The following is a 57671-nucleotide window of genomic DNA, read 5'->3' as shown; positions in this document are numbered from 1 at the left end:
ACATGGCCAACGCCGGCCCGCTCGACCCGCTGAGCCAGGGCGGCATCATCCACGCGGCGGTCGGCACGCTGGAGCAGATCGCCATCGCGCTTGTGCTCACCGTGCCCTTGGGACTGACGTGCGCGGTGTTCCTCAACGAGACCCGAGGCTTCTTCTCCCGCCTGGTGCGCACGATCGTCGACGCGATGACCGCGCTGCCGTCCATCGTGGCCGGTCTGTTCGTCTACGCCGCGCTGATCCTCTCGCTGGGGCTGGAGAAATCGGGCCTGGCCGCGGGTTGCGCGATCAGCGTGATGATGCTGCCGATCGTGATCCGAGCCTCCGACGTGGTGATCCGGCTCGTGCCCGGCTCGCTGCGAGAAGCGTCGCTCGCGCTGGGCGCCGGGCAGCTGCGCACGGTGTGGCACGTCGTGCTGCCGACCGCGCGCTCGGGGCTGACCACCGCGATCCTGCTCGGCACCGCGCGCGGCATCGGCGAAACGTCCCCGGTGCTGATCACCGCCGGGTTCACCGCCTACCTCAACGCCGACCCGTTCTCGGGACCGCAGATCTCCTTGCCGCTGGAGACTTTCTCGCTCGTCACTTCGCCGGAGGAAGCGATGAAGGCCCGCGGGTTCGGCGCCGCCGCCGTGCTGATGCTGCTGGTGCTCGTGCTGTTCGTGATCGCCCGGCTGGCGGGCGGCCGCCCGGCCGGAGAGCTGACCCGCGGCGGACGCCGGCGCCGGGAACGCGCCTCGGCCGCAGACCGGGAACGGTTCATTCAGAGGATGCAGGGGGAGCAACAGTGAGAAGCCGTATCTTCCGCTGGGTCGCGCTCGCGCTGGCGCTGGTGCTGCTCGGCCAGAGCACCGCGTTCGCGCAGGGCTACGTGCCCATCAGCGGCGCGGGGTCCACGTGGAGCTCGAACGCGCTCGATCAGTGGCGCAAGAACGTCGGCCAGTACGGCATGCGGATCAGCTACGCCGCCACCGGTTCGACCGACGGCCGCAACCAGTTCAAGGCGGGCCAGGTCGACTTCGGTGTCTCGGAGATCCCGTACGGTCTGACCGACGCCGGCGTCACCGACGTCGCGCCGACCAACCGCGGCTTCGCGTACATGCCGATCGTCGCCGGTGGTACCGCGTTCATGTACAACCTGCACATCGGCAACACCCGCGTGACGAACCTGCGGCTCTCGGGCAAGACCCTGACCGGGATCTTCACCGGCGCCATCACCAGCTGGGCCGATCCGCAGATCAAGACCGACAACCCGGGCCTGACGCTGCCGGCCCGCAAGATCATCCCCGTGGTGCGCTCGGACGGCTCGGGCACCAGCGCGCAGTTCACCACCTACATGGCCCGCCAGTACGGCTCACTGTGGGACGCCTTCTGCCGCAAGGCCGGGCGTGCCACGCCATGCGGGTTCACCTCGAACTACCCGCTCGTGCCGCCGATGATCGGGCAGTCGGGCTCGCTCGGCGTCACGAACTTCGTGCGGCAGGACCAGAGCGAGGGCGCGATCACCTACGTCGAGTACTCCTACGCGCGCAACGCCGGGTTCCCCATCGCCAAGGTGCTCAACCAGGCCGGGTACTACATCGAGCCGAAAGCGCCGAGCGTCGCGGTCGCGCTGCTCGCGGCCCAGATCAAACCGGACCTGACGCAGGAGCTCGGGGCCGTCTACACGAACCCCGACCCGCGCACGTATCCGCTGTCCAGCTACAGCTACATGATCCTGCCGACGACGCCGACGGCGCCGTTCACCGTCGAAAAAGGACGGACGCTGTCGGACTTCGCCTACTACTTCCTGTGCGAGGGCCAGCAACAGGCCGACCAGCTGGGTTACTCGCCGCTGCCGATCAACCTCGTGAAGGCCGGCCTGAACCAGGTGGCCCGGATCCCCGGCTCGACGAAGAAGCCCACTGACATCACGAAGTGCAACAACCCGACGTTCTCGCCGGACGGCACGAACCTGCTGGCCAAGAACGCCCCGCAACCCTCGCCGTGCGACAAGATCGGCGTGGTCCAGTGCACTACCGGCACCGGCGGCGCGAAGTCCTCGACTCCGAACAACGGCGGCCCGGGCGGCCGTTCGAACTCCACCGGAGGACCGGGTGGCACGGCGGGCAACACCGGCGGCACGGCCGGCACGCCGGGAAACACGAGCTCGAACCCGGGCGCGCCAGGCACGACCAACGGGCCCGGCGGCGGTGCGATCGACCCCGACACCGGCCTGCCCGTCGGCACGCAGAACCTCGCCGACGGCGGCTCTTCCGTGCCCGTGTCGCTCGCCCAGCGCGACGACGCCACGGCCGCGCTGCTCACGTCCGTGGCCGTCGCGCTGCTGCTCGGGCTCGTGATCGGTCCGCCGTTCCTCGCTCGGCGCCTCACGAAGGACAGGGACCGGTCGTGAAATACCTCAGACTCCTGCTCGCGGCCCTGCTCGCCCTGGCCGCGCTGCTCGTGGCCGCCCCCAGCCAGGCCGAGACCGGCTCCGAGGTCACCGTGCCGGGCACCGGCGCGTTCTCCGCGCTGAAGATCACGGTCAGCCAGACCACGGATCTCATCAACCAGACCGTGCGGGTGACCTGGACCGGCGGGCAGCCGACCGGCCCGTCGGGCAACTTCGCCACCAACTACCTGCAGATCATGCAGTGCTGGGGCGACCCGCCGACCGGCCCGACCCGCGAGCAGTGCCAGTACGGCGGCCTCGCCGCGCAGGGCTCACCGGTGGCGGGCGCGTGGACGCGGCTGCGCCAGGTCAGCTACGGCACGTTGGTCGACCAGCAGGAGACGCTCAAACCCGAGGCGGGCAAACAGGCCGTGGTGCCGTTCACGTCCGTCTCCGGGGTCACGACGACCTCGACCGGCGAGTTCTTCACCGCGGGAACCACCAACGAGGTCCCGCTCGCCAAGACCCGGCTCGACGGCGGCGGCGAGGTCGATTTCGAGGTGCAGACCGCGCTCGAGGCCGACGGCCTCGGCTGCGGCACCGTCGTGAACGGCGCGCCACGAGCGTGCTGGCTGGTGATCGTGCCGCGCGGCAACACCGAGGTCGACGGCACCCAGGTCGGCGTCGGGGACAACCGGCCGCAGCTGGACTCCTCGCCGTTGAGCGAGACCAACTGGGAGAACCACATCTCCGTGCCGCTGAAGTTCCAGCCGGTCGGCGACTCGTGCCCCCTCGGCTCGGCCGAGCGGCAGACCTCGGGCGACGAGTTCCTCTCCGAAGCCGTGCTGCGGTGGCAGCCGACGCTGTGCGCCGGCGGCGGCACCGTCTACGGCTTCACCCAGGTGCCCGACGGCGTCGCCCGCCAGACCGTGGTCTCGGACAACCCCGGGCTCGCGTTCATGACCGATCCCGTACCGCAGGGCCAAGTCACGAAACCTCTTGTCTACGCACCGATCGCCCTGTCGGGCCTCAGCATCGCGTTCATCACCGAACGCCAGTCGGCGGGTGAAGGCGTGGTGCCGCCCGAAGTGTGGCAACGCGACGGCGAGCAGATCACCGAGATGAACCTGAACCCGCGGCTCGTCGCGAAACTGCTCACGCAGTCCTACGTGCTGTCGCTGCCGGTGCGCCAGGACTACCTCAAGGGCAACCCGGACTCGCTCACACTCGATCCCGAGTTCCTCAAGCTCAACCCCGATTTCGAGGACTCGGGCCGGCTGATGTCCGCGGTGGACGCCCTGGTGCCCACAGTGGACATGGACGCCACCACCATGCTGTGGAACTGGATCAAGGCCGACAAGGACGCGTCGGACTTCGTCAACGGCGTGCCCGATCCCTACGGCATGAAGGTCAACCCGTCCTTCCGCGGCACGAACCTGCCGGTGTCGAACTTCCCGCGCTCTGACCTGACCTGCGCCGGCACGGGGAACCTCGCCAGCTGCGCACTCGACCTGCGTCCGCTCGCCAACGACATGCACGAGGCCGGCCGCGCCATCAGCCGCGGTGACACGCTGGGCAAGGCGCCCACCGGCTTCTCGACGCCGACCGGCGCACCCGAGCTCAAGGCCGTCGACCGCGAGCCGCAGGGCCAGCGCAGCCTGCTCGCGGTGGTCGACACGCCGACCGCCGAACGCTACGGCCTGCCCACGGCCAAGCTGCGCAACTCCTCCGGCGCGTTCGTCGCGCCGACCGACACGGCGATGCTCGCCGCCGTCGCGGCCGCGAAACCCGGTGCCACCAAGGACGTCCTGCACCTCGACCCGACGACCACCGCGGCCGACGCCTACCCGCTCACCAACCTCGCCTACGCCGCCACGGCACCGTCCGCTTTGGACAAACAGGCGGGCACCGACTACGCCGCGTTCCTCAAGTACGCGGTGGGCGACGGCCAGCGGCCGGGCGTCGAACCGGGCACCTTGCCCGCCGGGTACGTGCCGCTGCCCGATTCGCTGCGTTCGCAGACCGTGGCCGCCGCGGACATCATCGCGGCCGAGTCCGGCCAGACCTCGCCCCCGCCCGCCGACGACACGTCCGGCCAGGGCTCGGGCGGCGGGCTCGGCGGAGGTGTCCAGCCCCCGGCCTTCGCCGGGTCCGGTGGCACGGGCGACACGGGTGGCGCGCCCGGCACCGGCGCCGGACCTCCGCCGTCCGTTCCCGGCGGGGCGCCCCTGGCGGTCAAGGCACCGTCGACTTCCACGGCCAATCCGCAGAACGTGGCGCAGACGCGGCCGACCCCGGGCTCGCCCGTCGGCTTCGTGCGCTACCTGCTGGTGATCCTGCTCGCGGCGGGCGCGGTCGCCGTCGCCTCCGGGCCGGCGCTGACGCGCCTGAGCAAGCGGATGGGGAGGTGATGTCCGCGGCCCGCCGTGTCAGGAGCGGCAACTCCTGACCCGACGAGCCGGGTGCAACCGGCAAGACCGGCGTCACGCCTGCGAAAAGCACTGACGCCGGCGAGCTCGGACGAAGAGTCCGGGCATACCTGCTGAGCAAAGGATACCTGAAGTGAGCAAGAGAAGAACCCTGGTCACGGTCGCCGCGGCGGCCTTGGTCCTCGGCCTGAGCGGGGTGGCCCAGGCCGACCCGAGCGGCGCTCCCACCTTCCGCCAGCTCGCGGGTGTCGGTTCCGACACCACGCAGGGCGTGATGAACGGCCTCTCCGACACGATCACCGTCGGCGGCACCAAGATCATCGCCTCCTACGACGCGGTGGGCTCGGCCAGCATCACCACGAAGGACGCGGCGACCACGCCGGGCTGCACCATGACCCGTCCGGCCAACTCGGGTGAGGGCGTCAACGCCCTCGTCGCCTCGCTCGACGCCGGCGACAACTGCGTGCAGTTCGCGCGGTCCTCGAGCAACAACTCCGCGAGCTACGCGGGCAAGAACCTCACCTACGTGCCGTTCGCCGTCGACGCGGTGACCTACGCGGTGCGCTCGGACAGCTCGATCTCGAAGAAGCTGACCACAGCGCAGCTCAAGAGCGTCTACAACTGCACCGCTCCGGGTGTGGGCACCACGTACAAGCCGCTGCTGCCGAAGTTCGGTTCGGGCACGCGCGCGTTCTTCCTGTCCTCGCTGGGCCTGACGAACGCCGCGAACTTCACCACGACGTTCCCGTGCGTGCACGACACCGACACCACGGGCGCGCCGATCGAGGAGAACACCGGCACGTTCCTGACCGACCCGGCGAACGTCGCGCCGTACTCGATCGCCGCGTACCAGAGCCAGATCACCGGCGTGGTCCCGGCCGTGCAGGGCAAGGCCGTGCTGGCCACGCTCAACGGCATCTCGCCGACGTCGCTGAACACCGCCTCGTCGTTCAAGCGTGACGTCTACAACGTCGTCCCGACGGGCCAGCTGGCCAACGCGCCGTACGCCGGCACCTTCGCCGGCACCGGCTCCGCGATCTGTGGCGCCACCGACGTGATCACGAAGTACGGCTTCGGCAAGGCCGCCAACTGCGGCGACACCAGCATCGTCACGCCCTGACCCGGAAAAGGACCTCTTCCATGAGCACCAGATCCCTGCTGCGCCGCGTCGCCGTGGGCGGTGTCATCGTCACCGCCGCGCTGGCGGCGATGGGCACGCTCTCGACGGCCTCGGCCGCCGTTCCGCCGGGCACGCTCGGCACCCTGACCCTGAGCCCGGCCACGGGCGTCGACACCACCGCGGGCGTGGCCACCACGTCGGCGGGCTGCCCGGACACGGCTGACGCGTACTACCTGTACGTGTTCGGCCCCGGCGGTTTCACGAACGGTCTCATCGCGACGACCACCACCGACGTCGGCCTGTCCCACACGGACGGTTTCCCCGTCCAGCTGGGCCTGTCGATGAAGGACATCGCGCTGGACAACAGCACCACCGTCCAGCCGGGCCGCTACGACCTGGTCGCGAGCTGCATCGACTCGTTCTCGCAGGAGGTGCAGGGCACCTTCACCCAGGCGATCTACTTCACCGACGCCACGCACTACCAGAGCACCGACCCCGACGCGCCGGTCTCGACCAGCACGTCGCTCGCGGTCTCGCCGGCTTCCCCGGCGACGCAGGGCAGCCCCGTCACCCTGACCGCCACGGTCACCCCGGCCTCGGCCGGCGGCACCGTGCAGTTCAAGGACGGCGCGGCGAACCTGGGCTCGCCGGTGGCCGTGAACGGTGGCACCGCCGCCCTCACGACGTCGGCGCTGTCCGCCGGCAGCCACTCGCTGACCGCCGTCTTCACCGGTGGTTCGCAGAACGTCGGCGGCTCGACCTCGGCCGCGGTGACCTACCAGGTCAACGCCCCGGTCGCGACCCCGACCACGACCGCGCTCTCGGTCACGCCGAGCGGCACGGCTCAGCAGTTCAGCACGGTGACGCTGAACGCGTCGGTCACCCCCGCGGGTGCGGCCGGCTCGATCCAGTTCACCGACGGTGGCGCGAACCTGGGCAACCCGGTCGCGCTGTCCGGTGGCACCGCGACGCTGACCACTTCGACGCTGGGCGTGGGCGACCACACCTTCACTGCCAAGTTCGTCCCCGCCAACGCGGCGGCGTTCGTGGCTTCGGAGTCGGCCGGCGTGCCGCTGTCGGTGACCGCCTTCGCGGGCGTTGCCACCTCGGAGAACATCACCACGACCGTCAACGCGGGTGAACTGCTCATCAGCGTCGACAACGAGAACGTGACCCTGCCTTCGCCGGCGATGCTCCCCGACGCCTCGATGCTGCAGACCTCGGGCCAGCTGAACCCGGTCACGGTCACCGACACCCGCGCCGGGAACCCGGGCTGGAACGTCTCCGGCCAGGCGACCGACTTCGGTGACGGTGCCTCGCACGCGATCAACGCCGCCAACCTCGGCTGGACCCCGGTCCTCGTCGACAAGGTGGCCGCGCAGAACATCACCGCGGGCCCGGCCGTCGGCCCGGCCGCGGCTGTGGAGCCGGGCACGGCCGCGCCGGCGGGCCTCGGCCTGGCGGGCTCCCGCACCCTCGCCACCGCCGCTTCGAACGGTGGCAACGGCACGGCGCACCTCGGCGCCGGGCTTTCGCTGAACGTGCCGACGTCGACCGTCGCCGGCACCTACACCGCAGTGCTCACCCTCACTGCCATCTGATCACCGGGTCTCCGGCGGCGCGGTGCCGGCCGCCCGCCGGAGACCCGGCCCCAGTTGTTCTTCCGTTCGAAGGGAAACGCCGATGCGCCTCGTGGCACTGGCCGCCGCGCTCCTGCTGGGTTTCGCGCCCGCAGCCACCGCCTCCGCCGCTCCCGCCGCCGAGGTGCACCCGTCTTCGCACCCCGTGGCCCAGGGCGCTCTTCTGCCGGCCGCTCAGCCGCCCGCGGGGGACCAGCGTGTGACGTTCGGCGTCCGTCCTGCCACCGCGAAGGCGCCGGACAACCGCCCGAGTTTCGGTTACGGTGCCACGCCCGGCGCCGTCGTCAAGGACTACGTCGCCGTCTCCAACGTCGGCACCACACCGGTGACGCTGAAGATCTACGCGAGCGACGCGTTCAACACCCCGGAGGGCGGGTTCGACCTGCTCGCCGCCGGCAAGAAGTCGGTGGACGCCGGGGCCTGGACCAAACCCGCGCAGACCAGCGTTTCCCTCAAGCCGCGCTCGGTCTCGATCGTTCCCTTCAGCCTGACCATCCCCGTGAACGCGACCCCCGGTGACCACGCGGCGGGCATCGTCGCCGCGCTGACCACCGAGCAGACGGGCGCGAACGGGCAGCGGGTCTCGGTCGAGCAACGCGTCGGTGCGCGCATCTACCTGCGCGTGACCGGGCAGCTCACGCCGCGGCTCGCGATCACCGGCCTCACCGGCACCTACGACCCGACGCCGTTCGGCCGCGGCGACGCGACCGTGAGCTACACCGTGCGCAACACCGGCAACACCCGCCTTTCGGGCACACAGCGCGTGGGCGTGAGCACGCCGTGGGGGACCACTGTGGACAGTGCGGCGCTGCCGCCGATCCCGGAGCTGTTGCCGGGCGGGCTGTTCAAGGTGACCACGAAGGTCTCCGGCCTGCTGCCCGCCGGTTGGCTGGACGCGACCGTGCACGTCGACCCGCACCCCGTGGCCGGGTTCACCGATCCGGTGGAGCCGGTCGAGGAGACCCTGACGCTGAGCGCCGTGCCGTGGGCGTTCCTCGGGATCCTCGTGGCCCTGATCCTCGGCGTGCTCGGCGTGGTGGCCACCCGGCGCAGGCGTCGACGCGGTGGCACGACCGAAGCCCCGCCCGCGGAGGAGGTGGCCGAACATGCGGCTGCGCACTGAGCTCCTCCTGGTGGCGGGTGGGCTGGTCCTGTTCGCCGCGCCCGCGCAGGCGGCGCCGATCGGCGGCCTGGTCGTGACCCCCGGTGAGGGCCAGGACGCGTCCTCGATCCGCATGCACACCAGTGCCGGCTGCCCGGCCGACGCCGACGCGTACTACGCGAACCTGCGCGGCAAGGGCATGCCCGCGGCCGGGCAAGTGGTCGTCGCGAACACCGACGTCGGGATGTCGCACACCGGCGGCTTCGACGTGTTCCTCGCCCAGACGCTCAAGGACTACGCGAAGGACAACGGAACCACGCTCTCGGGCACCTACGACGTGACGCTGTACTGCATCGACTCGTTCAGCCAGGAGAGCAAGGGCGAGTTCACCGCGGAGCTGAAGTTCGAGAGCGCCGTGAAGTACGCGGCGCTCGGCGCGGCGAAGGGCCCGAACCGGGCGCCGGAGACCACGTCCTCGGCGCCGCCGCCTTCGCGTGCGGTTCCGCCGACGTGGGCCGTCCCGGCCCAGCCCGGCGCGGGTTCGACCCCGGTCACGCTCCCCGGATCCGGCAGCAGCGGTGGGCCGACGACCATCGCTCCGGCACCGGAAAACGTTGCCGCGAAGGCGGAATCTTCGCCGACGCTGATCGGCGCGTTCGCCCTCGTGGCGGGCGTGGGCCTGGTGGTCGCCGCGGTGGCGCTCGCCGCGTGGGTGGTGCGCCGGCGTGCCCGGTGAAGTGCGGTTGTCCCCTGAACAGCGGAAGGAAAGCTTTCATGCGTAAGCGTCAGCTCATCGTGGCGGGCGCCTCGGTGGCCGCGGCGGCGATCGTCGTGGTCACCCTGGTGACCTCCACCGCCTCGGCCGCGCTGCCCCCGCCGGGCAGCCTCGGCACCCTCACCCTCGAACCGCCCACGGGCACCGGGAACACGGCGCCGGTCGTGCGGACGTCGCAGGGTTGCACCCCGGACTCCGACTCCTACATCGCCCACGTCTTCGGGCCCGGTGGGTTCGCGCCCGGGCTGGTGGCGACATTCGGCCTGCAGGACGTGGACTTCTCGACCACGCAGCCGTTCCCGGTGCAGTTCACCAAGGGCATGACCGACATCGCGACGGACAACCAGACCGAGGTCGTCGCCGGCACCTACGTGGTTCAGGTGTCCTGTATGGACTCGTTCTCGCAGACGCCGACCGGCACGTTCACGACGAACATGTACTTCACGGACCCGACGCACTACCAGTCGACCGATCCGAGCGGGCCGCCCGTGTCGACGACGCCGACCACGCCGACGTCGGTGAGCACCTCGCAGCCGACCTCGACCACGACCACCACGTCGACGTCCACGACCACCACGGGCACCACGACGTCCACGGGCACCACGACGGCCACGCCGACGTCGACGGCCACTCCGTCCACTTCGGAAACATCGGACACCCCGACCTCGACCTCGTCGACGGCCACCACGTCGGACACGCCGACATCGACCACGACCACCACCGGCACCACGACGACGGGCACCACGACCACCACCGGCACATCCACGTCGACCTCGACCACGACGACCCGCACGTCGACCACGACCTCGAGCCCGGTGTCGACCACCACCACTCCGCACACGACGACGCCCACCCCGACGAGCACGAGCACCACCCCGACCGGCACGTCCACGACGACGTCCTCGGGCACGGTCTCCAACACCGAGACCACCGACTCCTCGTCGAGCTCGGCGACGTCCACAAGCGACACTTCGGCGACCGTTACGGCCGGGGACACCAGCACTCCCGGCTCCGGCGGCGGTACGGGCGAGAACGTCGGCACCTCCGTGCCGGGCCGTACGCTGGCCTACACCGGCGTCGACCTCGGGTTCTTGATCCTCGCCGCGGCCGTGCTGATCGGGCTGGGCGCCGTGGCGCTCATCGTGGTCCGCCGTCGCAGGGCGGACGCCCGCCGCACATGGTGACCATCGAGACGGGCACCGCCGCACCGCCGACGGGGAAACCCGCGGCGGTGTGGGTGACCGGGCAGGCGCTGTCGATCGTCGGCGCGCTGATGCTGTGCCTGGTCGTGCAGATCGCCGTGATCGGGCAGCTGGCGCACAACCGCGACCAGGACCGGGCGTACGCGGCGTTCCGCGACCAGCTCGCCAACGCGACCGCGCCGGCCGGCGGCTACGACCCCGGCGGGCACCCGCTCGAGCCGGGGACTCCGGTGGCGGTGCTGACGGTGCCGCGGATCGGTGTGCGCGAGGTCGTCGGCGAGGGGTCCACGTCGGAGGTCCTGAAGTCCGGGCCGGGGCACCGCCGCGACACGGTGCTGCCGGGCCAGGCGGGCACGAGCGTGGTGCTCGGCCGGCGCGCGGGGTACGGCGCGCCGTTCCTCGACATCGGCAAGCTCAAACGCGGTGACCTGATCAGCGTCACCACCGGGCAGGGCAAGCACGAGTACGAGGTGCTGGGCGTGCGCCACAGCGGCGACCCGCAGCCGGCCCCGCCCGCGCAGGGCCAGGGCCGGCTGACGCTCGTCACCGCCGATGGCCCGCCCGGCCTGCCCGCCGACGTCCTGCGCGTGGACGCGCGTCTGCTCACCCCGGCCGTCGGGATCGGGGGTGTGCTGCCGGCGTCGGCGATGAGCGAGTCGGAGCAGGCGCTGTCGGGCGACCCGGCGGCGATGGTGCCGCTCGTGCTGTGGGGGCTGCTGCTCGTGGTGAGCGCGGCCGGAGTCGTGTACGTCCACCAACGCGTCGGCAAGTGGCATTCGTGGGTGATCGGGGTGCCGCTGCTCGGCGCGCTCGGCGTCACGGTGGCCGACCAGGCGGCTTCGCTGCTGCCGAACCTGTTGTGAGGAGACCAGGATGACCATGCTGCTGCCGTCGGTCGAGGAGACCACGTCGATCGAGGCGCGCGCGGTGTCCGCGTGGTTCGGCGACCGGAAGGTGCTCGACCGCGTGTCGCTGACCATGCCCGCGCGGTCCGTCACCGCGCTGATCGGCCCGTCGGGGTGCGGGAAGTCGACCTTCCTGCGCATCCTCAACCGCATGCACGAGCTCGTGCCGAGCGCCACGCTCGCCGGCGAGGTCCTCCTCGGGGGCGACGACATCTACGACCCGTCGTGGAAGCTCACCGACGCGCGCCGCCACATCGGCATGGTGTTCCAGAAGCCCAACCCGTTCCCGGCGATGTCCATCTTCGACAACGTCACCGCGGGCCTGAAACTCACGGGCACCAAGGTGCGCGGCTCCGAAAAGGACGATCTCGTCGCCGAGTGCCTCATCAAGGCCGGCCTGTGGAAAGAGGTCCGCGACCGCCTCCGCCAACCGGGCGGCGCGCTGTCCGGCGGGCAGCAGCAGCGCTTGTGCATCGCGCGCGCCCTCGCGGTCCGCCCGAAGGTCCTGCTCATGGACGAGCCCTGCTCGGCGCTGGACCCCACTTCGACGCGCCGCATCGAGCAGACGATCGAGGACCTCAGCGGCGAGGTGACCATCGTGATCGTCACCCACAACATGCAGCAGGCCCAACGGGTTTCCGCGCAGTGCGCCTTCTTCCTCGCCGAAGAGGGCGCCCCTGGCGGCATCGTGGAGGCCGGCCCGACCACCACGATCTTCGAGTCCCCGCACGACGACCGCACCGCCGACTACGTCCACGGCCGCTTCGGCTGAGCGTCAGTTGTCACCGTTGAGGATCACCGTCGGCGGCGTCCCCTTCGCCTTCACGTAGAACACGGCCAGCTTCGCCGGCTCCGTCGCACTCGCGTTGCGACTCACGACGTGCACATCGGTGGGGGACTCGTAGAACACGCCACCCGTGGGGACGGTCTGCAGCTTGCCGCCCTTCACTTGCGTGACAACACTTCCCTCGAGGACGTAGACGAACAGGTCGCAGTTGTGCCGGTGCACCTGGGAGGCTTCCCCGGGCGCGAAGTCGACGATCTCGATCATGCCCTCCTTGCCGGCGATGTCGGGCAGGCTCTGCGTCATGAGCCGGGTGACGGCTCCGGCTTTCGTCTGGTGACCGTCCGGGCTGGTGCTGTGGGGGTCGGTGCTTTGGGGGCTGCTGCTCGATGCCGGTGCCATGTCGGCCGCTTCGCCGGCACTGCACGCCGCGACGCTGCCCAGTGCCAGCAGGGAAACCAGCGCTGCCTTGATCGTCTTGTTCATGTCTTGCACTCCCACCCGGTAGTTGATCTCCCTCTCGACGTTAAGGTCGGGATGGCACCGGAACGCGGGTCACTTCAGGCCAAGATCATTGGGCCACTTTCACGGCGAGGGCCACACCGTGGCGTCGACCAGCCGCCCGCGCTCCGCGTCAGACGGTCTCGCGGACGATTGGTCGTCAGGGCGCCGGGAAGATCAGGCGAAGGACCCTGCTCGACCCGAAGGCGAGTTCGATCAGTCCCTGGCATGCGGCTGCGTGGTGGCGTCAGCGACTGCATGAACGGTAGAACGGTTACCCCTGCGTGACGACGATCGTCGTGCGGACATCCCGAGACGACCAGGTTGTTGTCCCGCCGCGACTGCACACGCCTACGATCTGCTGCGGTGACGGGCTGCCACATGGCCCTCGACCAGGATCGAGAACAGGTTCGAAGCAGCGTGCATCAAACGCCCTTCAGAACACGATCAAGTGCCGCCCGGCCTGCAGGTCCCCAGTGAGGTTTGCCGCCGGGGAGGCCTCGATCTCCGTTCTGCCCCATGAGCATCAGGAAGAGGCTCTTCATGGCGGCCAGCCCGCGGGCGCGCCGGATCGCCGCCTCATCTGCGTGCGCGTACGTGTCGAAGAACCGTGCGGCCGTGCCCGCGGGTAGCAGCACCCATGCGGCGGCGAGGTCCCACGCCGGATCGCCGGCGAACATGTCACCGAAGTCGACGATGCCCGAGAGCGTTCCGTCCGAGACGACGGCGTTCGCGGGATGGAGGTCGCCGTGCACCCACACCGGCGGGCCCTCCCACGCGTGGGCTGCAACGGCGTCGGCCCAGACGGCCCGGACGTCTGCAGCGATGTCGTCGGGAGCAACGGCCTGGAGGAAGTTCTCGAAGCCGCCCGTGCAGTTCCGGGGATGGGCTCCGCGGTCTGCGGCGATCGGTGCCTCGGTAGGTGCCTCCACGTGGAGCGCCTGGAGGAAGCCCGCCAGCGTGTCGGCCGCATGGGCGCCGCGGCTGATCGTGGCGTGGTCCAGCGGCTCGCCGGGAACCCACGTCATCACGGTCCAGTGCTTGGGGAAGCGCTCGGACGGCGCGCCGAACCGCGCCGGGGTCGGCACCGGGAGCGGCAGGAGCGGGGCCAACACGGGTAGCCATCGCCGCTCCTTGAGCTGGAGCTCCGGGGTGGGGTCCATGCGCTGCATGCGCACGGCCAACTCGTCCCCCAGGCGCCACATTTGGTTGCCCCAGCCGCCCGCCACCTCGCGGATGGCCAGCCCTGCAAGGTCTGGATGTTGCTCCTGCAACAGGTCGCGGACCAGGTCTGCGGTGATCTCGATCTCGGAGTCGGTCACGCGAAGTCAGTGTACTGACGCAGCAGGCGGAGTCGCGGATCGGAGGCTTTGCGACGGAACGGCCCCAAAGTTCAGAGAAGCCAGCCATCCAGCGTCGGCTCGAACGCCCACGACCAGCCCGTCCGCGACGCCGGCACCTCCCGAGCCGGCTGCGCCAACGACAACTGCACCGGCGGGCGCGCCGACGCCACAGCTACCCCGCACCCACGCGGCGCCGCCGGAACCCACCTGCCCAACAGCCAACGCCGGCGACGAATAGCCCAGGTTCCGCCTCCTGCAGGCGCAGGAATCCGCGAACCCACTCACTTCCGTCCCACTTGAACTCGTAGGCGAGGGTGGAGTGATCGGTACTGCGTACGCCACAGCCGGCGACGGCCTGTCGAGCACGCCGATGCCGACGAGCACGACCAACGGTCACCCTGACGACGGTGCGCGAGAGGGCAGGGTGCGAAACGGCCGAGAGCGAGCAGGCGGCGAAGAAGTGCTTCCGACGCGGGAAGGCCGAGGCCGGTCCGGGCGGCGCGCTTCTCCGGACTGAGACGGAACGTCCTTGATCACTGATGCCCGGGTTCGTCACTGCGGCGGGTCGGTGAGCGCACGTAGGTTCCATGGTGCGCCTGTCGGCGCGGATCTTCCTTCGGACGGGCGCACCGGTACCCGTCCTGTTGGGGCAGCCGGTTTGGCCGGCCCTGCCAATGACACTGCTTCAAGCCTGCCGAGCCCTGCGTGACGGTCGCGGCCTCAGTTCTGCCCGGTATTCCTGTCCGCGCTCGTCTGACTGTTTGTAGACGACGTCGGGTGCTTCCGGTGCCGGCCACACGGAAAGCAGGTAGTTCTCGACGGGTTCCTGGATGTTGAGATGGGGGGCGATGTCGCGGCCTCGGGCGTGCACGCGTAGCCGGTAGGTGCCGGGTCCCGCGTGGGCCAGGTCGGAGAATTCCGGAGGCGGATCGGCCGCCAGGTCGTGGGCGATGAGTTCTCCGTCTTCCGACTCGACCGAGACTTCGGCGACGTCGTCCCAGTCGTCGAGCTCGACCGAGTCGGGTGCGGTGTCGAGCAGCTGAACGGTCACAGTGACGGGACCGTCAGTGATGCCGGTGAGGACGAGCGCCCCGTTGAAGTCCGACCCCACGAGACCGTTGACATAGGCAAGCTCCATGTCGGGGCAAGACCCGCTCCAGTCCGTCACGATGAAGTTCGCATAACCAATGTACAGATCAGCGGTCGCCGTCCTCACCGGCTTGTTCATGCGCCTCCCGCGCCCACCCATCGCTACCCCCGCCCACGTAGATCGCTGTTCAGCATCAAACCGCAATGAAGCACGAACGTCGATCTGCCCACGTCTCCGACATCGGCCCACCCGTGCGAAGCCGCGTCGCCGCAGCGGCCCACGTCAAGGCCGATTAACGGTGCTCTGCCCCGGCTGCAAGGAGGAGGTCTCCACCTTCGTCGTCCCGTGGGACCTGATCCTGCCCCGGGCGAAGCAGGTGTCGAGCCAGGCCCGCTGATTCCGAGTGTCCGGGCGGGCCGCTATTCCCAGAATGACGCCATGACCATCCGCGGTCGAACGGAGCGTCGCAGTAGGCGGATCGTGCCGCGCCCTGGAGTTCGGTTTGTCCGGAACTGGGCAGACACCGTTCGCCGATCCCACCCACAACCCGTGGAACCCGGACCGAACCTCAGGGGGCCTCCGCAAGCAGCGCCGCGGCGGTCCTGCGGAGGCGGCCCATTCGCGCTCGGCGTTGATGGCGGCGGCTCGGCCCGGGTCCCCGCGAGCTTCTGTGGCGTGTTCGGGGTCAAGCCGACCATGGGACGCGTGCCGCAGTACCCGAGTACCAAGGACGAGCGCTATCCGGGGGTGTCGAGCTGGCAGTCGCTTGATGACGTCGGGCCGATTACTCGGACGGTCGCCGACGCGGCCTTGGCGGGGGATCGCCGGCTATGGCGACCGGGATCGGCTGAGTATCCGCTCTGACGACGTCGACTGACTGCGCTTGGTGGACGGCGATCGACGGCCGAGATGTTGATCTGTTCTACGAGCTCTCGTTCACCTTCCCGTTCACAGGAGGTGTGGGGTGTTCAACGAGGGCAGCCTGGATCGGGACCTTTTGGACTCGATCCGCCTGCCGCCGTGAGACGGCAGGCGGATCGAGCGTCGTGGGCCCAGAAGCCGGATTCCGCGAGCCCGCTCACGTGCGCGCAGCGGGGTCTTGGGCGGATTTGTTCTACTGGGGACATGGTTGTAGACGAGTTCCGCGAGCTGTTGGAACAGCACGTTCGACCGGACGGGACCACGGCGATCGAGGGCGTTCGGATCTGCCAAGCCGCTCCGAGTGGTACGCCGGAGACCGGGATGTCGGGCACGGTGCTAGCCGTCATCGCGCAAGGACGAAAGCGACTGGCTCTGGGTGAGCTGATCTACGAATACGGGGTGGGCCAATACCTGATCGCCTCCGTCGATCTTCCGGTGACCGGGCATTTTCTCGGTGAGATGCCGGGCAGCCCTGCGCTCGGGTTCGGGATGACGCTCGAACCCGCCGAGATCGCCGAAATGCTGCTCACGAGTGGGCCCGTGGAGTTGCCACCGTACGCAGAAGCCGCCCGACCGGGCATCGCTGTGAGCGAAGCGCCGGTCGAACTGATGGAAGCGATCGTGCGGCTGTTGCGGCTGTTGGACCGGCCCCAGGACCGGGCGGCGCTCGCCCCACTGGTCAAACGCGAAATCGTGTGGCGTCTGATCACCGGCGACCAAGGCGACGCGGTACGCCAACTCGGTCTCGCCGACAGCGGGTTGTCCCACATTCGACGAGCGGTCCGCTGGATCCGGGAGAACTACGTCCGATCATTCCGCGTCGAGGACCTTGCTCGACTCGCGGGGATGAGCGTGTCCGCGTTCCACCGGAACTTCCGGGAGGTGACCGCGATGACACCCGTCCAGTTCCAGAAACACATCCGGCTGCAAGAGGCGCGGCTACTGCTGGCGCACCATCCCAAGGACGTCACCGCTGTGAGCTACCAGGTCGGCTACAAAAATCCCTCCCAGTTCAGCCGGGAGTACCGGCGCCATTTCGGCGCCCCGCCGAGGGTGGACGCGATGCGACTGAAGGGAGGAGAGGCCCCCGGGCCAGTCCAAGCACTGCCGTGACGATCCCTTCCGTGGCTGGAGAATTGTGCAAGTAAGCAAGAGGATCTCGGTGGCCATCCGACCGGAGCGCTGCTGTGCTGGAGGTGCTGGATCAAGCCACTACGGAGAGAACCGCCATGCACCCTGAAGCCAGGCAGAGCGCACCTGAAGACCGCGGCTACGATTGTGCCGAGGTTGTGCGTGCCCTCGACATAGGACCGAAGTCGGGCAGGGCAGAGCGGACGATCGACATCACGACCACGGGTCGGCGGAGCGGACAGCTCCGACGGATCGAGATCTGGTTCCACCACGTCGACGGCCGCTGGTATCTCACGGGCATGCCCGCGGCTCGCAGCTGGTATGCCAACGTGCTCGCCAACCCGCGGTTCACCGTCCACCTCAAGCACGGAGTCCAAGCCGACCTGCTGGCGACCGCACTGCCGGTCGACGCGCCGACACGACGACGCGTGATCACCGAGGTGCTCGCACTGCAGAACCGAAGTGATCTCGGCACTCAGCATGCCGGCCGCCAGATTCTCGACGTGTGGCTGGCGCGGAGCCCGCTGGTCGAGATCGTGTTCGACGACGAAAGACTACGCGCGTTATCAGCGACGGATCGCCCTTGAGCGCGACCCTTCCGGCAACGAGTACCGGGCTTGGTCGCCCGGCAGATCCGCGCGGGCGGCCTCGACGGCACAGGGCCGATTTCGAACAAAGATAATTTCGCAACAATTCGCGACGATCTTACCGGCTTAAAGCCGGTGATATTACTTACGGGAATTGCCGGAAAGTGCAATCGGTTCCGGTCAGGACTTAATGTCGCGACGATTTCATCTTCACGGTCAATTCTAGCAGGGAGAATCATGAAGTACCGCACACTGGGCCGTACCGGAATCCAGGTCAGCACCTACTGTCTGGGCACCATGATGTTCGGGTCCATGGGAAACTCGGACCACGACGAGTCGATCCGGATCATCCACGAGGCGCTGGACGCCGGGATCAACTTCGTCGACACCGCTGACGTGTACTCCCTCGGGGAATCCGAGGAGATCGTCGGAAAGGCGCTCAAGGGCCGCCGCGACGACATCGTGCTCGCCAGCAAGGCGAGCCTGCCGATGAGCGACGATCCCAACCACCGGGGAAATTCCCGACGCTGGCTCACGACCGCGGTCGAGAACTCCCTGCGCCGCCTGCAGACCGACCACCTCGACCTGTATCAGATCCACCGCCCTGACCCCACGACCGACCTCGAGGAAACGCTGTCGACGCTGTCCGACCTGATTCGCAGCGGCAAGGTCCGCGCCATCGGCACGTCATCCTTTCTCGGCTCGGACATCGTCGAGGCGCAATGGGTCGCCGAACGCCGTGGCCTGGAGCGCTTCCGGACCGAGCAACCGCCATACTCGATCATCAACCGGAGTATCGAACGCGAAGTGCTGCCGGTCTGCCGTCAGTACGGCATGGGAACGCTGGTCTGGAGCCCGTTGGGCCAGGGCCTGCTCACCGGGCGGTTCCGCAAAGGCCGGCAGTCCGACAGCCACCGGTCCAGCTTCATGCCGGACCACTTCGAGGCCGACCGCAAGCTCGACGTCGTCGAACAGCTGATCCCGCTCGCCGACAAGGCAGGCCTGCCGATGACCCACCTCGCGATGGCTTTCGCGGTCGCGCATCCCGGCGTCACCTCGGCGATCATCGGACCACGCACCATGGAGCAGTTCGACGACCTGCTGGCCGGTGCTGACGTCACCCTGGACGACGACCTCCTCGATCGGATCGACGCGATCGCCCCGCCCGGCACTGACGCCGGACCCAACGAGGTCACATACGTACCGCCGGCCGTCACGACCGTCAGCCTGCGTCGCCGACCGGTCGACGAACGGTCCGCCGCCTGACCAACGTCACAGTGGAGACCTTTTGAACTGATACTGGACCGCGCCTCCAAGCGGATCAGGGAAGGTCTCCACAGGGCGGCAAGAGAGTGCTGATCATCGCTTGGATGGCTGTCAGCCGTTCCGACGCGGCGGCGGCCCAACAGAGTCGGCTACTGGCGTTGGCTCGGCGCATGAACCAGTCGCACTTAGTTGCCGGAACGACCGTGCACCAAGCCAAGGGGCGCGAATAGCTGGTCGTCGTGTCCGGCTCTCTGGAGGTGAGGCAATTCGGCCGGCGGCCGGCTTGAGGCAGGATCAATTCGAAGATCGTGTCTTGTATGTCCCGATGGCGGCGGTGCGTCCACCCGTTCGGTTGCCCTAGCCCAGCCGGGCCGGGAGGGTCGCGCTCGAGGTGGTCGCTCGAATAAAGCCAGTCATCCAGCTTGCGCTCTGAACGCCAAGCTGCTGTTCGCGACAACCCTGCGGTTCTTCAGGTCAAGATCGCGTTCCATGTCGATGCTGGCAATCTCGCTCAAGCGGCTTCAGGTGTCCGAGATTATTCGGATAATTGCTTCGTCGCGGCGACTCACGAAGTCGGAATTTTCGAACTGCTTCAAGACCTTCTTCATCAACTCGATGGGGGTGATCGGCGGCTTTTGGTTCGGTACGTAGTCGTCCGGCGTCTCCGGTTCCGGTGGCACCGAGGCGAGCCATGTCTCAGGTTTCTCGACGTCCGGTGGTGCGACAGGGTCGGTGACCCACAGGTGGAACTTCCTGGCGATGTCCGTGTAGCAGCGGTTGGTCCTGGGGCTCTTGTTCTCGGATTCGAGTGACGTAGACCACTCGTCGATGAGTGCCTGCCAGGCTGGCGGCGCGGGTGTGAGTTTTCGGTTGCGCATTAACGTGATCCTGAAAGCGAAGTGTCACCGATCGCTGCGCCAACTCCCCGCGGCGGGTCCGCCGACGCGAAAAGGGGCTGAACCCGCAGGTCCAGCCCCATCTGGTCGGGATGACAGGATTTGAACCTGCGACCCTTCGCTCCCAAAGACCCGGATCGGCGGTTTCTTAGGGTGTCCCAAGTCGCATACGTGCTGGTCAGCGCGACATGAGCAACGCGCGAGGCTCCCCGAAACGGTGCGGACTGAGACGGGAACTGAGACGCCGTCGGTTGCCCGCGGGTTCGTCCGAACGTGCGCATTTGATGTTGCCTCATGAGGGGATGCGACAGACTTGCCAGCGTGACTGAACTGGCTCTGACGGAAGTGCGCCGGCGGGCGCTCGTGGCACTGCTGGACAACCAGGGACTCATGGAGCGTGAGTACCCGGCGCTCAGCGAGTACTTGGAGGCGGCGCCGAAGCTGCCGGGTAGTGGCGACGATGCGTTCGACGCAAAATTTGATCTTCGGCTGGTCCACTTCGTGGTCGACGACGAAGAGTCGTCGCCCGCGAACCCGTACTGGGAGATCGTCGAGCCGCTGGTGTCCGCGCAAGATGGTCGCCGAGTAGTGAGGGCACCAGGCGGTCGATCCAGCGCGCGCCTCGCCTTCGCCGAGACACTCCTTCAGGCAACCTACGCGTATGCGATTCCATCCCCGGAGACGCTCGACTGGGTTGCTCGATTCTGCGATGGTCGCTCGCTGGTTGAATTGGGCGCGGGTCGTGGGTACTGGGCTGGGCAGCTGAGCCGACTGGGTGTCAAGGTCGCGGCCTACGACGTCGAGCCTCTGGGCGCGGCGCAGGCCGCCTTGGACGACCAGGCTGTCGACCGTCGGGACCGCTTTCATGAAGTGAATACCGCTGACGGCGGAGAGGGGCTTCGAGGCGATCAGACGGACACAGTGCTGTTCCTGTGCTGGCCGCCGGGCTGGGGGAATGAAATGGCGTCCCAGGTACTGGCCAGGTTCGAGGAGCTGGGTGGGAACCGGCTGATCTACATCGGCGAGCCAAAGGGCGGGAAAACTGGTGACGCCGGGTTTTTCGAGGCCCTGGCACGTGGTTGGCGCCTCGCTGAGGTCGATACGAACTTCGTGTCGTGGTGGAACTTGAGCGATGTCGCGCAGGCCTGGACTCGCCGGTAGAACGAGAAGCGGGGCGGTCCTGGCTTGGTGGCCAGGACCGCCCCGCTTGCGTTGGGGGCTGCGGCAGCCTCAGGGCGTGACGTCCGCGCTGTCGAGGACCATCCGGAAGACGAACGCGTCGTACCGATCACGCGGGTAGGAGATGTCCGAGACCATCACAACTTGCGCGTCGGCCGTGGTGAACTTCTGATGCACCGTCTTGACGAGGTCGCCGGGGGTTGTCCGAAGCCACTCGGCGTGGGCCGGCACCGGAAGCCGGTCAGCGATCGTCTCTTCCAGGAATCGGGCCCCTGAAATTCCGGAGAACCCCTCCGGCTGGAAAGTGTCCGAAATGGAGATGGGACGACCGTCTTCCGAGGCGCGGGTGATCACGTGGCTCAACGGCACGCCTATGTCCAAGGAAAAAGTCTCAGCGAGCTCGGGTGTCGCAGGAGCGGTATCTGAGAATCGCTCGACCTGAATGTCTGTGCTCGACTCGTTGTCGAATGTGGACTCGGCTGACTCGAGCTGTCGTTCCGGCGAGACCCGCACCAGGTTGGGCTGGGCGGTGACGAACACGCCCCGCCGGCGGATCGCGTTTACGAGCCCCTGGTTCTGGAGAAGCTCGATGGCCCTGCGCACCACGATGTCGGAAACCCCGTACCGGGTCGCGATCTCCGAGTAGCTCGGCAGCTGGATCCCCGCGGGCAGATCCCCGCCGCGGATCTTCTTGGCGTATTCGCCTGCAATCGATACGTACGCGGGCTCCGTCACGCGCGGATCCTTTCTGACGCAGTCTGGGAATCGGCTGGTCAGAGCATACATGTCTACGTATACATAGGCATTTGCTCATGGATCGCGCGTGAGCAAGCTGGGGGAGCGCTGTCGTTCACCGTCGCTCTGCGGCCGCATGCTGCGTCAGAGACCTCACCTCGAGGGTCTCCAAATCGTTACCTAATCATCGTTTGTGCAGGTAGACGGCCCCTTTGGGCTCGCCGCTGCCTCCCGTCGGCGCCCCTACGTATACGAAGACGTTGTGCGTATACGTAACTACGTATACGTTGGAGAAGACAGCGACTCCAGGCGGGTCGGAAGAACCAGAATCTTGGGGAAACGATGCAGGTAGAGCGAACCCGGCTGTACCGGGTGAAGACGGTGGCGGAGAGCTTCGACGTCTCTGTAGCCACGATCTACAGGGCTGTCGAGTCAGGCGCGCTGCGTGCGATCCGGCTGGGCACGGGCAAGGGTGCGGTCCGGATCCCCGGCGCGGCGATCGAGAACTACCTCGCCGCGTGCGAGTCGGCCGCGGCGACCCGCGGTGTCGGCGACGCGAGCGACCCGGCCGAGTTCGCGACCGGGGGTGCGGCCTGATGCGGACGTTTAAGGCGTTTCTGATTTCGGCGGTGCTGATCGGGTCGGGCGTGCTGGCGAGTGGGTGGCATGTGAAGGTGGCGGCGATTTGGCCGTGGCTGGTGACCGTGGGTGTGGCCGCGGGTGTGCTGGGCCTGGCGGAGCTGATGAAGGGCAACGCGGCCCGGACGGTGACGGTGGCGGCGGGCCTGGTGGGGCTGTCGCTGTGGTTCCTCGGTTGGGTGCCGGCGGAGACGCCGGGCTACGGCGTGTGGCCGTGGGGCTTGTTCCTCGGTGGTCCGGTCCTGTTGGTGGCCGCGATTCTGGGCCTGCGGGGCCGGGGTGGTTCGCGTGGCCTGATCGGCCGGTGGTCGCGCCGTTCGCGTCGGAACGATGGTGTGGCGTCGCGGTGGCAGATCTGGCGGGTCGCCTCGAAGCACGCGATGCGCCGGAAGGCGAAGTCGTTGAAGCCGAGCCTGCGGCAGGTGTCGTGGTGGGCCCGTCTGCGGACGCCGGTGACGGAGTACGCGACGCGGCTGGCGCGGGTGGGCTGGCAGTGGATCTGGTCGCCGGTGGAGGACGTGACGCTGCGGGTTGGTGGGCCGCGTACCGGTAAGACCGGTGAGCTGGCGGGCCGGATCCTGGACGCGCCGGGTGCGGTGATCGCGACCTCGACCCGCACGGACCTGATCGACCTGACTGCCGCGGTGCGCCGTGGCCGGGGCCCGGTGTACGTGTTCAACCCGAGCGGTTTGGGCAAGCTCGACTCGACGATCACGTTCGACCCGCTGGCCGGCTGTGCCTCGCCGGTGACCGCGACCCACCGGGCGAGTGACCTGCTGCCGGCCGCGGGTGGGGACTCCGAGCGCGAGTACTGGGTGTCACAGGCCTCCCGGGCGCTGGCGGCGCTGCTGCACGCCGCGGCGCTGGGTGAGCTGACGATGCGGGACGTGCTCGGGTGGGTTGCCGACCCGGAAGGCTCGACCGAGGAGGTCCTGCGCCTGCTGCGCCGCTCGCCGGAGCCGGCGTTCGAGCAGGACGCCCGGCAGTTCCTGACCACGAACGAGCGCACGCGTTCGTCGATCACCACGACGGTCATGCCCGCGCTGGGCTGGTTGACCGACCCGACCGCGTCGGCAGCGGCCGAGGGCGGCAGCTTCGACGTGGCGCGGTTGCTCGACGAGCACGGCACCGTCTACATGCTCGGCGCCGAGGAAGGCCACACCGCTCCGTTGGTGGCGGCGTTGACCGCGCACATCGCCCGGGAGGCCCGGCGGATCGCGTCGGAGCAGCCCGGTGGCCGGCTGGACCCGGCGTTGACGCTGGTGCTGGACGAGGCCGCACTGATCTGCCCGATTCCGCTGGACAAGTGGACCGCGGATATGGGTGGTCGCAACGTCACCATCCACATCGGAGCCCAGTCCCGTGCCCAGCTGATCCAGCGGTGGGGTACCACCGGGGCGGCGTCGATCATGACGAACTCGGCGACCGTGCTGGTTCTGGGTGGCTCGCGCGACCCGGACGACCTCAACGCTTACTCGCTGCTGACGGCCGACCGCGACGAGCACGTCGAGACCGAGGACGCCGATGGGAACGTCACCGGCCGATCGCTGCGCAAGGTGCCGGTGCTCTCACCCGGGCAGATCTCCCAGCTTCCCGCGATGCACGCGGTGATCATCCGACGGGGCATGCCTGCCGCAGTGGGGAAGCTGCAGATGGCGTGGAAGCGCCGCGACGTCAAGGCCGCTGCCCGCGCTGAGCGCAACGCCGCCCTGATCGAGCGGTGGCTTGAGCGCCGCGACGTGTGGGCGATCCGGTTCGGTGCGTTCGTCGATGCGCTGGCCGACAAGGTCGAGCCCTGGGTGTCGCGGATGCTCGATCGCGCCACCGCCGGCGGCTCGGAAACCGGCGGCAATGACACGGACGCGTGGCGCCCGGTGCTCGCGACCGCGACCCGCCTGGATGACGAGGAGTCCCTGGCGCGGCTGGATGCCGAGCTGGACGCCGAGTTCTCCACCACCCCAGGCAACGAGCACGCCGCCGACGACGAGCCGGAAGGGGATGCTCGATGAGCGCCTTCACGCTGCAGCTGCCTGCCCTGCTGGGCGACGGGCACGCCACGATCTCGGCCAGCTACGACGCGAGCGAGCCCTACGCGATCACGTTCGGGTTCGACGCCGTGCAGCCCGGGCTGGAGTGGGCGATCAGCCGCGAACTCCTTTCGGATGCCTTGATCTACGGCGCCGCCGGGGTGGGCGAGGTGAAGGTCACCGCCCGCGGTGACCTGGTCGTACTCGGTCTGTCCAACCCGGACGGCACCGGTGCGGTCGTGCTGCGCCGCGACGACGTTGCCGCGCTCGTCGCCAAAACCCACCAGATGGTGCGGCCCGGGTGCGAGTCGCGGTTCCTCGACTGGTCGGACACGGCCGAGTTCCCGGGGGTGGCGCTGTGAACCCCGCCCCGACCGGCGGCCGGCCCGACCCGGCTCCGACCGAACCGGCGTGGGCGCTGCACGCCGCGCTCAACAGCCCCGCGGCCGAGGCCCAGCACCGTGCTCGCCTCGCCGCTGCCCGCACCGAGACTTCCCGGAAGAAGGCCACCCGATGATGCTCACCGCGATCAACACACAGTTTGACGAGCTCGACGAATTCACCACCTTCCGCGCCGGCCTGGATGCCTACCTGAAGGTGCTGAGCACCGTGTTTGCCCAGGCTTCGAGCACGAAGTCGGCGCTGATCGAGCTGCACGCCTCGATCCTGCGCCACGCGCGCAGCGACCTCGCGCCGAAGGAGCACCTGGCCGCGGCGGCCGTCCTGTTCGGGCTGACTCGCGCGGTGCAGCAGGCCCGACGCGCGGTTCCCGACTCCGCCGTGTTCAACACCGTCGCCTACATCGTGCAGGCCACCCGGACCCGCATCTACCAGGCCGAGCACGGCGAGCACCTCGAACTGGCCCGCTCGTGGATGGCGCACGTCTACCTCGTCGGTGACGTCGAGGGCAGTGGTCCCCGATGACGACCACGACCGCGGCCCCGCGAGTGTGGCTGGCCGCTGGGCTCGGCACGAGCCCTGCGCCGGCGGACCGGCCCACGCTGCGCGACGACCTGATGCGCCAGTGGCGCGCCGGCTCGGACGGGCTTTGGCACACCCCCGATGGCCGGCACCACGCCGACTGGACCGAGCTGCACACCCGCTACGACCTCGTGGAGGTGACCCGATGAGCACCGACAACACCACCCCGACCCCCGCGGGCGCCAACCCCGCGAACCCCAACGGCACCAACGGTTCGAGTCCGGACAGCACGGTGCGCGCGGTGTGGGGCCTTGCGAAGGAGGTCGAGGGCCTGCGCACCCAGTTCGCCGAGCAGGTGAGCGAGCTGCGGACCACGGTGGAGCCGCTGAAGCTGATGCCGGAGAAGGTCTCGGCGCTGGCGCGCACGGTCCGCGCGATCGCGGATCAGCTCGCGGGCGCCGATGCCGAGACGCCGTCGTGGTCGTGGCTGGATCTGCCCGGTGGTATCGACGCCGCGCAGACCATGCTGACCGAGCTGACTGTGTGGCTGCGGGAGATCTTCCTGCGCTACCCCGACGCCGCCGGCGCGCTGCCGGAGTGCTGGATGTGGCACCCCGACATCGTCGAGGAACTCGTGTGGTTGGCCGCAGCGTGGCACGCCGCCTACCGCGACGACGACGCCACCGTCGCCCGCGCCGCGGACTGGCACGACCGCTACCGGCCGGGTGTGGTGCGCCGCATCAAGCAGAGCGCCTCAGGGTGCTCGCTGGAGAACCACCAGGCCGATGGCCCGGCGCACCGGCCCGCGCCGATCGTGCCGATGGGTGAAGCCCTCGCCCCGATCGCGCTGTGGTGGGCCGACGAGCGCGACAACCCCGCACCGACGCCGACCGAGGAACAGTTGGCGGCCGCCCAGGCCGCGGCCCGCCAGCGTCGAGGAGGTGCCCGGCGATGAGCAGCCTGTTCTCCCGGATCCGCGACAGCATCAGTCGCCGCGGCCGTTACACCGCGCGCCTGGACGACGGGCGGGTCGTGTCCACTGACTCGCCGGCCGAGATGCTGAACCTGTTCGCCGACGTCGTCCGGCAGACCGGTTTCGGCCCGCGCACCACCGACTTCGACGGCCGCCGCAACGCCGATGAGCTGGAGGCACTGGAGCACCTGTTCACCGACGCCCGCCCGGAGCCGGGCACGCCGGCCGAGGCCGAGTGGGCCGACGCCGTCGCCCACTACCTGGACACCTCGGGGAACTACCGCCAGGCCGGCCGCTCAGCAGCCGAGCCCGCCGGGCAGATGGATGAGGCCACTGCCGGGTTCGAGTGGGGCATGTTCGCCGGCCGCCCGATGCCGCAGCCGGTGGTCGACGCCTACCGGCAGCTCGGCGACCGACGTGGCACACCGGTTGACGTCGAGGCCGTCCACACGGCGGTCGATGGGCAGCTCCACGAGCACGCATTACAGCGTGCGCAGGCCGAGATGACGCACCCGGATGACTCCGCCTACGACGACCTGGTCGCCGAGGCGGCGGGGCGACAGGACAGCCAAGGACTGCCGTTGGCGGAGTTCCTCGAGCAATGGCGAGCCGAGACTCATGAGGTCGGCGAGGCCGATGTCAACGACACCTGGGGGCCGCTCGACCGCTCCCCGGTGTCGAGCATGCCCGAACGCACGCCGCCGCCGGAGAGTTGGATCGCTCGCAACCTTCAGGCGCACGGGCCCGGTGCGATCGACGGGCGCCGTCGGGTCGCGGGGGACGCGATCGATCGTTACCGCGGGCTGCGCGCCGCGGGAAGCGAGCAGGCGGGGGCGCTGGCGCAGGTCGGGCCGGAGCGGTCGCTGGACGGGCAGGCGGCGATCGGATTCGCGTCCATGGTCGACAACGGCATCAGCGAGGAGCAGGCCCGGGTCCAGGCAATTCACGACGCCGTCCTGCAGGAGTCCGTCGAGCAGGGCTACGAGATGTGGACCGAGGAGGCCCCCGCGGCGAACACGCCACGTCCGGCGTGGATGGACGAGCTGGAACAGACCGCCACCCGCGCGGTGGCCGAACGCCACCACGACCGGGCGTTCCTGCGCAGCCTGCAGGCCGACGCCGAGACCGACCCGATCAGGCGGGGCGCGCTGGAGGCCGACGCTCAGGCGTTGGCCGCGCGGGCCGAGAAGTTCACCGAGCGGGCCGCCGAGCTGGGGCAGAACAACGATCCCCTGCAGGAGCTGGAGATTCAGCACGCTGTGGACGACATGCGCGAACAGGGCCTCAACTTCGTGTTCGACTCCGCCGAGGAGGCCATCCCGCCGGCGCTGAGCGAGGGACGACGACTGTGGCTGCAATCCCTGATGGGGCAAGGCATGTCATTGCAGCGCGCCGAAGAGCACGTGCGCACACACGCCCGTGCCGACGACGGGATCGGACGCTACCGCCGAGCGCTGGCCGAGGGAATGTCCGAACAGGATGCTGCCGCCCGCGCGGCAAGCGGGGACGACGTCGCCGACACCGCGATCACCGCCTACCGCGAGCACCTCGCGCAAGGCCTCAACGACGGCGCCGCGCACTACGCCGCCGAGGAAGCCGCGGTCGACGCGGCACTGGGCGTCAGCGACAACCAGCAGGCGCTGTGGAGCGCCGAGCAGGGGACCGCCCTGACGGACCCGACGCAGCGGCCCGAGGGCAGGGACGTCGACGCGGACTGGCGGTGGAACCCGCCGGCTTCGTCGCTCGTGCCGGAGCGTGAGCCGGAACCCGACAGCTGGATCGCCCGCCACCTCCCGGCGACGCCGGACCTTGTCGTGCCCGACGAGTACGAGCCCGACTACCTCACGGCCGAGGAGGACGAGCTGGAGCAGCTCGCCTACGACATGGGCGAGGAAGGCACGAGCCCCTATCTCGGGATGGCCGCACCGATGGTGGTCAACCAGACGGGTGTGCTGCGCCGCTGGGGCCCTGCCCCCGACGAGACCCACAACCACTTCGTCGAGGACGCCGACGCCGACGCGGCCACGAGCGGACCCGTCGGATTCGAGGAGGGCGACCGGTTTTCGGTACCGGTGGTCGCCGAGGAGGACGGCGCCGACGACGTGCTGGACCGGATCGACGACGTGCTCGCCGAGCCGGAGCCGACGCCGCTGGCCGAGGTGGTGACGGAGTGCGGCCACGCGGTCGAGGCCGCGGCCGAGGCGACGCACCGCATCGAGGTCGCCGGCGAGGACACCGACCGTGCGCAGCGCTTGGCGCGCTGGAACGCCGACGACCACACAGACGAGCGGGCCGACGACAGCAATGACGGGTGGGGGCGGGAATGAGCATGGAGAACGTGACCACCCGGCGCGAGGAGGCGCGCGCGGACCGCGCGGCGGTCGCCGAGCAGCGGCGGGCGGATGAGGCGGCGCAGCGTGCCGAGGAGCGTGAGGACCGGCGGCTGGAGTTCGAGCAGAAGCGCGCGGCTGAGGCCGCGAAGCAGCAGCGTCGCGAGGAAGCGCGTGAGGAGCGCAAGGCTGGGCGTGCTCGCGCGGCGAAGTCGCTCGTGGCTGCGGTGCGGGCGCATGCGCTGGATTTGCTGTTCGTGCCGGTGATCTTCGTGCCGGCGATCCTGGCCTGGTCGGCGATGGCTGCTTACGGCAAGCAGGTGTTCGGGCCGGTCGGTGTGTTGTTGCCGTTGTTCAGTGAGGCCGCGATGTGGGCGTTCGCCGGGGCGGTGACGCTCGAAGTCCGGCGTGGGGAACCGACGGGGTGGCTCAAGGTCGGGGTGTGGGTGTTCGCTGCCGTCGCGGCGGCGCTGAACTTCCTGCACGGTTACTCGACCGGACACCACTGGGACACCGGTGTCGTGATGGCCGTGGTGTCCATCGGCGGCGTCGCGGTCCACCAGTTGATCACCGCCCGGCCCTCCGCGGCGCGCGCAGACGCTGGCGCGGGGACGGCCGCGCCCACCGCGACCGTCCAGCCGGATCTCGTTCAGCCGGTGTCCGACGAGCGCGGGTCCGTCCAGTCCGAGCCCGTACAGGCCGAGAGCTTGGACGCGTCCAGTGCGCCGGTGACGGCTGAACGTACAGCCGGGCAGCCGGGATCCGTCCAGCCGCAGGCTGAGAACACCCGTGGCGGCGAGGCGGAGAAGACCGACCGTCCAGTCGCGGTGGCGTCCTCGCCGAAGCGGGACCGGGCGCGCGCGTCGGCGCGCCGACACCAGGCCCTGCACGGCAGCCTCCCGACCGTAGACGAGCTGATGACCCTCGCCGAAGTCTCACGAGGAACCGCCGGAACAGCCCTGCAAGAACTCCGGCAGCAACCCGCACCCCTCCACGTGATCACCGACATCACCACCCACCAGGCCAACTCATGAACCCAGCAACCCAGATCACCAAGCACCACACCAGAAAGCCACTCAGGAAGACCAAGACTCAGCCACTCACCACGATTCCCAGCTCAAAGACAAAGCCAAAGAACGATGCACACCTAGGCATCACGATCTGTCGGGCCGGTACGCCCTGGCGGGCGCCCGGGAACGCGACCCACGTTGTTGATCTTCAAACGCTGCGTGTTGATCTTGAAAGGGGGTTCTGATGTTGTCGATTTCGACGGGCTACTCGGTGTCCTACGTCCTGGACGAGATCGCGAAGGGCCGCGAGAACTACTACACGGGCGCGGTGACCGAGGGGGAACCTCCGGGCCGCTGGTATGGCGCAGGCGCGGAGAAACTGGGTCTCACGGGGCTGGTCGACGAGCAGGACATGCGTGCGGTCTACGAGTGCTTCGTCGACCCGCGCGACGAGCTGTTCAGTGATCCGACCCGCTGGGGCGAGGCGTCCACTCTGGGCCACACGGGCCGGAACTATCCAACGGCGGAGGAGTTGTACGCCGCCGCGTTGGACGCCGAGCCGAACGCGACGGCTGAACGCCGCGAGCAGTTGCGGCTGGAGGCGAACAAGAGTGCACGGAAGAACGTCCCGTTCTTGGACGTGACGTTCAGCGTTCAGAAGTCGGTCACGGTCCTGCACGCGTCGTTCGAGGCGCAGCAGGTTCAGGCTGAACGGACGGCTGAACGACTCACCGCGGCGTTGGCCGCGGCGGCCGGGGTGGGCAGCGCGGACCCGGGCGAACTGGCCGAGCTGGCCCGCCGGTGCGACGACGCACGGGTGGCGGCGGCGTCGTGGCGGGCCCACCGCGACGCGGTGGAGGACGCGATCTGGGCCGGGAACCGGGCGTCGCTGGACTACCTGTCCGAGCACGCCGGATACTCCCGGGTCGGGCACCACGGCGGCGCCGCCGGCCGGTTCCTCGACGCGCATGACTGGGTGATCTCCTCGTTTTTCCAGCACGACTCGCGCAACCACGACCCGCAGCTGCACATCCACAACCCGATCCTCAACCGCGTGCAGGGCTCCGACGGCAAGTGGCGCACGCTGGACTCGAAGGCGATCCACAAGTTCCGGGGCGCCGCGGCGGCGGTCGGCGAGCGCACGACCGAGGAGCACCTGGCGCAGTCGCTGGGCCTGAGGGTGACGACCCGCCCGGACGGGAAGGCCCGCGAGATCGTGGGCATGGACCAGCGAGCGATGGACCTGTTCAGCTCGCGCCGGCGTGCGGTGACGAAAAAGACCGCGGCCCTGGTGGAGGCGTTCGAGACGCGGTTCGGTCGGGAGCCGAACTCGCTGGAGCTGGACCGGCTGCAGCGCCAGGCCACGCTCGCCACGCGCAAGGCCAAGTCCCATGACGGCGAAACCACCGAAGAGCGATTGGAGCGCTGGGACCGGGAGCTGCGCGCCGAGGTTGCCGACGGCCTGGCCGGCGTCGCCCGCGAAGTGCTCAACCAGCCGCGTGGGCCGCGCGAGGCGGCGACGTGGTCGCCGGAGGAGGTGCTCAAGACCGCGCTCGCGGACGTGCAGTCCACCAAAGCCGGGTGGACCGCGCCGGACCTGACCCGCGCGATCAGCGACGCCCTGCCTGATCAGCTCGGCGACCTCGACGGCGCGCAGGTGATACGCCTGCTGGACACCCTCACCGCCGAAGGGTTGAAGCTGGCGACCCCGCTGGCCGCCACGCGGCCGGGAACCGCTGTGCTGCCCGATGAGCTGCGGCTGGCGGACGGGCGTTCGGCCTACGAGGCCCCGGCCGGGCAGCTGTATGCGACCCCGGAACACATCCACACCGAGCGCGCGCTCGCGGCGGCGACCGCTCGCGGCGGCGCCCCGGCGCTGGACGTAGCCGCGGTGGACGGATTCGTGGCAGCCCTGGCCGACACCGGCATGGTCCTCGGAGCCGACCAGGCCGCCGCGGTGCGCGGAGTCCTCGCGTCGGGCGCGGCGGTGGAATCGCTGGTCGGACCGGCCGGGACCGGGAAGTCCTTTGTGGTCGGCGCACTGGCGAAGGCGTGGCAGGACCCCGCCCTGTGGGAGGGAAACTCCCGCCGTGTCGTGGGCCTCGCGTCGAGCCAGGTCGCCACCGACGTCCTGGCCGGCGAAGGCCTGACCGCCCGCAACATCGCCCGCTGGCTCACCGCGCAGGCGAAGCTCGCCGAGGGGTCGACCCACCCCGAACACCTGGAGTGGAAGCTCGACCCCGGTGACCTGGTGGTGGTCGACGAGTCGGCGATGGCCAACACCGCCGACCTCGCGCGCATCCACCACCACGTGACCGAAGCCGGAGCGAAGCTGCTGCTGACGGGCGATCACCGGCAGCTGGCTGCTGTGGGCGCTGGCGGGGGAATGCAGCTGATGGCGGAGGCGGGTGCGGCCTACGAGCTGACCGAGGTTCGCCGTTTCGCCGCGGAATGGGAACGCAGCGCGTCGCTGCGGCTGCGCGAGGGCGACGAGAGCGTGCTGAGCGAGTACCACAAGCACGGCCGGATCCTCGACGCCGGAACCCGTGAACAGGCCGAGGCTGCCGCGGGCAAGGCGTGGCTGGCGGACACGCTCGCGGGCAAGCACTCGATCCTGATCGTGGACACCAACGAGCAGGCTGCGCACCTGTGCGCCGAGCTGCGCCGCGAACTCGTGCGACTGGGCAAGGTTGCCGAGACCGGGGTGCCGCTGGGCAAGCAGGGCACCTACGCCGGTGTCGGCGATCTGGTCCAGGCCCGCTACAACGGCTGGAACCTGGCCGGGGTCGAGGGCAACCGCGAGGTTCCGATCAACCGCAAGCAGTACCGCGTCCTGGACACCCGCGCGGACGGCAGTCTGATCGTGGCCCACGTGCTCGGCTGCGAAGACGGGGTCGGGGAGGTGCTGGGGGAGCGGATCACGCTGCCCGCCGCCTACGTCGAGGAGCACATGACCCTCGGCTACGCCTCCACTGTCCACAGTGCACAAGGCCTCACCGTGGACACTGCGCACACTGTGACCACTGCGCGCAGCCGCCTGGCCGCGCTGTACGTGGGATTGACCCGCGGCCGGTTCTCCAACACCGCACACGTGGTGACGCTGGACGTGGCCGACGACGCGCCCGAGGGCGCGGCGCTGCAGGCGGTCAAGCGCACGCCCGCGGCGGTGCTCTCGACGATGTTCGAGACCGACACTCCGCAGCGGTCCGCCCTGCAGGAAGCGACCGAAGCCGCCGCGGACATTGAAGCCATCCGCACCCCGGCCGAACTGCTGGCCGATGCCACCGAGCTCGCGACCGCAGGCCGCACCGCCCGGTGGCTGGACGCGCTGGTCGACGAGGGCGCGCTCACGGAGAACCACCGGGCTCGCATCGCCGCCGAGGACGGCGGCCCGACGCTGGCGCGGCTGCTGCGCCGGGCGGAGCTGGCCGGGCACGACCCGCGCCAGGTGCTGACTGAGGCGGTCACCGCACGTCCCTTGTCGGGGGCGCGGCAGCTGACGAACGTGCTGCACCACCGCATCGCCGAGACTGTCACCCTCGACCCGGTCGGGGACTCCTACGCTGACCGGATTCCGCAGGTCGAGGATCCTCAGTGGGCTGCCTACCTGCGCACGCTCGCAGATGCGGCCGACGCCCGCCAGCACGACCTCGGCCGCGCCCTGGCCGAGGAACCGCAGCAGTGGTCGGTCGAGGCCTTCGGACCTGTCCCGGAAGACCCGAACCTGCGGAAGGAGTGGATCAAGCAGGCTGGTTCGGTCGCGGCGTACCGCGAGCTGACCGGGCACGACGACGCGGAGGCTGCGCTCGGGGCGGCGCCGAAGGCTGGGCAGGTCGAGGCGTACGCCTCGTGGCGTTCGGCGTGGCGGGCGCTGGGCCGGCCGGAGTCCGGCCGGGACGAGCTGGAGATGTCCGACGGGCAGCTCCTCGTGCGGATGCGCGCCTGGGAGCGGGAAAAGGCGTGGGGCCCGGAGTTCGTCGCCAATGAACTCGCCGGCACTCACCAGTCCATCGACGCCCGCCGTCGCGAGGCCGCGCTGCGCCGCGCCGACGCCGACGCCGCCGAGACGGCCGAGGATCGGGAGCGGCTGTTGCAGGAAGCCGGCGAGGCCGAGGCCCTCGCCGACGTGCTCGCCGGACGCGCCGCCGAGCTGGAAACCGCCGATGACGCGCGCGCCGCGTGGTACGCCCATACCGCCGAAACGCGCGCCGCGGCCGAACGGGCCGGGATCGAGCTGTCGGGCCGCAACGTCGACACCGCCCCGGACCCGCAGGTTACCGCCGACGAGTGGCTCAACGCGCACCGTGCGCACATGGCCGCCGAGGACGTTCACCGCGACGTCACCGACGAGCACGACCTGGCCGATGTCGTCGACCAGCGCACCGCCGACACTGCCACTACCGAGCACGACAAGGCGACCGAGAGCCAGGACGCGCCGGTGGTCGAGACCGGTGTCGCGGACGTCCGCGACAGCGCTGCCGAGGAACAGCTGGTCGCGGATTCGGACGAGGTGCGAGTGCCCTCGGTCGAGGAAACCGCGGCGGCGGTCGACCATGCCCAGGCGGCCCTGCGGGAGATCGAATCCCGGCAGGCGGTCGAATCCCGGCAGGCGGATGAGGAAGCGCAGTCCGCGGAAATGTACCGGCGCCACAACGACGACGCCGCCGTCACGGCCGATGAGGCGGCCATCGACGACGGCGAGGTCTACGCGCGATGAACGGTCAGCCTGGGATGTGGGCGGGTACGTCGATCGGCGGCTTCCCGCTGCGCTGCCACGCCCACCCCAGGGTGACCACGATCGACTCCAGCCAGCCGGTTCGCTCGACCAGCCACGCCGGCACAGGGCGGCGGAACAGCAGCACCTCCGCCGCCAAGCACTCGGCCTGGATCGTTTCCTCGTGCGCCAGGCCCGTGCGCCCGGTCACCGGCGCGTACGCGAGGAACGTGCGGCCGGTCTCCAACCGCACGGTGGCGCAGGCCAGCCAACGGCACACGTCGACCACACCGAGCGCAGCCCAGCTGCGCTCAACGTCGTAGCGCCGCTCGGCCGCGAGCCACAGGCGCGCGAATTCGACCACCGGCACGTGCAGATTGCGCCGCGGGATCTTGTCGAAATCACGTCCGGTCAACTCCATACCCCGATGGTGACACGAGGGACCGACAAAAACACCAGCGCGAACGGGGCCGGCACGCCCACGTTCCGTCGCCTCCACTGACACCGCCCTCTGCGGGCGGGACAACGCGCCGCGCAAGCGCGGCCTGTGTCTTCGAGCTTCGCAGCCCGGCTTAGCACGGCCCCCACTCACGATCAAGGGGCCCGAAAAACTCTTGAACCCACAAAAAGCGCGTGGCTTCAAAACTTTTTCGACCTGATCCCTTGATCGCGAGCCTCTGGGGCCGCGCCAGGCGCCGAAAAGGGCGACGGCAACTGCCGACGCCCAGCCCTACGGGCAGCGAAGAAAACCACCCGACACACGCAGCGGCCCAGCCCACGAACGGGAGATTAGGAGTGACGCCGGTGGACGACCGCTGGTTCGAGCGGGAGCAGCAGGCACGCAAGGCACACGCGCTGGCGGAGATGCTCGCAACCGCGGACGAAGCCGATGTGCCACCGATGGTGTGGACGGTCCACGCCGCCGCCAGCTCCGTGCTGCACGGCGAGATCGACGACCCGTTCGACAAGACCCCACAGGCCACCTTCGACGCCTGGGTGCGGTTCCTCGGCCTTCAGGTCAACCGGCGCGGTGACCGCGCCAGCGGCACCTGCCCGGGCCACCCCCGCATCTACGTCGGGATCCACAACCTCCACCACAGCCAACCCACCACGACCACAAAGGACTGATCTCTGATGACTGACAACATGATCAACGAGTACCAGCCGCCCGCGCGTTTCAGTGCCGCGTTCGAGGGTTTCAGCCACAACCCCGACGATCTCGACTTCTGGCCCAACAGCGTCCGCGTCGACGCCGTCGAGGGCTACGACCCGACGCTCACCGCCACCGACGTCGAGGCCGAGCTGGAGTACGCCGACCGTGCCGAGTCCCGCCAGCTGGTCGAGGTCGACACCAACTACAAGCCGACCCGCGACAGTGACCACCCGGTGCGGTTGACCCGCGTCGACGCAGTCGAGTTCGCGACCGCCGTGATCCGGGCGACCGAAGACACCTTCCACTGGATGCGCTGCGGCCGGCTGCGCCCGGTGGAGGCCAGGGACTTGCTGGCCGCGGTCACGAACGCCGAGTACGCGCTCGCCGAGTTGCGTGACCACGCCCTCGAGGACCTGCTGCGCGGCACCGGCCTCGCCGATGATCCCGCTGACGCCGTCGGCGACGCCGAGGCAGGAGACGACGGTGACCAGGAGTCAGGCCACGTGCCGGTGTCGAAGCCGATCCCTGCGCTTGCAGCGCAGCCGGAAGCCGAGGCTAGTGAGCCGGAGGCCGACGCCGGCGAACTGGAGTGGACGTTGGAGCAGGCGTTCGCCGACGCGCTCGGCGGCATGTTCCCGCGAGAGCTGCACGAAATCGCCAGCTCCGACGCATACGGCGCCCTCAAGTACAAGGTGTGCCAGCGCTGCCAGGAGACCGGCGAAACCCCGGCCCAGGTGCTCGCCGCCGTCAGCCCCAGCGACCGCGTGTTCGTCGCGCGTGCCAACGACCCGGCCGCCTTCCTCGCCAGCCGCATCGACTCCTGACACCACCGGATAGCGGAAAAGGAGGTGAGCAGTGATGCGTGAGCGACTGCGCCAGCGGGTCCGGGCTATCGCGTTCCTGAACGTGTGTGCCGAGGGCTGCTACAAGCACTACGTCGAGGGCTTGGGTTGGGTCTTCTGCAAGTGCGGCAGCTGAACTCTGGTCGTCGGGTGCGGCGGGCCAGCGGGTATCTGGCCCCCCGCACAGTTTCACCTTACGGCTCCGGTTTCCAAGAACCTGACCCGTTATCAGCCTCGGCGACCACGTGGGTCCGAGGACACGAAGTACAGTGCGGGTGTCCGTCCGCGGCGTGCGCGCTCGCCGCCTCAAGCGGAGTGGCGACGCGCACCGTGGAGGAGGTTTGAACGATGAGTAACGGATCTTCGATCGAGTGGACCGAAGCGACGTGGAACCCAACGACCGGGTGCGATCGGGTCTCCGCTGGGTGCGACCACTGCTATGCGTTGACGTTGGCGAAGCGGCTCAAGGCGATGGGCTCGGACAAGTACCAGCTGGACGGGGATCCGCGGACCAGCGGCCCGGGGTTCGGGGTGGCGACGCACGCGGCATCGCTGGGGGAGCCGTTTCGGTGGCGGCAGCCGCGACGAGTGTTCGTCAACTCCATGAGCGATCTGTTCCACGCGAAGATCCCTGTCGAGTTCGTGCGCCGAGTGTTCGCGGTGATGGAGGCGACGCCCCAGCACACGTACCAGGTGCTGACCAAGCGGTCGCGCCGGATTCGGCGTCTCGCCGGGACCTTGGACTGGCCGGCGAACCTGTGGCTGGGCGTGTCGGTCGAGAACGCGCGGGTGCGTTCCCGGATCGATGACCTGCGCGCCGTGCCGGCGTCGGTCCGGTTCTTATCCTGTGAACCGCTGCTCGGACCGTTGCCGGACCTGAACCTTGACGGGATCGGTTGGGTAATCGTGGGCGGCGAGTCCGGACCGAGCGCGCGGCCGATGGCGCCGGAGTGGGCGCTCGACATCCGCGACCAGTGCCACCAGTCGCAGGTGCCGTTCTTCTTCAAGCAGTGGGGTGGGCGCACCCCGAAGTCCGGCGGCCGGACGCTGGAGGGCCGGACCTGGGACGAGTACCCCGCTCAGGTCACGCTGATGCCCGGGTTATCGGCCTGACCGGGATGATCAGCTGCCGGTGGAAGTTGTCTCCGACGCCGGTGTTCTGCACGACGTGTTGCCGATGGAGGGATTTGATCGCGGCCCTCACATGGCGTGAGGACGCGGCTCCGAATACGCCGGCGTAGACCTCCTCGAGGCGGTCGGCGAGAACGAACGGGCCGCTCTGGGTGAGCAGGCGCTGGATGTTCTGCTCAATGATCCGCTCCCAGCTGGCACGGTTCTGCTGCACGTAGCTATCGACGTCGAACGCTTCCGGCGCCGGCAGTAACTCGTCCGCCGTGAACAGGGCATCGGTGTCGTTCCGTTCCGCGCGGGTTTTGGCCTGGCGGAGTTCGGCGCCGAGCCACGCGCCCTCCCACTCGCGGCCGGCTTTCCCGACAGCGTCGGCGAACCACCACAGGCCGTCGACGTGGCGGGTGAACAGCACCAAAAGGTACTTGGGCAGCTGGTTCGGCTTGTGCTGGATCGGCATGCTCAGGGACTTGCACCGCGCGTCGGCCCTGATCCCGGCCTGGTACTCGGCAGCGACCGCCAACGCTGCGTCGGTCGCTCGCCGCTGATCTTTGACGCCTGCTACCGGGGCAAAGTGCTTTTGCCACCAGTCCCCACCCAAGAACCGGTTCGCGTGCGCGACCGTCTTCTCGTCCGCCACGCTGAGCGGTTTGCCTTCCTCACGGCGCTTGCGCAGCAGGCCGCCCATGCGCGCGACCGTGCTGATGCTGATGTGCAGCAGCACTTCCGTCGGTGCGCTGCCTGGCCGGTTCAGCAGCTGCCTGACCAGCTGATTGCGATCCAGCGCCGTCCCGAACGGATCGAGAAACGCGAACAGCGCCGCACCGCGGGTCACCGGCAGGATGTCCGGAAGCAGGTTCTGCAGGTCGCCGCCCAGCACGAGGTCCTGCGGCCGGCCCTGCTGCTCCATGACTCGTTTGAGGTTCTGGTAATCCTCGTCGTTGCGTTCGACGTAGATGCCTCTGACCTGACGGAAGCTGCTGACCCGAGTGGCCTTCTGCGCGAGCAGCAGCGGTGAACCGGGGGTGCCGTCTTCGTACTCACCGCGGCCGGCGTATCCGTCGAGAAAGACGACAGGCCGACCTCGGCCGGCCTTCGACGCGAAGACCACCGGGTAGCGGGACAGGATCGCATGCTTGAAGACCGCCTGCGCCTTCCGTTCCCGGAAGAAGTCTCGGCTCGCACTCATTGCCCGGCCTCCGAACAGTCGCAGTCGCCCGGTTCGCGCTCTGCCAGCCGGCCCGGAGGCCGCCCGATCTGAGCGTGGCAGATGTCAAATGCTCGGTAAGTCGTCCACAGGGGTGGACTCGTTACGCGAAGTGGGTTCTGCTGGTCACGAAGAGTGGTAATCGGTGCGGCGCAGCGATGCAACTCCGACAATTCGCCGGCATCATGGGGCGCTCGTTGTCGAAGGGTGGGTGGCGGTGATACTTCCCAGTCGTCCTTCTCGCAGCCGCCGTCGGGCGCGGAAGGAGTCAAGCGAGGGGGAGTGTCATGCCTATCAGCGATTTGACCGACGTAGACGCCGTCCGCAGCGCGATGCGCGAGCTCGACCACGACGGCCAAGCAGACTTCTTAGCACGCCATGAGTTCGGGGACGCCGATCAGTATTACGCCCGTGCCGGGGCCCGGCTGTATCCGGCCAAAGCGATCGCCGGTGTCGCCTACGGCTACCAGTTCCGCGACCGCGGCACCCTGCCCCATGGCGGCTTCAGCGGCGGACAGGCTGGCGCGAACCGTGTACTACGCCAGCTCGGGTTCGACATCATCGACACTCGGCCGGACACGATCGCGGGAGAGCGCGTGTGGCGCGAGGCGGTGTATGCGCACTTGCGGGACCTTGACCCTGATGGTCACGGGATCGAACCGGGCGCGATCCGTAGCTTCGGCGCCTACGGTGGTGGCCAGGGCGTGTGGGTGGATTCCGCCCGCACGCGCGACCTCGACAGCCGCGGCATCACCGTCGCCGTCCTCAACACGGGCCGCCACTACGCCGACGTACTGACCGACGAGGACGCGCTCTACCACTACCCGAACACCAATCGCCCGTCCGGGCGAGACCACGCCGAGGTCGAGGCCACCAAAGCGGCCGGTGAACACACGATCCCCGTGTTCGTGATCAGCCCAGCCCCGACCAGCGGTGCCCGGCGCACCGTACGACTCGGGTGGGTCGGCGGCTGGGACGACAACAGCGAACTGTTCCTCATCACCTTCACCCCCGACGCCCCGGACCAGCTGCTCGACACCGATTCCTCCGACGAGGAGGGATTCCAGCTCCGCGGCAACAACCGCCGTCGACGGACCCGCGAAGTCGTCGAACGGCCCGGCCAGAACACGTTCAAGTTGCGCGTGTTTCAACGGTACGGCGCTCGATGTCCTCTCTCGGGCGTGGCCGTGCCCGAGATGCTCGAGGCCGCACACCTCGTCCCGTACGCCGCTGATGGGAGCGACGACCCACGCAATGGGCTACCGCTCAACGCGGCACTCCATCGCGCATTCGACGCCCACCTTTTCGGTATCGACCCGGACACCCACGACGTCGTCACCAAACCCGGTGGCCCCGGTCTCGCGGACCTCGGCATCACCACCCCGACCATCCGCGGCCTGGTCAAATTGCCTCACCACGAGGCTCTTGCGGCACGCTACGAGGAATGGCGCAGCAAGCAGCCGTAGGCCTCACAGCGCACACGGCTGCCCACTGCGGCTACCCACGTGGGACGGGAACGGCCGGCGCGTTCGCCGAACCGGCCGGCTCGTCAAAGGTGCTACTTCGGCTGGGACGGCGGGGCGGGGGACTGAGCCGGAAGAGTTCGCCGGCAATGTCGTCCCGTGTCGCATTGCGGTAGTGGGTGGGTACGTACAAGCCGTCAGGCAACAGGCGCCGGGCGCGCGCGAGATCGATGTCTTCGGCGAGTATCTGGGCGCCGAAGCGCTCAGCTGACTTGACCAGCCAGGCGAAGGTGCTGCGGTCGCGGTCATTGTCGAGTGCGCTGTCCATGACCGCTCGCGGGATGACTGCGAGCGTCCAAGGATGCCGGGTCAGCATGTCGAACGGGCTGGTCTGTGCGCCGTAGCCAGTGAGGGCGAGGTTGATACCTGCGTCGGCAAGTTCGTACAGGTGGTCGTCGACACCGGGAAGCGAGAGGGCCTCGGCGGGAACACCCAGGTACAGCATGTGAGCTGGCACACGAACGGCATGCAGGTGGCCGGCCAGCGCTTCGGCGAGATGCCGATCGGTGAGAAGCGCGGTCGGCAGCTCAAGCAGCACCAACGGGTTATGAGGGAGTCGCTGATCGCGCCAGACCCGCAGATCGCCGCAGATCTCGGGCAGGACGCGGTCGAACACCAGGTGCGTGAGGTGGCTGACATCGGCCAGGCTGCCCAGGTCGCTGAGCGGATGAAGGGTTCCGGAGGGGGTGCTCCAGCACGGGACCGCGTGGACGCCGGCGATGCCGGCCGCGTCGGTGTGTTCGATGCGGCGGTAGCGCACCGTGCAGCGGCCGGCCGCAACAGCAGCGCGAGCCTGCTCAAGCCGCATCACTGGGCGGAGTGCAACTTTGCCGTTACCGGAGCCGGGCCGGGCCGTCCAGCTGATCCGGACATAGTCGGGAAGTCCGACCCGGGCTGCGACGGCACGCTCGAGGAGGTCGGCACCAGGGCGGGCGATTGTCACCCCGAAGTGCGGTTGAACGCGTGCTTGACGGCCGTCGAGCACGTATGGTTCGCCCAGCGCCGAGGCCAGTTTGGTGGCGGTTTCGGATAGGTCAAGGTCAGCCCCGGGAACGGTTGAACCGGCAATGTTCACCAGGAGATCGGCTCCGTCGGACAGAATCGTCAGGCGTTGGTGCTCGCCGAGTACCCCCTCGGCCCGGCGTGCGACAGCGGTGTGCAGCTGCTGCGTGGTCTCGACGGTCAGGTCGGTATCCGGTTGGAAATGGTGGGGTAGCCGGATCGCCAGGACGAGCGACCACCTCGAGCGGTTGTGCCCGGGTGGCCACGAGCCGGTGGGCTCGCCTGAGCGCGGTCGGGCGTCGGCGGCCACGTCGGGTTGCCGCTGGTCGTCTTCGCGCCGTGCGGAGGCGGCCACTTCTTCGTTGGCTGCCTGTACAAGAGCGAGTTCAGCTGGGGACGTGGGCGCGGTGAGGGCGTTCGCCAAGGCGACGAGGCCACGCGGTAGCGCTGCTTCGTCGGACCGCGCGCGGCGAAATGGCAGAGAAGCTAAGGAACGGCGGAACACGTTAGACCTCTTCTCCAGCGTCGGTACGGTGCGGTCGCCTCGGGTGCTGGCGGTCGAGCCAGTGCCGCATGCGCCGCTGCGCCTGGGAGCGATACGACCGCACGGACGCTTGAGAAACCCCGATCCGGGCGGCGATATCTGCCGTCGTGTGGCCGAACAGGGTAAGCACCAGCGCGACCTGTTCCTGCCGAGTCAGGCGTGGTAATCGTTCGAGTGCCGTACGAAACTCGAGCCGCAGCTCGGCCGAGACCTGCGCGCTCCATATCGGGACGTCATGCTCGGTCAGCTCGTCGGCCTGTTCACGGCTACGGCGGCGAAGATCGATAGCGCGATTCTTTACGACGACGGTCACCCACGCGACCCGGTCGCCAGTGATGGCTCGCCAGTTCCGATACAGCAACAGCAGCCCATCATCGACGGCAAGTTCGTAATCTTGGTTCGGGCAGATCTGCCGAGCTAGGCGCACCAGAACCGCGCGATGCTCGCGCACCACGTCACTGAACGCAGCGACCTCCCTGGGGTCGTCGGCGGCACTGGGTGGGGCATGATCGGTCACTCCCGCCCAACCTCGCGCCGGCGGTACCGCTTGATCAACACGTCGAGCCCGCCGGCACGGACCACCCACTCACCTTCACCGCGCTCACTTTCCAACACAGCCTTAGCCAACCGCACCGCCTGTTGCTGTTCGACAAGTCGAACAGCCGCGGCAGCGATCAACCTGAGCAAACACCACAGCCGGCGCGCGGACAGCGTCGTCGCGCCAGCAGCAACCGCGGCCACCAGGTACAACACCGGGTGACTCCTTCCGAAAAGGGACTGGGGCCGGACCGGGGTGGCCAAGCCATCACCCTCATCACGCCAAAACCCGGCAGAACGCGGGGTACGTTCACCCAGACGTGTACCTTTGCTGTCGTTTCAGGCCCTGTGGGAACTGCAGATCACGCCCGCACACTGGAAGAGCTGCGCTGCAAGCTCACCCCACGGTCACCTGTCGTCGATTCCGGCATGGTGCGCCGTCACGTATTACCGCTCCGTCAGTAATCCGTCCGCAGTCGGTACACCCTGGGCCGGAGCCGGTTGGTGAAGATCTCGAGCGAGGCCTCCGCCTCGACCTCGACCACCAGCTCGAGGACAACCGGCCGGTACTCGGTTTGCCCGCGCCCGAACACCCCTGTGGACACCCGCGCCGCGGGGTTCACCGGTGACCCTGACTTGTCCCCGACCTGGCTTCGCAACGTCGGGGACAATGGCAGCGACAGGCCGATGCGGTGATGTTCGCTGGCGGAGTCGCGACGGCCGAGGATGACTTCCGTGGGGTGCGCGGGGTCGCCTGTGACTCCGACGACGAAGGCGGCCAGCACTGTCGTCTGCCGGATCTTCACCCAGCTCCCCGTACGTCCGGCACGGTATGGGCGATCGACCAGCTTCGCGACGACGCCCTCGATCCCGACAGCGCTCTGGACTCGGTTCTTAAGTTCGCGGTCGAACCTCGCCGCCAACCTCACCCGCTGCCGCGGCTGCTGATGGACGCCGTCCAGTGCCGCTAGTTCGAGAAAGCTTCAAACGATGGCCAGGCCCTGCACGTCGGCTGCCTCGGCGAACTCAGGCGGGAAGTCGATACTGTTGCGGCTGGTCGGCACGATAGTTGAATCCAGCGCGATTCGCATCGCGCAGCGATACCTCGACGCCTGGGTGGGTCGGAGTCTGACGTCTCTCTGCCCTTGTCACAAGGTTCAGCCTGCACCGTGATCAGCGAGCTCGGCCCGAGCTGGCCTTACGGCTACAAGATCGGCTTCCTCCTGGCCTCATCAGACTGCCTACGAGGGGTGCTCCGTTAGCTATTGAGCCATAACATTAGAATGACTGGTCATGACTGATCCAATGATCGAGCACGACGATGCGATTCGATCCATTAGTAGCAAGGTCGAAAGTCTACGAACCACAATCGAAGCCATACCTGCCAAAGTTCGGAATCAGTACAGCAGTTACTCATCATTCAACGTTCCAGGAGCCATAAAGAGACTGGATTCGACGCTTAGTTCCGTATCAGAAATGATGGCAGACTTACTGCAAGTCAGCGCCATATTGCGCGATCTTCCAGTCAGCCAGGAGGATAGCGAGAACCTTCAAATAGCTATCTCTAGGTTACAGGATCCACTTAATGTCGCTAACATGGCACTAGAGTCGCTGGCATACAGGCAGAACCACATGTCCGACTATAAGAGAATTATTGATCTAATGCAGGGATCTGCTAACGAAATGAGCGTCCAGCAGAAGGAGTTGATTAGTACACTTAGGGATCTACGAGACAAGCAGAGAGCTGCTGGAATCATAACTCCAGACCTCGATGGCGCAGTTAAGAGTTGGTCAAGCTTGTTGGAGATCGAGCAGATCCGGTCTTCGGCAGAAAGTGCGAACGAGCAGGTTGGGCGAGTCTTAGAGGTATCTCGACAAGCGGCTGGGCAAGTCGCCGAAAATACGCTCTCGTTACACTTTAAAAAAATTGCCGACCGGGAGCGTGAATCCTCCACAAAGCTTCGAATTACCGCAGTAGTATTTTTGGTTTTGGCTGCAATTTTTGGATACCTTATCACTAAAGGTGAGGCGTCGACAGCGATGCTAGCCGAGCGACTATCTATTGGCGTCCCGTTGCTTCTCCTGGCTGCATACTTCGCCAGGGAAGCATCTCACCACCGTACGATGTCGCGATGGGCCGAGGAGATCGAAGTTAAGCTTCTAACACTCGACGCCTACATTGAACCACTAGACAAAGATCAGCAAAACTTACTTCGGTCGGAATTTGGAAAACAAATCTACAGGATAAAAGAAGAATCGACGCAAAGTCGCGATCCTGGAATGAGTATACTCGGCGAGGTAAACGGTCTACTTGATCGAGTGGCCAATCGAAAGTAGGCGGGTTGCGATAGCGAGTACCAGTGGGTGAAGTAGATGACCCGAAGGCGAGTACTTGGAACCAGAAACAAATCAGCACACTACTTAGCGTCAAGTCCTGGTGCGCCGATGCCCCCCCAGAAGACGCTGCACGGTCGCGACGTCGAGCAGACTTCGCGGCCGCGGCGGTGTGGCTAGCGCTCATTCGAGACTCGGGCAGTTGACACGTCCCCTGGCGCCGAAGATCCGCGATCTCGTCAAGCTATGAGGTCGTCACGTTGCCTGATCAATGGGAGCCACGATGGGTGCGAGACGACGTCTGGACCATCCACGTGAGGCAGCGGATACAACAGCAAGGTCAGCTTGACCAGCGCTGGACGGCCGAGAGGTAGCGGGCCACCGCTTTTGCAAGGCGGGGTTCGAAATTGCGCCCGCACCGCTATCCCGGCACTCACGCGACTGGCCGGCGGTTGCACCGAGGGACAACAACAAGCCGTTATTCAGCGGCCTCAGCTCGGTTTGACACCGCAAGACGCGACTCGGTCCCAAAAGTCGGCCACGGGTGGATTGTCGTCGATGTCTCGGTGGTACAGCTGCTCAATGAACTGGACCCGGACGCGCTGCACTGCTGCACCGCCTGCCGACATGGGGACCAGCTTTGCCGACTGAGAGTCCCGCAGGAACTTGATGAAAGTGGTCCACACCTCCGACCCGAAGGCCAGCTGCCACCTCGAGTTGTCGTCCGCCGGCATCAGATCACGCTGGTAGACCACCACCGAATCGGGGCGCTGCCTGAAGTTGTTCAGCAGGGCTTCGACGGCGTCGGCGAACTCCTCGTTGTGACCGTCTTCGGGGACGGCCGGGACCGGGAGACCGAGCTTCTGCAGCGTCCGCTGGATCTCCTGTGGTCGTTCGAACAGCGACCCCAGAGCGATCAGCTGGCTAACCTCAGTGCCTTCGAAGCGTTCGATGCCCGGGAGGTGCTGGCTTTCGGGGGGCAGCCACAGGGCATCGATCGTGCCTCGCTCGAACTGCAGATTCTTGGCCCTTTCGGCCGGGAGCTCAAGCCTGCCGAACGTGCACCCGCGGAAAGTTACGTTCGCCACCTCGGTTCCCGTGAGGTCGAGCTCCGCGAAGGTAAGGCCCTCGAGTTCGATGTCACAGAGGGTCTTTGCGTGGCGGGCGATTAGCGCCCATAGGGAGCCGAGGTTCGCGCGGTAAGCCTCTTGTCGTCCGGCGGGGAGGTCGTCGGCGCGCGTTGAGTTCAGCCTGAGGAGTTCTTCCACCGCTCGCGCTTCCGACCGGACTACGCGTGCTGCCGTTGCGACACGAAGCTGCGTCTTGGTCAGCATGGCGACAACGGTGTCCAGGTTGTCTCTTCGCAATTCTGACAGGAGGGCGTCGGCGAGAAACAGATCGTAGAAGAGTTCATGCTGGAATGTGAACAGTCGTTTCGCCGAGGCGCCTTCGTCGACCGCAAGCCCGCACAAGACCGACAACCTCTGAAGCAGACCCGGACGGACCTGGAGGTCATCTTCGGACAGCGCGGCCTGGACGGCAAGTTCCAGATCTTTGAGTTCCACCGCCCGGGCGCCCTGCTCCGCCATGAGCGCGGCGATCGCTTCGAAAGTACCGCGCAGCTCTGCGGGCGAGAGCAGCGGTTTGTCCTGGCCGCCTCCCATGAGGAGTTTCATCGATTCCCGCTGCAGGTACTGCTCAAGGACGATGTCGGGGAGCGTGGCGGCTCCCGCTCGCCCGGCCGTAACCGCTTCGACATAGACACGGGCAAAAAAGGGAAGCCCCAGCAACCGCCTATCCTCGGATTCGAGGTCGTCCAAGGTGACGGGGTCGATGCCGTGGCTGCGTAGAAATCCGTCAAGATCCGTCTCGCGCCACGGCTGCAGCGACGCCACCCGATGCTGCACGAGGACCTGTTGCCGCCGTTGTTCCCTGACCAGACTCGTCCGGTACTGGTTCAGGTAATAGGACGAACGGGCCGACACTACGATGACGCCGCGGCCGCCCATTGCGTCGATCCACGGCTTGAGAGAACCGAGTGCGTTCTCGTAGCCGACGCCGCCGAGCAGCTCGTCAAAGCCGTCGATGAAGAGCGCAATCAGCCCGTTCCGGCACAGCGTCTTGACGGTCTCGAGTTCGAGGTTGCGGGTCGCGGCACTGGCAGCCGCGATGGCGTTGTCGAGACTTCCCGAGGTCTCCCCTGTGGAACGGACAAAATAGAAGAGCGGCAGCCGCCGGTCCGAGGCTATGCTCTCGTCCTCGCTCTCGATCGCTCTCGCGCGGTCCAGCGCGGCGGTGACGAGCGCGCGGGTTTTGCCGATGCCGGCCTCGCCGCGTACGAAGTAGACTCGGGTCTGGGTGCTACGCATCCTTAGCCGCTCGTCGATCTCGTCCTGCAGGCCGGTAAAGTCCATGTATTCGACGGACCCGTCCGTCTCCGCGTCTTGCATCGAGGTGACCTTGACCCGCGGTGTCACGAGGTCGTCGGTCGTCCTCGTCCACCCGAGTGCCTTGCGCTCGCCGGCGACCAGCTCGTGCTCCACCGCCACGAGGTGCTGGCGGACCCGGCTGGCCACCACTTGCCAGTTGGCGAGGCGGCGCAGGAAGTCTCGGTACGGTAACCAGGTACTGGTCTGGTCGTCCCGCCAGAGACGCTGGTCGCTGTCGCCGATCCGAAAGCGATCGGTACGCGGTTCGGCGCCGGTGCTGAGGGCCTGGTGCCAGTAGACGGTGACCTCGGCGTCCTTGTCGTAGGGGTGCAGCGCGTGGTCGAGGTCGCGGAAACCGTCGAGATCGGCCCGCAGATCGTCCACGAACCCGCGGAAGGTTCTGTCCTCGTTCTGCGCGCGTAAGGAGCGGTTAAGCGCGATCATGAGGTCGTCGCCGCAGGTTTCGACGCGGACCTCACTGTGGTCGGCGCGGAGATAAGCCGGTGCCGTTCCGGTGAAGCTGGTGAGCACACACATCCGCCCGGCTTCGTCGAGGCAGATGAACGGCCATGTCCCGAGGTGTCTTCTCGGCCACCGCAGCTCAAGCTGGTGCATTCCGCTTTCGTCGGCGACCGTGCGCAGCTCCGCCCCGGCGAGATACCCGCGGATCAGGGACGAGAGGTTCTGCATGGTCCGGCGAACCCGTTCGGTCGTGGCCTGCCTCGCATCACCGGTGGGCAGCGGGTTGCCGTGGAAGAGGTGGTCCCGGAGCTTCTTGAGGGTGCCGAACTGGGGGTCTTTGCCGCTTATCTGGTCAATCTCCGCGAGGACCGCCTCGATCAGCTCGTCGACCGGATCAGCGCTCGCCTGCGCGGTGCCTCTGAGAAAGCCGAGTGCGGCGCTGAGGTAAGCGAGGAAGGTGCCGAACCCGGGGGAGCGGTGGAGCCGCACGTGGTCCGGGTCGAGCTCCCGGATCTTGGCGGCGGCGCACATGGTCACGAACCGGAGCTGGAAATCGATGGCTGCGATGTAGACGTGGATTACGGCTTCCCCATCAAGGCCGTCCGGGAGGTAGCTGTTCTCGAGCTCCTCGTACCGCTCCACCGCCGTTGCCATCCATCCTCCTTGCCACTGGACTTTGTCAACGAGCGATCGCGCCGGAGCGGCCGGGCGTTACTGGGGCCCTCCAGGGGGACCGTCAGCGATGGACTGTGGCACCAAATGCGCAGCTTCCACGAATGGCGTTGACGACCCGGCAATCCCGCCGCCACCCTGCTGCGACGTTAGCAGCGACTCGACCACCACCCACGCTCGATCGGTCAACTCACCACGACCACCGACCAGTCACAACCATCAGGGGTCCAGCTCAACCACTTACAAGACACGCCCTAGTCAGCAGCCACAGCGAACCCGAAGGGCGGTCGTAGATGGGAGCGGAGGCCTTGACAGCGTCGGCCCGCGGCGAACGGCGCTCCGCAGGGCCGCTGAGTGTGCCAGCGTCGAGGCATGAGCGATACGTGGACCGTTGCCCGAGTTTGAGCCGTCGGTTCGGGCTCTGCCCGACGCCTCATACTCATCGCCTGGGCTCGAATGGGTTAGGGCGCAGGACGAGACTCGACTTCCGGCATGACGATAAGTTGATCAATGGGGGCACGATCGGTGCGAAACCACGTCGTCGGCATCCAGACGAGCCACCCCAGACACACACTGGGTCAGTCTGACCAGCGGAGTCCGCCGGGGATGGTGTTGACCAGCGCTTTTGCAAGGCGGAGTTCGACATTACGCTCGCGCTGCCGGTGCGGAAGCGACCGGTCGGCAGTGGGCCGATCTCGGGGTAAGCCCAGCCCTTCGTGTTTAGAGTTCCATACCTCTCCAAGGCGGCCCCGGCGGGGCCGCGCCGCTATCGGCCGGTCGCGCCGGGCCCCGCCTCCGGCACCCCACGCGACCGGCCGGCGGGCTGCACCAGGACTGCAGCCCAAGAAAAAACGTGCCCTCGCCGGACGGGCAGGTCTCCGAGATGGTCGAGAAGCGCAGACACGTCGCGTCCGTGAGTGACCTGTCGCCATCTCGTCGACCTCCCCGAGGGCTATCACGCCGTGTCAAGGGGGCAGTTTGGCCGGCACGCTCCGGACCGCACGAAGGCGCCCCCTTGACACGACGTGATCGGGCTACGCCAGGTCGACGAGATGGCGAATAGGCCACCCACTTGTGAGCCGAGGCTCCCAAACCGAGTACGCATCTGCTGTTAGGGGATTTCGGGCCCCCGCTCCACTGTTCCGGCGCCGACCGCCTCAGCGCGCCGCTAGTGGGTCGGGGGGCGGTGCTGAGAGAATGCGCCCGGCTGGCAAGCACTGGCAGGCAGAGAGGAACGGGGCGATGGGACTACTCGGCAAGTTGCTGGGCGGGCTGGGTGGTGGGTCGGCGCCGCCCTGTCCCTCATGCGGTGCGACGTTGGACCCCGAGGATCTTGGCGCGGGGTCGTACTGGTGCGAAAGTTGCGGGATTCCGATCAAGACGGTGGACGGGGAGCTCGTCGACCCGAACAGTCTCAGGAGTGCCGGCGCTGGCAGTTGCGAGATCTGTCAGTCCTCGCTGTCTGGGGGCACGTCATACCTGCCCTATGAAGATGGGAGCAACTCGCATGCCTACATCGTGTGCCCGTCATGCGGGCACGAAAACATCCGGTACGGGTTCGGCGAGGACGACGACTGACCTGATCGGCGGGCAGGTTATGCCGGCGGAGGATGGCGGTGCGCACGGCCTGGGCCGCACTAAGCCAGCCCAGCGAGCGCGTTCCACGATCGCTACCGTCAGCTCCAAGCCGAGTACAACGTGCCCGACGCATGCGACGCCGACGACATCGCGGCACCACTGTCCGTCCGGCCCCACTGAGGGCCGCCTCCTTTCCCACATGCGCCAGGAGGATGTCGTCGAAGGAGTCTGCTGGCCACGGGTCCTCCTCGTGCGGCAGCCTGAAGCCCACCTCCGCGACATCGGCCACTCCACTCTCGTCAAGGGCCACGGCGTCCTCGCGCGCACCGGCTGCCCCGGATAGCAGCCTGCCCGCGATCAAGCGCCCTTGCAGGGCATCGACCGCGGGCTGAACCACCGGAGCGAACCACCCGGCACAGGCCACACAACGTCGCTGCCAATAGCCAGACGATGCACCACGACCGGCGTGAAACTGGCAGGTGCGCATACCGGACATCGTGGGCGCACCGCGAAGTGGCAGATTTAGCGGCCAAGCGTGACGAAAAGCCGGCGCAGCTGTCGCCGGGGCAGGTCGCGGCGGCCATGGTGGCCGAGGCCAAGGCGCGAGGGCTCGCGTTGACCGGCACGAACTGGTTGCCAAGTCCGCCGGAGACCCTGTCCGGGCTGACGATTAGTTCTTTCGGACCTCTGCAGACCTCGAGCTCAGTAGGCGGACGACCGGTCCGGTGGGCTGTCCAACGTCCGGCCCAGCCCCGCCACTGGTCTGCAGCTCAGCCAGCTTGTTGATCAGTGGGTGCCACGATGGGTGCGAAATCCGATCTGACGCATCCAACTTAGCCACTCCAGACAGACCTGGGTTCAGCCTGACCAGCATCGGACGACGGAGATGGTGTTCACCACCGCTTCTGCAAGGCGGTGTTCGGCATTGCGCCCGCGCTGCGGGTGCGGAAGCGCTGGTCGGCAGTGGGCCAGGTGAGCTCGCGAACTATTTGGAGACCTTGATCAAGCAGGACGGCGAGGTTGCCGTTCCCGCCGACCGCTGATGTCTCCACCGGGCAGGGTCAAGCTGGTGCGGGGAGTGGTGTGGACCGGTACCGTCCGGGAGTGCAGTACCTCTACAGACGCTTCCGGGTGACCTTGCATCGTCTGTCGTGGCAAGACGAGGCGACCTGGTACATCGTCGAGGCCCGCTCCGAGCACGAAGCGGCCAAGCCGTTCCCACGCGGCCGTGTCGACCGCGTGGAGCGGTACGGCGGCGTCCGACCGGCCACGATCCGTGTGGAACCCAAACCGCGTAGGCCGTTTCGGACACTGCTCCGTGACGAGCCGCCAGCTGGGCGGGCAAGCAGCTCGCGCGCGGCGCCAGGGCGACGCGCAAGTTGTCGGCCGCCAGTCGCGCCATGACGCTGGCCGCCAGCACCGCGAGCGCGAAGCTCACGATGCTGGCGGCCACGGAGCGGGGTTGGCCAGTTGCTCGATATGGCGGGCACCGCAGCTGCATGTGCAGAGTCAGTTCAATCTGCAGTCTCGCGGATACGGGAGTCAGTGCTGAGTCAGGCGCTCGCGATCGCGACTGCGTACCGCTTCTCCAATCACTGGGCTGGCAAGTACTGTAATGAGCTTGTCAGCCCCAGCTTGATATAATTGAGGAAATTATGAAAGCCACCGAAGCCTCCCTCTTACAGTTCCTCAAGAAGTCGCCGCAGTTCGTTATCCCGATTTATCAGCGGACCTACAGCTGGTCCGACAAGGAGTGCCGACAACTATGGGCCGATGTGTTGCGCGCTGGCCGTGACGAGGCCATCAGCGCCCACTTCGTTGGCTCGGTGGTCTATGTCGAGCAGGGGCTGTACCAGGTATCCAGTCAGTCGCCGCTGCTGGTGATTGACGGCCAGCAGCGCCTGACGTCGGTGACGCTGCTGCTGGAGGCGCTGTCGCGCCACCTCGACGGCGAGCTGGTTGAGGGCTTCTCAGCTAAGAAGCTACGCAACTACTACCTGTTGAACCCGCTGGAGGACGGCGATAAGGCCTATAAGCTGCTGCTGACGCAGACCGACCGCGACAGCCTGACGGCGCTCGTCGAGCAGCGGCCGCTGCCGTCGGACGGCTCGCTACGCATCGCCCAGAACTTCGAGCTGTTCGAGGGACTGGTGGTGGGCCTGAAGGGCGACCTGGCGCCGCTGTGCCACGGCCTCAGCAAGCTGGTCGTCGTCGACGTGGCTCTCAACCGCGAACAGGACAACCCGCAGCTCATCTTCGAGAGCATGAACTCCACCGGCCGCGAGCTCAGCCAGGCCGACCTCATCCGCAACTACGTGCTCATGGGGCTGGAACCAACACACCAGGCCAAGCTGTACGAGCAGCACTGGCGGCCGATGGAGCGCGGCTTTGGACAGGAGGGCTACGGCGCCTACTTCGACGCCTTCATGCGCCACTACCTGACCGTCAAGACCGGCGACATCCCCAACGTCCGGGCGGTCTACGAAGCCTTCAAGGCTTACGACCGCCGCGAGGACGTTGCCGCCGCCGGGGTCGACGCGCTGGTGGCTGACGTGCGCGCCTACGCCGGCTACTACTGCGCCATGGCCCTGGGCCGGGAGACCGACAAGGCGCTGGCCGAGGCCTTCCAAGACCTGCGCGACCTCAAGGTCGATGTGGCCTACCCGCTGCTGCTGGAGCTGTACCACGACTACGCCACCGAGGTGCTGGCCCGTGACGACTTCCTACGGGCGCTGCGGCTCATCGAGTCCTACGTCTTTCGGCGGGCCATCTGCGCCATCCCGACCAACTCGCTGAACAAGACCTTCTCGACCATTGGCCGCTCGCTCAAGAAGGACCGTTACCTGGAGAGCCTGCAGGCCAGCTTGCTACTGCTGCCGTCCTACCGCCGCTTCCCAAGCGACGAAGAGTTCCAGCGCGAGCTCATGGGGCGCGACCTGTACAACCAGCCGCGCCGCAGCTATTGGCTGCGCCGCCTGGAGAACGACGGCCGAAAGGAACGGGTATTCGTCGACGAGTACACCGTCGAGCACATCATGCCGCAGAACGCCAACTTGCCCGATGCCTGGCGCCAGGAGCTCGGCCCGGACTGGGAGCAGGTACACGCCGCCAAGCTGCACACGGTCGGTAACCTGACGCTGACCGGCTACAACAGTGAGTACAGCGACCGGCCGTTTGCCGAGAAGCGCGATATGCCGGGCGGCTTCAAGCACAGCCCGCTGCGGCTCAACCAGGGGTTGGGCAGCGTCACGCGCTGGGACGAGGCGGCCATCGACGCCCGCGCCGTTCAGCTGGCCGAGTTGGCGGTGAAGGTCTGGCGGCAGCCGATGCTGGAGGTCAGCGTGCTGGCCGCCTATCGGCCGCAAGCCACGGCCACCGCCTCAGGCTACAGCCTGGATGACCACCCGCAGCTCGCGCCCGGCCGGCCGATGCGGGCGCTGTTTGACATGCTGCGGCCGCAGCTGCTGGCCCTCGACGCCAACGTCGGCGAGGAGATCCGCAAGCTGTACATCGCCTATAAGGCGGAGACCAACGTCGTCGACATCGTGCCGCAAGCCAACCGCTTGCGGTTGTCGCTGAACATGCCCTTCCCGGAGCTGTGGGACCCACGCGGCCTCGCCCGGGATGTGACCAACCTCGGCCGCTGGGGCAACGGTGACGTCGAGGTCGGGCTAAAGACCACCGAGGATATTCCGTACGTACTTGGCCTGGTACGGCAGGCGCTGGAGCGGCAGCTGGGCAACGGCATTGAGGGAGCGGCCTGATCAATGGCGTGGACCAGCTCGCTTGGAGACGGAACGGCTCGCTCTGGGAGGCGGCGGCGCGCTTACGGTCAGCGGAAGCATCCGAAATGTCTAGGTTGCGGACGCTGATCGTCAGCTGGTCTCGATCTCCATGCACGGTCTTCTGCGTGAAGTGGCGCTCAGCGTGCCGCGACGGATCCCGCGGCGGAGAGGCTGGCGCTCGTCCGCGGGTCGTGCATCTGGGCACATCGCCTGACACCAGGGGTTAGTTGCGGATCTCGTCCGCGATCGCGGTGGTGATCTTGGTCCACAGTCTGGTCCACGAACTGCTGCCCACCGGTGCCGGACACGCCCAGTTTGGCGTAACTGCTGCCTGCCGTGACCAGGCGTTCCGTGTATCCCCAGGCCAGCGCCCGAACTACGGATAAGGAGGTCGCGAGTTCCTGAGGTTGCGAGCGACGGTGCTGCCGTTTGTAGGATCGTCGCAGTCGACGATGGGGAGGACGTAATGTCCAGGGAGTATGGGGCTCGACTTTACGAAACGATCAGCTATCCATGTCCAAGCGCAACGTGCAGGAATGGCACGCGAGACTTCCTTCCTGGTCGGCTCGTCGCGAATGGAGACGGTGCCGAGCTGGAAGTTCGCCGCTGCGACGACTGTGGTCACGAGCTTCGTCTGGCACCGCGTGTGTGGGTGCCAGCGTCTCAGAGTGACGGCGACCTCTATCCGGGTTGATGGCACTCCCTCGTCACGCGAGCTGTCGGGCCACGACGACGGTTCGGGCAGAGACGTTGTCGCCACCGACGCAACCATCGGCTGCATTCGCCAACTCAGGTGATCAATGACAGTCATGATGACTGCGAAGCGACGTCTGGTCCATCCACACAAGGCAGCGGAGACAACGGCAGGGTCAGCCTGACCAGCAGCGGACGTCGGAGATGGCGTTGACCAGCGCTTTTGCAAGGTGAGCGACGTTGGCTACGGTGGTGGGTTTTGCAGACAAGTCCGCCGCACTAGGGTCGTATCTAGGTCACGTCTTGCGGACGGCGCTGGTAAAGCCGGCGATGAAGAGGGTGGCGAAGCCCCAAGCGAGCAGTCGGAGTCCCCATCCCAGTCCCGTGAGCGTTTGGCCGACGGCGCTACTAGTGGCGTCACAACGTGCGCGCGCTCCGGTTGAGATCAAGGGTGTCCCAAGGTCGAGTCCGACTCCGATACGTTCGACGAGCGTGCAAGCGACTGGTGTTGGTTTAGTTGGCATTTGGATTTGTGCTAATCCGCCGTGTGCCCCCAGCTCCGTGGTGATCACGGCGGAGAATATGAGCGTCGCGAACAGGGCCAGGAGCATTCGCCAAGGTTGGTAGCCGTAGCCGAGCAGGAGTCCGGTGAGACGTGCCCAGGCGCGTTCTCCTCGGCCGGTGAGCGCGCCTCGCCGAATTTGGTCGCGTCGTTGCTGGATCAGCACTCGCCGTGCTTCTCGGTCATGTCCTGCAGCTCGCTGTGCAGCGGCTAACTGCTGATAGGGCTGGGCAGAGTACGCGGGGGTAGCCTCGCCCAGCAGGCTCAACCAGTCGGTCGAGGCGGTTCGCGGCACTCCGGAGTACACCAAGCCGTCAACGGCCAGGCGACGATCCGCTCTGCAGTTGTGCTCAAACGCCGTGGGATCGAAGAACAACGCGCCGGCGACTCGAAGATCGGTCAGATCCAGTACCACGCCGGCGCCGGCGCCGGTCGCCGAAAAGCCCTTGACCAGGAACACAGCACCGCCGGTCTGGACCCGGGCGATGTTCAGGGCGGGGCCTGAGTCGTTGTGCAGCGTCGCGCTGCGGCAGGACAGCTGGCCGCCGATGTGGGCACCGGTGAGGCGTACTGCCCCGTCTTCTCCGGCGCCGGTCGCGGAAAGGCCATCGGTCAGGAACATGGCGCCCTCGGTATGGAGTCCGTCGCCGCTCAGGGCGGGGCCTGAGTCGTTGTGTAGCGTCGCGGCGCAGCAGAGCAATTGGCCGCCGATGTGGGCGCCGCGGAGGCGTACTGCCCCGTCTTCTCCGGCGCCGGTTGCGCAGAACCCGGCGCCCAGGAACATGGCGCCGTCGGTCCGGAGCCCGTCGCTGTTCAGGGCGGGGCCTGAGTCGTTGTGCAGCGTCGCGCCGCGGCAGGACAGCTGGCCGCCGATGTGGGCGCTGACGAGGCGTACTGCCCCGAATTCTCCGGCGCCGGTCGCGGAAAGGCCATCGTCCAGCAGCATGGCGCCGTCGGTCCGGAGCCCGTCGGCGTCCAGGGCGGGGCCTGAGTCGTTGTGAAGCGTCGCGCTGCCGAAGGACAGCTGACTGCCGATGTGGGCACCGGTGAGGCGTACTGCCCCGTCTTCTCCGGCGCCGGTCGCTGAGAATCCGCCGTATAGAGTCACGCTGTAGCCGGTTTGCAGCCCGTCCGCGCTCAGAGCGGGGCCTGAGCTGTTGTGTAGCGTCGCGCTGCGGCAGGACAGCTGGCCCTCGATGTGGGCGCTGACGAGGCGTACTGCCCCGGCTTCTCCGGCGCCGGTCGCGCAGACATCGTCCAGGAACATGCCTCCGTCGGTCTGGAGTCCGTCGCCCTTCAGCGCGGGGCCTGAGTCGTTGTGTAGCGTCGCGCCGCGGCAGGACAGATGACCGCCGATGCGGGCACCGTCGAGGCGTACTGCCCCGACTTGTCCGGCGCCGGTCGCGCAGAACCCGTCGGTCAGAAACATAGCGCCCTCGGTCTGGAGCCCCTCCGCGTTCAGAGCAGGGCCCGCGTCGTTGTGCAGCGTTGTCCCAACGCTGCGCACGTCACCAATTTGAGCCCTCCGCAGATTGACGCAGCCTTGCATGCTGTCGGCTTCCACCGTTGCTTGATCAAGGACGAGCCTGCTGATAACCACTCGATCGGCCGAGAGCGGCGCGAGATTGGGATGTTCGAGTCGACAGCCGGACAAGTTCACATCTGCCAGGTGGCTGCCGTTGGCGGAGCACCCTTCGCTCAGCAGACAGTCGGTTAGGGTCAGAGCAACGGTGCTGGTGATGTTGTCGAGATCCATTCGGCCGGCGATGCGGGCACCGCGCAGACGCACCCCGTGCGGGTCTGCAGCCGGGGCGAGCTGGCCACGCACGATGTTGCGCACGACCCACGCGCGAATCGTCTGTTCCTCTCCCCAACTCCGCATTGCACCTTCGTCGACGTGCCCACCTCTGGCCAGGTCGAGAAGGTCGCCACGTTCAACATGCTCAACCAACGCGCGCTCGACCGCCGTCAGTTCGGCCTGCGCAGTACCCCCTGCCGTCACGCGCTGAAACGTTACCGGCACCGACCGGAGCGGAGGCTCCGAGTGCGGCATCACAACTACGAGCAGCTTGGACGCGTGTGCTGGCACGGGACCCGGCGTAGATTGATCTTGGTCCACGATGTGGTCTACGAACTGAGCCCGCTCATACGCCGGACGCCCAGTTTCGTACCCATGGTTCCTCGTGCGACCAGACGTTCCGAGTTTCCCCAGGACAGCGTTAGAACCACGGACCAGAGAGTCGTCTAAAGGGTGAACGCCTGCATGTAGTCCTGGAGCTGTCGGACCCGCTCGATGAAGTCCTCGGGGACCGCCAGCTCGCACCGATCGCAGAGCACCATGTCCCAGCTGGGCCGGGTCTCCCGAGGCGTGCCCGGCTGTCCGCATCGCTCGCAGACCGATTGACTGCGGGCGGCAAAGCGATACGTGATCCTGTGCAGTTGGCGATCTTGGATGTGCCAGGCCTGGTTGCTGGAGCCTGCGCAGTCCTGCGGTCCCCACGGGAGCGGCCAGGCGTGGAAGGCCAGCTCCGCTTCCTTCTGCTCTACGGCCCTCAACGAGTAGTGCGGAAACTCGCTGACGACCGCTTGGTGGCACTCGCGCACGAGGCCGATCCACCCCGGACCGATA

At 67.8% G+C, this 57671-nt stretch carries 44 protein-coding genes and 1 pseudogene (2 of these 45 running past the window's edge); 31 read left to right on the top strand and 14 right to left on the bottom strand.

Going from position 1 to position 57671, the window contains the following annotated elements:
• From pstA to AB0H62_RS09750, 10 genes are all read left to right on the top strand, one after another.
• Positions 1-788 carry the 3' portion of a phosphate ABC transporter permease PstA gene (gene pstA, locus AB0H62_RS09795; protein WP_360585301.1) on the top strand. 412 nt of this gene lie to the left of the window's left edge, so only the last 788 of its 1200 coding nucleotides appear in the window; the start codon falls outside the window, past its left edge; it ends in the stop codon at positions 786-788.
• On the top strand, positions 785-2392 hold the full coding sequence (gene pstS / locus AB0H62_RS09790; protein ID WP_360585299.1) for a phosphate ABC transporter substrate-binding protein PstS: 1608 nt from the start codon (positions 785-787) through the stop codon (positions 2390-2392). Before pstA ends, pstS begins: the two co-directional genes overlap by 4 nt.
• Positions 2389-4782: a hypothetical protein gene (locus AB0H62_RS09785; protein WP_360585297.1), complete on the top strand. Its 2394-nt coding sequence runs from the start codon at positions 2389-2391 to the stop codon at positions 4780-4782. Before pstS ends, AB0H62_RS09785 begins: the two co-directional genes overlap by 4 nt.
• Before the next feature lie 151 nt (positions 4783-4933).
• Positions 4934-5920 (top strand): hypothetical protein, encoded by a 987-nt coding sequence (locus AB0H62_RS09780; RefSeq protein WP_255638298.1) that lies wholly within the window; start codon positions 4934-4936, stop codon positions 5918-5920.
• A gap of 20 nt (positions 5921-5940) precedes the next feature.
• Complete coding sequence (locus tag AB0H62_RS09775) at positions 5941-7521, top strand: Ig-like domain-containing protein (RefSeq protein ID WP_255638297.1); 1581 nt, start codon at positions 5941-5943, stop codon at positions 7519-7521.
• Positions 7522-7603: 82 nt separating this feature from the next.
• Positions 7604-8683, top strand: coding sequence for a DUF916 domain-containing protein (locus AB0H62_RS09770; RefSeq protein WP_360585294.1), 1080 nt, complete (start codon positions 7604-7606; stop codon positions 8681-8683).
• Complete coding sequence (locus AB0H62_RS09765; RefSeq protein ID WP_220242970.1) at positions 8667-9398, top strand: hypothetical protein; 732 nt, start codon at positions 8667-8669, stop codon at positions 9396-9398. The genes AB0H62_RS09770 and AB0H62_RS09765 overlap by 17 nt, the downstream gene beginning before the upstream one ends.
• A 38-nt stretch (positions 9399-9436) precedes the next feature.
• Positions 9437-10621: a hypothetical protein gene (locus AB0H62_RS09760; RefSeq protein ID WP_255638296.1), complete on the top strand. Its 1185-nt coding sequence runs from the start codon at positions 9437-9439 to the stop codon at positions 10619-10621.
• Positions 10615-11502, top strand: coding sequence for a class E sortase (locus AB0H62_RS09755; protein WP_360585292.1), 888 nt, complete (start codon positions 10615-10617; stop codon positions 11500-11502). Before AB0H62_RS09760 ends, AB0H62_RS09755 begins: the two co-directional genes overlap by 7 nt.
• A 10-nt stretch (positions 11503-11512) precedes the next feature.
• Positions 11513-12316, top strand: a complete 804-nt coding sequence (locus AB0H62_RS09750; protein WP_220242968.1) for a phosphate ABC transporter ATP-binding protein — start codon at positions 11513-11515, stop codon at positions 12314-12316.
• Between the two features lie 3 nt (positions 12317-12319).
• Here the strand turns inward: AB0H62_RS09750 and AB0H62_RS09745 are convergent, their stop codons facing one another.
• The 3 genes from AB0H62_RS09745 to AB0H62_RS09735 all read right to left on the bottom strand — a co-directional run bounded on the left by AB0H62_RS09745 (position 12320) and on the right by AB0H62_RS09735 (position 15400).
• Complete coding sequence (locus AB0H62_RS09745) at positions 12320-12814, bottom strand: cupin domain-containing protein (protein ID WP_360585289.1); 495 nt, start codon at positions 12812-12814, stop codon at positions 12320-12322.
• Between the two features lie 440 nt (positions 12815-13254).
• Positions 13255-14151: a phosphotransferase gene (locus AB0H62_RS09740; protein ID WP_360585287.1), complete on the bottom strand. Its 897-nt coding sequence runs from the start codon at positions 14149-14151 to the stop codon at positions 13255-13257.
• 706 nt (positions 14152-14857) lie between these two features.
• Complete coding sequence (locus AB0H62_RS09735; protein WP_360585285.1) at positions 14858-15400, bottom strand: hypothetical protein; 543 nt, start codon at positions 15398-15400, stop codon at positions 14858-14860.
• A 483-nt stretch (positions 15401-15883) separates the two neighbouring features.
• On the opposite strand from AB0H62_RS09735, the pseudogene AB0H62_RS09730 reads away from it, so the two are divergent.
• The 4 genes and pseudogenes from AB0H62_RS09730 to AB0H62_RS09715 form a co-directional block, all read left to right on the top strand.
• Positions 15884-16075 (top strand): annotated as a pseudogene (locus AB0H62_RS09730) (amidase family protein); the annotation flags it as partial.
• A 312-nt stretch (positions 16076-16387) separates the two neighbouring features.
• Positions 16388-17296: an AraC family transcriptional regulator gene (locus AB0H62_RS09725; protein WP_360585283.1), complete on the top strand. Its 909-nt coding sequence runs from the start codon at positions 16388-16390 to the stop codon at positions 17294-17296.
• 74 nt (positions 17297-17370) lie between these two features.
• On the top strand, positions 17371-17901 hold the full coding sequence (locus tag AB0H62_RS09720) for a nitroreductase/quinone reductase family protein (protein ID WP_360585281.1): 531 nt from the start codon (positions 17371-17373) through the stop codon (positions 17899-17901).
• A 237-nt stretch (positions 17902-18138) separates the two neighbouring features.
• The gene (locus AB0H62_RS09715) at positions 18139-19167 is read left to right on the top strand and encodes an aldo/keto reductase (RefSeq protein WP_360585409.1); all 1029 of its coding nucleotides are present in this window, start codon (positions 18139-18141) and stop codon (positions 19165-19167) included.
• Between the two features lie 521 nt (positions 19168-19688).
• Here AB0H62_RS09715 and AB0H62_RS09710 read toward each other — a convergent pair.
• Positions 19689-20045 (bottom strand): hypothetical protein, encoded by a 357-nt coding sequence (locus tag AB0H62_RS09710; protein ID WP_360585279.1) that lies wholly within the window; start codon positions 20043-20045, stop codon positions 19689-19691.
• Positions 20046-20384: 339 nt separating this feature from the next.
• On the opposite strand from AB0H62_RS09710, the gene AB0H62_RS09705 reads away from it, so the two are divergent.
• Entirely contained in the window at positions 20385-21224 is an 840-nt protein-coding gene (locus AB0H62_RS09705; protein ID WP_360585277.1) for a hypothetical protein, read from the top strand.
• 69 nt (positions 21225-21293) lie between these two features.
• Here the strand turns inward: AB0H62_RS09705 and AB0H62_RS09700 are convergent, their stop codons facing one another.
• On the bottom strand, positions 21294-21977 hold the full coding sequence (locus AB0H62_RS09700) for a GntR family transcriptional regulator (RefSeq protein ID WP_360585275.1): 684 nt from the start codon (positions 21975-21977) through the stop codon (positions 21294-21296).
• A gap of 342 nt (positions 21978-22319) precedes the next feature.
• Between AB0H62_RS09700 and AB0H62_RS09695 the strand changes: the two genes are divergently transcribed.
• From AB0H62_RS09695 to mobF, 10 genes are all read left to right on the top strand, one after another.
• Positions 22320-22574, top strand: coding sequence for a helix-turn-helix domain-containing protein (locus AB0H62_RS09695; RefSeq protein ID WP_360585273.1), 255 nt, complete (start codon positions 22320-22322; stop codon positions 22572-22574).
• Entirely contained in the window at positions 22574-24625 is a 2052-nt protein-coding gene (locus AB0H62_RS09690; protein WP_360585271.1) for a TraM recognition domain-containing protein, read from the top strand. The genes AB0H62_RS09695 and AB0H62_RS09690 overlap by 1 nt, the downstream gene beginning before the upstream one ends.
• The gene (locus AB0H62_RS09685) at positions 24622-25005 is read left to right on the top strand and encodes an SsgA family sporulation/cell division regulator (protein WP_360585269.1); all 384 of its coding nucleotides are present in this window, start codon (positions 24622-24624) and stop codon (positions 25003-25005) included. The genes AB0H62_RS09690 and AB0H62_RS09685 overlap by 4 nt, the downstream gene beginning before the upstream one ends.
• On the top strand, positions 25002-25160 hold the full coding sequence (locus tag AB0H62_RS09680; protein WP_360585267.1) for a hypothetical protein: 159 nt from the start codon (positions 25002-25004) through the stop codon (positions 25158-25160). Before AB0H62_RS09685 ends, AB0H62_RS09680 begins: the two co-directional genes overlap by 4 nt.
• A complete protein-coding gene (locus tag AB0H62_RS09675) occupies positions 25157-25567 on the top strand; it encodes a hypothetical protein (RefSeq protein ID WP_360585265.1) in 411 nt (136 codons plus the stop codon). The genes AB0H62_RS09680 and AB0H62_RS09675 overlap by 4 nt, the downstream gene beginning before the upstream one ends.
• On the top strand, positions 25564-25773 hold the full coding sequence (locus AB0H62_RS09670) for a hypothetical protein (protein ID WP_360585263.1): 210 nt from the start codon (positions 25564-25566) through the stop codon (positions 25771-25773). Before AB0H62_RS09675 ends, AB0H62_RS09670 begins: the two co-directional genes overlap by 4 nt.
• Positions 25770-26519 carry a hypothetical protein gene (locus AB0H62_RS09665; protein WP_360585261.1) on the top strand — a complete coding sequence of 250 codons (750 nt, stop codon included), beginning with the start codon at positions 25770-25772 and terminating at the stop codon, positions 26517-26519. Before AB0H62_RS09670 ends, AB0H62_RS09665 begins: the two co-directional genes overlap by 4 nt.
• Positions 26516-28864, top strand: a complete 2349-nt coding sequence (locus AB0H62_RS09660) for a hypothetical protein (protein ID WP_360585259.1) — start codon at positions 26516-26518, stop codon at positions 28862-28864. The genes AB0H62_RS09665 and AB0H62_RS09660 overlap by 4 nt, the downstream gene beginning before the upstream one ends.
• Positions 28865-28866: 2 nt before the next feature.
• Positions 28867-29901, top strand: a complete 1035-nt coding sequence (locus AB0H62_RS09655; protein WP_360585257.1) for a hypothetical protein — start codon at positions 28867-28869, stop codon at positions 29899-29901.
• Between the two features lie 220 nt (positions 29902-30121).
• Positions 30122-34594: a MobF family relaxase gene (mobF, locus tag AB0H62_RS09650; RefSeq protein WP_360585255.1), complete on the top strand. Its 4473-nt coding sequence runs from the start codon at positions 30122-30124 to the stop codon at positions 34592-34594.
• 4 nt (positions 34595-34598) lie between these two features.
• Here the strand turns inward: mobF and AB0H62_RS09645 are convergent, their stop codons facing one another.
• Positions 34599-35012, bottom strand: a complete 414-nt coding sequence (locus AB0H62_RS09645) for a hypothetical protein (RefSeq protein ID WP_360585253.1) — start codon at positions 35010-35012, stop codon at positions 34599-34601.
• A 383-nt stretch (positions 35013-35395) separates the two neighbouring features.
• On the opposite strand from AB0H62_RS09645, the gene AB0H62_RS09640 reads away from it, so the two are divergent.
• From AB0H62_RS09640 to AB0H62_RS09630, 3 genes are all read left to right on the top strand, one after another.
• The gene (locus AB0H62_RS09640; protein ID WP_360585252.1) at positions 35396-35719 is read left to right on the top strand and encodes a hypothetical protein; all 324 of its coding nucleotides are present in this window, start codon (positions 35396-35398) and stop codon (positions 35717-35719) included.
• A gap of 6 nt (positions 35720-35725) precedes the next feature.
• On the top strand, positions 35726-36568 hold the full coding sequence (locus tag AB0H62_RS09635; protein WP_360585250.1) for a hypothetical protein: 843 nt from the start codon (positions 35726-35728) through the stop codon (positions 36566-36568).
• A 366-nt stretch (positions 36569-36934) separates the two neighbouring features.
• The gene (locus tag AB0H62_RS09630; protein ID WP_360585248.1) at positions 36935-37699 is read left to right on the top strand and encodes a phage Gp37/Gp68 family protein; all 765 of its coding nucleotides are present in this window, start codon (positions 36935-36937) and stop codon (positions 37697-37699) included.
• On the opposite strand, the gene tcmP is transcribed toward AB0H62_RS09630, so the two are convergent.
• Positions 37671-38903, bottom strand: coding sequence for a three-Cys-motif partner protein TcmP (gene tcmP, locus AB0H62_RS09625; RefSeq protein ID WP_360585246.1), 1233 nt, complete (start codon positions 38901-38903; stop codon positions 37671-37673). The two genes, AB0H62_RS09630 and tcmP, sit on opposite strands and share 29 nt — an antisense overlap.
• Positions 38904-39223: 320 nt before the next feature.
• Here tcmP and AB0H62_RS09620 point away from each other — a divergent pair, with 320 nt between their 5' ends.
• Positions 39224-40387 (top strand): HNH endonuclease signature motif containing protein, encoded by a 1164-nt coding sequence (locus AB0H62_RS09620; protein WP_360585244.1) that lies wholly within the window; start codon positions 39224-39226, stop codon positions 40385-40387.
• 31 nt (positions 40388-40418) lie between these two features.
• On the opposite strand, the gene AB0H62_RS09615 is transcribed toward AB0H62_RS09620, so the two are convergent.
• The 4 genes from AB0H62_RS09615 to AB0H62_RS09600 form a co-directional block, all read right to left on the bottom strand.
• Positions 40419-41870: an EAL domain-containing protein gene (locus tag AB0H62_RS09615; RefSeq protein ID WP_360585242.1), complete on the bottom strand. Its 1452-nt coding sequence runs from the start codon at positions 41868-41870 to the stop codon at positions 40419-40421.
• Positions 41871-41952: 82 nt separating this feature from the next.
• On the bottom strand, positions 41953-42507 hold the full coding sequence (locus AB0H62_RS09610; RefSeq protein WP_360585240.1) for a sigma-70 family RNA polymerase sigma factor: 555 nt from the start codon (positions 42505-42507) through the stop codon (positions 41953-41955).
• Positions 42504-42743, bottom strand: coding sequence for a hypothetical protein (locus AB0H62_RS09605; RefSeq protein ID WP_360585238.1), 240 nt, complete (start codon positions 42741-42743; stop codon positions 42504-42506). The genes AB0H62_RS09610 and AB0H62_RS09605 overlap by 4 nt, the downstream gene beginning before the upstream one ends.
• A 242-nt stretch (positions 42744-42985) precedes the next feature.
• On the bottom strand, positions 42986-43333 hold the full coding sequence (locus tag AB0H62_RS09600; RefSeq protein ID WP_360585236.1) for a hypothetical protein: 348 nt from the start codon (positions 43331-43333) through the stop codon (positions 42986-42988).
• Between the two features lie 487 nt (positions 43334-43820).
• Here AB0H62_RS09600 and AB0H62_RS09595 point away from each other — a divergent pair, with 487 nt between their 5' ends.
• Positions 43821-44864 (top strand): hypothetical protein, encoded by a 1044-nt coding sequence (locus AB0H62_RS09595; RefSeq protein ID WP_360585234.1) that lies wholly within the window; start codon positions 43821-43823, stop codon positions 44862-44864.
• Positions 44865-45352: 488 nt separating this feature from the next.
• Here the strand turns inward: AB0H62_RS09595 and AB0H62_RS09590 are convergent, their stop codons facing one another.
• A complete protein-coding gene (locus tag AB0H62_RS09590; RefSeq protein WP_360585232.1) occupies positions 45353-48406 on the bottom strand; it encodes a hypothetical protein in 3054 nt (1017 codons plus the stop codon).
• Positions 48407-51657: 3251 nt separating this feature from the next.
• Here AB0H62_RS09590 and AB0H62_RS09585 point away from each other — a divergent pair.
• Positions 51658-53766 carry a DUF262 and DUF1524 domain-containing protein gene (locus AB0H62_RS09585; RefSeq protein WP_360585230.1) on the top strand — a complete coding sequence of 703 codons (2109 nt, stop codon included), beginning with the start codon at positions 51658-51660 and terminating at the stop codon, positions 53764-53766.
• Positions 53767-54776: 1010 nt separating this feature from the next.
• Here the strand turns inward: AB0H62_RS09585 and AB0H62_RS09580 are convergent.
• The gene (locus AB0H62_RS09580; RefSeq protein WP_360585228.1) at positions 54777-57044 is read right to left on the bottom strand and encodes a hypothetical protein; all 2268 of its coding nucleotides are present in this window, start codon (positions 57042-57044) and stop codon (positions 54777-54779) included.
• Positions 57045-57286: 242 nt separating this feature from the next.
• Positions 57287-57671 carry the 3' portion of a hypothetical protein gene (locus tag AB0H62_RS09575; RefSeq protein ID WP_360585226.1) on the bottom strand. 83 nt of this gene lie beyond the right edge of the window, so only the last 385 of its 468 coding nucleotides appear in the window; its start codon lies off the right edge, out of view; it ends in the stop codon at positions 57287-57289.

It is taken from the genome of Amycolatopsis sp. NPDC050768 (assembly GCF_040654155.1).
GTDB lineage: Bacteria > Actinomycetota > Actinomycetes > Mycobacteriales > Pseudonocardiaceae > Amycolatopsis.
This window is presented reverse-complemented; position numbering and strand designations above follow the sequence as displayed.

Excerpts from the sequence above, each read along its gene's own strand:
- AB0H62_RS09775 (WP_255638297.1), top strand. The coding sequence starts at position 5,941 with ATGAGCACCAGATCCCTGCTGCGCCGCGTCGCCGTGGGCGGTGTCATC.
- AB0H62_RS09770 (WP_360585294.1), top strand. The coding sequence starts at position 7,604 with ATGCGCCTCGTGGCACTGGCCGCCGCGCTCCTGCTGGGTTTCGCGCCC.
- AB0H62_RS09765 (WP_220242970.1), top strand. The coding sequence starts at position 8,667 with ATGCGGCTGCGCACTGAGCTCCTCCTGGTGGCGGGTGGGCTGGTCCTG.
- AB0H62_RS09760 (WP_255638296.1), top strand. The coding sequence starts at position 9,437 with ATGCGTAAGCGTCAGCTCATCGTGGCGGGCGCCTCGGTGGCCGCGGCG.
- AB0H62_RS09755 (WP_360585292.1), top strand. The coding sequence starts at position 10,615 with ATGGTGACCATCGAGACGGGCACCGCCGCACCGCCGACGGGGAAACCC.
- AB0H62_RS09750 (WP_220242968.1), top strand. The coding sequence starts at position 11,513 with ATGACCATGCTGCTGCCGTCGGTCGAGGAGACCACGTCGATCGAGGCG.
- AB0H62_RS09745 (WP_360585289.1), bottom strand. The coding sequence starts at position 12,814 with ATGAACAAGACGATCAAGGCAGCGCTGGTTTCCCTGCTGGCACTGGGC.
- AB0H62_RS09735 (WP_360585285.1), bottom strand. The coding sequence starts at position 15,400 with ATGAACAAGCCGGTGAGGACGGCGACCGCTGATCTGTACATTGGTTAT.
- AB0H62_RS09725 (WP_360585283.1), top strand. The coding sequence starts at position 16,388 with ATGGTTGTAGACGAGTTCCGCGAGCTGTTGGAACAGCACGTTCGACCG.
- AB0H62_RS09715 (WP_360585409.1), top strand. The coding sequence starts at position 18,139 with ATGAAGTACCGCACACTGGGCCGTACCGGAATCCAGGTCAGCACCTAC.
- AB0H62_RS09710 (WP_360585279.1), bottom strand. The coding sequence starts at position 20,045 with ATGCGCAACCGAAAACTCACACCCGCGCCGCCAGCCTGGCAGGCACTC.
- AB0H62_RS09695 (WP_360585273.1), top strand. The coding sequence starts at position 22,320 with ATGCAGGTAGAGCGAACCCGGCTGTACCGGGTGAAGACGGTGGCGGAG.
- AB0H62_RS09690 (WP_360585271.1), top strand. The coding sequence starts at position 22,574 with ATGCGGACGTTTAAGGCGTTTCTGATTTCGGCGGTGCTGATCGGGTCG.
- AB0H62_RS09685 (WP_360585269.1), top strand. The coding sequence starts at position 24,622 with ATGAGCGCCTTCACGCTGCAGCTGCCTGCCCTGCTGGGCGACGGGCAC.
- AB0H62_RS09675 (WP_360585265.1), top strand. The coding sequence starts at position 25,157 with ATGATGCTCACCGCGATCAACACACAGTTTGACGAGCTCGACGAATTC.
- AB0H62_RS09670 (WP_360585263.1), top strand. The coding sequence starts at position 25,564 with ATGACGACCACGACCGCGGCCCCGCGAGTGTGGCTGGCCGCTGGGCTC.
- AB0H62_RS09665 (WP_360585261.1), top strand. The coding sequence starts at position 25,770 with ATGAGCACCGACAACACCACCCCGACCCCCGCGGGCGCCAACCCCGCG.
- AB0H62_RS09660 (WP_360585259.1), top strand. The coding sequence starts at position 26,516 with ATGAGCAGCCTGTTCTCCCGGATCCGCGACAGCATCAGTCGCCGCGGC.
- AB0H62_RS09655 (WP_360585257.1), top strand. The coding sequence starts at position 28,867 with ATGGAGAACGTGACCACCCGGCGCGAGGAGGCGCGCGCGGACCGCGCG.
- mobF (WP_360585255.1), top strand. The coding sequence starts at position 30,122 with ATGTTGTCGATTTCGACGGGCTACTCGGTGTCCTACGTCCTGGACGAG.
- AB0H62_RS09645 (WP_360585253.1), bottom strand. The coding sequence starts at position 35,012 with ATGGAGTTGACCGGACGTGATTTCGACAAGATCCCGCGGCGCAATCTG.
- AB0H62_RS09635 (WP_360585250.1), top strand. The coding sequence starts at position 35,726 with ATGACTGACAACATGATCAACGAGTACCAGCCGCCCGCGCGTTTCAGT.
- AB0H62_RS09630 (WP_360585248.1), top strand. The coding sequence starts at position 36,935 with ATGAGTAACGGATCTTCGATCGAGTGGACCGAAGCGACGTGGAACCCA.
- tcmP (WP_360585246.1), bottom strand. The coding sequence starts at position 38,903 with ATGAGTGCGAGCCGAGACTTCTTCCGGGAACGGAAGGCGCAGGCGGTC.
- AB0H62_RS09595 (WP_360585234.1), top strand. The coding sequence starts at position 43,821 with ATGACTGATCCAATGATCGAGCACGACGATGCGATTCGATCCATTAGT.
- AB0H62_RS09590 (WP_360585232.1), bottom strand. The coding sequence starts at position 48,406 with ATGGCAACGGCGGTGGAGCGGTACGAGGAGCTCGAGAACAGCTACCTC.
- AB0H62_RS09585 (WP_360585230.1), top strand. The coding sequence starts at position 51,658 with ATGAAAGCCACCGAAGCCTCCCTCTTACAGTTCCTCAAGAAGTCGCCG.